Origin of the sequence: Clostridium phoceensis, assembly GCF_001244495.1 — a bacterium.
Lineage (GTDB): Bacteria > Bacillota > Clostridia > Oscillospirales > Oscillospiraceae > Lawsonibacter > Lawsonibacter asaccharolyticus.
In genome coordinates this window covers 2,365,921-2,422,986 of the sequence record NZ_LN866274.1, presented here as the reverse complement: position 1 = coordinate 2,422,986, position 57,066 = coordinate 2,365,921, and the positions used below count along the sequence as shown (strand labels likewise).

General features: G+C 63.1%; 52 protein-coding genes and 2 pseudogenes (1 of these 54 only partly in view). 32 read left to right on the top strand and 22 right to left on the bottom strand.

Features of this window, described 5'->3' with window-relative positions; translation table 11 throughout:
- The 4 genes from BN1969_RS12545 to BN1969_RS12530 form a co-directional block, all read left to right on the top strand.
- On the top strand, positions 1-1,091 hold the 3' portion of the coding sequence (locus tag BN1969_RS12545) for an aldehyde dehydrogenase (RefSeq protein WP_336454720.1). It extends 280 nt beyond the left edge of the window; only the last 1,091 of its 1,371 coding nucleotides appear in the window; its start codon lies off the left edge, out of view; its stop codon occupies positions 1,089-1,091.
- 206 nt (positions 1,092-1,297) lie between these two features.
- Positions 1,298-2,809, top strand: a complete 1,512-nt coding sequence (locus BN1969_RS18920) for a recombinase family protein (protein ID WP_050624604.1) — start codon at positions 1,298-1,300, stop codon at positions 2,807-2,809.
- On the top strand, positions 2,802-3,173 hold the full coding sequence (locus tag BN1969_RS12535; RefSeq protein WP_242850338.1) for a hypothetical protein: 372 nt from the start codon (positions 2,802-2,804) through the stop codon (positions 3,171-3,173). The genes BN1969_RS18920 and BN1969_RS12535 overlap by 8 nt, the downstream gene beginning before the upstream one ends.
- Positions 3,174-3,280: 107 nt before the next feature.
- Complete coding sequence (locus BN1969_RS12530) at positions 3,281-3,757, top strand: pyridoxamine 5'-phosphate oxidase family protein (RefSeq protein ID WP_050624603.1); 477 nt, start codon at positions 3,281-3,283, stop codon at positions 3,755-3,757.
- A gap of 59 nt (positions 3,758-3,816) precedes the next feature.
- On the opposite strand, the gene cls is transcribed toward BN1969_RS12530, so the two are convergent.
- The 10 genes and pseudogenes from cls to BN1969_RS18655 form a co-directional block, all read right to left on the bottom strand.
- Positions 3,817-5,349, bottom strand: coding sequence for a cardiolipin synthase (gene cls / locus BN1969_RS12525; protein WP_050624602.1), 1,533 nt, complete (start codon positions 5,347-5,349; stop codon positions 3,817-3,819).
- A 47-nt stretch (positions 5,350-5,396) separates the two neighbouring features.
- The gene (locus tag BN1969_RS12520; protein WP_050624601.1) at positions 5,397-8,876 is read right to left on the bottom strand and encodes a DNA polymerase III subunit alpha; all 3,480 of its coding nucleotides are present in this window, start codon (positions 8,874-8,876) and stop codon (positions 5,397-5,399) included.
- Between the two features lie 167 nt (positions 8,877-9,043).
- Entirely contained in the window at positions 9,044-9,394 is a 351-nt protein-coding gene (locus BN1969_RS12515) for a DUF2200 domain-containing protein (protein ID WP_050624600.1), read from the bottom strand.
- Positions 9,395-9,461: 67 nt separating this feature from the next.
- Positions 9,462-10,088, bottom strand: a complete 627-nt coding sequence (locus tag BN1969_RS12510; RefSeq protein WP_050624599.1) for a VanZ family protein — start codon at positions 10,086-10,088, stop codon at positions 9,462-9,464.
- A gap of 217 nt (positions 10,089-10,305) precedes the next feature.
- Positions 10,306-11,217: a DNA-binding protein WhiA gene (whiA, locus tag BN1969_RS12505; RefSeq protein WP_050624598.1), complete on the bottom strand. Its 912-nt coding sequence runs from the start codon at positions 11,215-11,217 to the stop codon at positions 10,306-10,308.
- Positions 11,218-11,221: 4 nt separating this feature from the next.
- Positions 11,222-12,262: a gluconeogenesis factor YvcK family protein gene (locus BN1969_RS12500; RefSeq protein ID WP_050624597.1), complete on the bottom strand. Its 1,041-nt coding sequence runs from the start codon at positions 12,260-12,262 to the stop codon at positions 11,222-11,224.
- 36 nt (positions 12,263-12,298) lie between these two features.
- On the bottom strand, positions 12,299-13,159 hold the full coding sequence (gene rapZ / locus BN1969_RS12495) for an RNase adapter RapZ (protein WP_050624596.1): 861 nt from the start codon (positions 13,157-13,159) through the stop codon (positions 12,299-12,301).
- Positions 13,160-13,172: 13 nt separating this feature from the next.
- Entirely contained in the window at positions 13,173-13,373 is a 201-nt protein-coding gene (locus tag BN1969_RS12490; RefSeq protein WP_050624595.1) for a hypothetical protein, read from the bottom strand.
- Between the two features lies 1 nt (position 13,374).
- Positions 13,375-13,965: pseudogene (gene murB, locus BN1969_RS12485) on the bottom strand (UDP-N-acetylmuramate dehydrogenase); the annotation flags it as partial.
- 199 nt (positions 13,966-14,164) lie between these two features.
- Positions 14,165-14,386: pseudogene (locus BN1969_RS18655) on the bottom strand (UDP-N-acetylmuramate dehydrogenase); the annotation flags it as partial.
- 752 nt (positions 14,387-15,138) lie between these two features.
- On the opposite strand from BN1969_RS18655, the gene mgtE reads away from it, so the two are divergent.
- Positions 15,139-16,488, top strand: a complete 1,350-nt coding sequence (gene mgtE, locus BN1969_RS12475; RefSeq protein ID WP_050624592.1) for a magnesium transporter — start codon at positions 15,139-15,141, stop codon at positions 16,486-16,488.
- Positions 16,489-16,558: 70 nt separating this feature from the next.
- Here the strand turns inward: mgtE and BN1969_RS12470 are convergent, their stop codons facing one another.
- Positions 16,559-17,062, bottom strand: coding sequence for a GreA/GreB family elongation factor (locus BN1969_RS12470; protein ID WP_050624591.1), 504 nt, complete (start codon positions 17,060-17,062; stop codon positions 16,559-16,561).
- A gap of 203 nt (positions 17,063-17,265) precedes the next feature.
- Between BN1969_RS12470 and BN1969_RS12465 the strand changes: the two genes are divergently transcribed.
- The 3 genes from BN1969_RS12465 (at position 17,266) to BN1969_RS12455 (ending at position 20,210) form a co-directional block, all read left to right on the top strand.
- Positions 17,266-17,673, top strand: a complete 408-nt coding sequence (locus BN1969_RS12465; protein WP_050624590.1) for a Mini-ribonuclease 3 — start codon at positions 17,266-17,268, stop codon at positions 17,671-17,673.
- Between the two features lie 34 nt (positions 17,674-17,707).
- On the top strand, positions 17,708-19,471 hold the full coding sequence (locus BN1969_RS12460; protein ID WP_050624589.1) for an Rqc2 family fibronectin-binding protein: 1,764 nt from the start codon (positions 17,708-17,710) through the stop codon (positions 19,469-19,471).
- 274 nt (positions 19,472-19,745) lie between these two features.
- Entirely contained in the window at positions 19,746-20,210 is a 465-nt protein-coding gene (locus BN1969_RS12455; RefSeq protein ID WP_050624588.1) for a GNAT family N-acetyltransferase, read from the top strand.
- 154 nt (positions 20,211-20,364) lie between these two features.
- Here the strand turns inward: BN1969_RS12455 and BN1969_RS12450 are convergent, their stop codons facing one another.
- The 4 genes from BN1969_RS12450 to BN1969_RS12435 all read right to left on the bottom strand — a co-directional run bounded on the left by BN1969_RS12450 (position 20,365) and on the right by BN1969_RS12435 (position 25,008).
- Positions 20,365-21,369, bottom strand: coding sequence for an NAD(P)H-dependent glycerol-3-phosphate dehydrogenase (locus tag BN1969_RS12450; RefSeq protein ID WP_050624587.1), 1,005 nt, complete (start codon positions 21,367-21,369; stop codon positions 20,365-20,367).
- Positions 21,370-21,466: 97 nt separating this feature from the next.
- Positions 21,467-22,147 carry a glycerol-3-phosphate acyltransferase gene (locus tag BN1969_RS12445; protein ID WP_187120372.1) on the bottom strand — a complete coding sequence of 227 codons (681 nt, stop codon included), beginning with the start codon at positions 22,145-22,147 and terminating at the stop codon, positions 21,467-21,469.
- 12 nt (positions 22,148-22,159) lie between these two features.
- The gene (der, locus tag BN1969_RS12440) at positions 22,160-23,485 is read right to left on the bottom strand and encodes a ribosome biogenesis GTPase Der (protein ID WP_050624585.1); all 1,326 of its coding nucleotides are present in this window, start codon (positions 23,483-23,485) and stop codon (positions 22,160-22,162) included.
- Positions 23,486-23,631: 146 nt separating this feature from the next.
- Positions 23,632-25,008 carry a DUF512 domain-containing protein gene (locus tag BN1969_RS12435; RefSeq protein WP_050624584.1) on the bottom strand — a complete coding sequence of 459 codons (1,377 nt, stop codon included), beginning with the start codon at positions 25,006-25,008 and terminating at the stop codon, positions 23,632-23,634.
- A 426-nt stretch (positions 25,009-25,434) separates the two neighbouring features.
- Between BN1969_RS12435 and BN1969_RS12430 the strand changes: the two genes are divergently transcribed.
- Genes BN1969_RS12430 through BN1969_RS12420 form a run of 3 tightly spaced genes read left to right on the top strand, consistent with a single transcriptional unit; the run spans position 25,435 to position 28,431 of the window.
- Entirely contained in the window at positions 25,435-27,039 is a 1,605-nt protein-coding gene (locus tag BN1969_RS12430) for a glucosyltransferase domain-containing protein (protein WP_050624583.1), read from the top strand.
- Positions 27,040-27,047: 8 nt separating this feature from the next.
- A complete protein-coding gene (locus BN1969_RS12425) occupies positions 27,048-28,016 on the top strand; it encodes a glycosyltransferase family 2 protein (RefSeq protein WP_050625479.1) in 969 nt (322 codons plus the stop codon).
- Positions 27,997-28,431 (top strand): GtrA family protein, encoded by a 435-nt coding sequence (locus BN1969_RS12420; RefSeq protein ID WP_050624582.1) that lies wholly within the window; start codon positions 27,997-27,999, stop codon positions 28,429-28,431. The genes BN1969_RS12425 and BN1969_RS12420 overlap by 20 nt, the downstream gene beginning before the upstream one ends.
- An 826-nt stretch (positions 28,432-29,257) precedes the next feature.
- Here BN1969_RS12420 and BN1969_RS12415 read toward each other — a convergent pair.
- Positions 29,258-29,704, bottom strand: coding sequence for a NanQ anomerase/TabA/YiaL family protein (locus BN1969_RS12415; RefSeq protein WP_050624581.1), 447 nt, complete (start codon positions 29,702-29,704; stop codon positions 29,258-29,260).
- Positions 29,705-29,999: 295 nt separating this feature from the next.
- On the opposite strand from BN1969_RS12415, the gene BN1969_RS12410 reads away from it, so the two are divergent.
- The 16 genes from BN1969_RS12410 to BN1969_RS12335 all read left to right on the top strand — a co-directional run bounded on the left by BN1969_RS12410 (position 30,000) and on the right by BN1969_RS12335 (position 44,475).
- Positions 30,000-30,770 (top strand): IclR family transcriptional regulator, encoded by a 771-nt coding sequence (locus BN1969_RS12410; RefSeq protein WP_050624580.1) that lies wholly within the window; start codon positions 30,000-30,002, stop codon positions 30,768-30,770.
- A 116-nt stretch (positions 30,771-30,886) separates the two neighbouring features.
- Positions 30,887-31,930 (top strand): tripartite tricarboxylate transporter substrate binding protein, encoded by a 1,044-nt coding sequence (locus BN1969_RS12405; protein ID WP_050624579.1) that lies wholly within the window; start codon positions 30,887-30,889, stop codon positions 31,928-31,930.
- 95 nt (positions 31,931-32,025) lie between these two features.
- Complete coding sequence (locus BN1969_RS12400; protein ID WP_147577103.1) at positions 32,026-32,505, top strand: tripartite tricarboxylate transporter TctB family protein; 480 nt, start codon at positions 32,026-32,028, stop codon at positions 32,503-32,505.
- Positions 32,506-32,524: 19 nt separating this feature from the next.
- Positions 32,525-34,036 (top strand): tripartite tricarboxylate transporter permease, encoded by a 1,512-nt coding sequence (locus BN1969_RS12395; protein ID WP_050624577.1) that lies wholly within the window; start codon positions 32,525-32,527, stop codon positions 34,034-34,036.
- Between the two features lie 46 nt (positions 34,037-34,082).
- A complete protein-coding gene (locus BN1969_RS12390; protein ID WP_077138759.1) occupies positions 34,083-35,009 on the top strand; it encodes a dihydrodipicolinate synthase family protein in 927 nt (308 codons plus the stop codon).
- Between the two features lie 91 nt (positions 35,010-35,100).
- Positions 35,101-36,099, top strand: coding sequence for a ribokinase (locus BN1969_RS12385; RefSeq protein ID WP_050624576.1), 999 nt, complete (start codon positions 35,101-35,103; stop codon positions 36,097-36,099).
- 63 nt (positions 36,100-36,162) lie between these two features.
- A complete protein-coding gene (locus BN1969_RS12380; RefSeq protein ID WP_050624575.1) occupies positions 36,163-36,777 on the top strand; it encodes an SIS domain-containing protein in 615 nt (204 codons plus the stop codon).
- Between the two features lie 51 nt (positions 36,778-36,828).
- A complete protein-coding gene (locus tag BN1969_RS12375; RefSeq protein ID WP_050624574.1) occupies positions 36,829-37,236 on the top strand; it encodes an RbsD/FucU domain-containing protein in 408 nt (135 codons plus the stop codon).
- Positions 37,237-37,276: 40 nt separating this feature from the next.
- Positions 37,277-37,612 (top strand): hypothetical protein, encoded by a 336-nt coding sequence (locus tag BN1969_RS12370; protein WP_050624573.1) that lies wholly within the window; start codon positions 37,277-37,279, stop codon positions 37,610-37,612.
- Positions 37,613-37,690: 78 nt separating this feature from the next.
- Positions 37,691-38,101 carry a peptide deformylase gene (locus BN1969_RS12365; RefSeq protein WP_050624572.1) on the top strand — a complete coding sequence of 137 codons (411 nt, stop codon included), beginning with the start codon at positions 37,691-37,693 and terminating at the stop codon, positions 38,099-38,101.
- A 15-nt stretch (positions 38,102-38,116) separates the two neighbouring features.
- Positions 38,117-38,566, top strand: a complete 450-nt coding sequence (locus BN1969_RS12360; protein ID WP_050624571.1) for a flavodoxin family protein — start codon at positions 38,117-38,119, stop codon at positions 38,564-38,566.
- Positions 38,567-38,582: 16 nt separating this feature from the next.
- Positions 38,583-39,083: a DUF6933 domain-containing protein gene (locus tag BN1969_RS12355; protein ID WP_050624570.1), complete on the top strand. Its 501-nt coding sequence runs from the start codon at positions 38,583-38,585 to the stop codon at positions 39,081-39,083.
- A gap of 159 nt (positions 39,084-39,242) precedes the next feature.
- Positions 39,243-40,079 (top strand): hypothetical protein, encoded by an 837-nt coding sequence (locus BN1969_RS12350; protein WP_050624569.1) that lies wholly within the window; start codon positions 39,243-39,245, stop codon positions 40,077-40,079.
- Positions 40,080-40,175: 96 nt separating this feature from the next.
- Positions 40,176-40,898 (top strand): alpha/beta fold hydrolase, encoded by a 723-nt coding sequence (locus tag BN1969_RS12345; RefSeq protein ID WP_050624568.1) that lies wholly within the window; start codon positions 40,176-40,178, stop codon positions 40,896-40,898.
- Between the two features lie 84 nt (positions 40,899-40,982).
- Positions 40,983-42,686 carry an ABC-ATPase domain-containing protein gene (locus BN1969_RS12340; RefSeq protein ID WP_050624567.1) on the top strand — a complete coding sequence of 568 codons (1,704 nt, stop codon included), beginning with the start codon at positions 40,983-40,985 and terminating at the stop codon, positions 42,684-42,686.
- Between the two features lie 178 nt (positions 42,687-42,864).
- Positions 42,865-44,475: a vWA domain-containing protein gene (locus BN1969_RS12335; RefSeq protein ID WP_050624566.1), complete on the top strand. Its 1,611-nt coding sequence runs from the start codon at positions 42,865-42,867 to the stop codon at positions 44,473-44,475.
- A 281-nt stretch (positions 44,476-44,756) separates the two neighbouring features.
- On the opposite strand, the gene aroE is transcribed toward BN1969_RS12335, so the two are convergent.
- From aroE to BN1969_RS12315, 4 genes are all read right to left on the bottom strand, one after another.
- The gene (aroE, locus tag BN1969_RS12330) at positions 44,757-45,620 is read right to left on the bottom strand and encodes a shikimate dehydrogenase (protein ID WP_050624565.1); all 864 of its coding nucleotides are present in this window, start codon (positions 45,618-45,620) and stop codon (positions 44,757-44,759) included.
- A 14-nt stretch (positions 45,621-45,634) separates the two neighbouring features.
- A complete protein-coding gene (aroD, locus tag BN1969_RS12325) occupies positions 45,635-46,408 on the bottom strand; it encodes a type I 3-dehydroquinate dehydratase (protein WP_336454709.1) in 774 nt (257 codons plus the stop codon).
- 76 nt (positions 46,409-46,484) lie between these two features.
- Positions 46,485-47,741: an FAD-dependent oxidoreductase gene (locus BN1969_RS12320; RefSeq protein ID WP_050624563.1), complete on the bottom strand. Its 1,257-nt coding sequence runs from the start codon at positions 47,739-47,741 to the stop codon at positions 46,485-46,487.
- 22 nt (positions 47,742-47,763) lie between these two features.
- Entirely contained in the window at positions 47,764-49,206 is a 1,443-nt protein-coding gene (locus tag BN1969_RS12315; RefSeq protein WP_050624562.1) for an SLC13 family permease, read from the bottom strand.
- Positions 49,207-49,444: 238 nt separating this feature from the next.
- Between BN1969_RS12315 and BN1969_RS12310 the strand changes: the two genes are divergently transcribed.
- On the top strand, positions 49,445-50,386 hold the full coding sequence (locus BN1969_RS12310; protein WP_082203584.1) for a LysR family transcriptional regulator: 942 nt from the start codon (positions 49,445-49,447) through the stop codon (positions 50,384-50,386).
- Between the two features lie 131 nt (positions 50,387-50,517).
- Here the strand turns inward: BN1969_RS12310 and BN1969_RS12305 are convergent, their stop codons facing one another.
- Together BN1969_RS12305 and BN1969_RS12300 are read right to left on the bottom strand one after the other, a co-directional pair.
- On the bottom strand, positions 50,518-51,960 hold the full coding sequence (locus BN1969_RS12305) for an SLC13 family permease (protein ID WP_050624560.1): 1,443 nt from the start codon (positions 51,958-51,960) through the stop codon (positions 50,518-50,520).
- A gap of 24 nt (positions 51,961-51,984) precedes the next feature.
- Positions 51,985-53,253: an FAD-dependent oxidoreductase gene (locus tag BN1969_RS12300; RefSeq protein WP_050624559.1), complete on the bottom strand. Its 1,269-nt coding sequence runs from the start codon at positions 53,251-53,253 to the stop codon at positions 51,985-51,987.
- Positions 53,254-53,529: 276 nt separating this feature from the next.
- Here BN1969_RS12300 and BN1969_RS12295 point away from each other — a divergent pair, with 276 nt between their 5' ends.
- The 4 genes from BN1969_RS12295 to BN1969_RS12280 all read left to right on the top strand — a co-directional run.
- Positions 53,530-54,471: a LysR family transcriptional regulator gene (locus tag BN1969_RS12295; RefSeq protein ID WP_050624558.1), complete on the top strand. Its 942-nt coding sequence runs from the start codon at positions 53,530-53,532 to the stop codon at positions 54,469-54,471.
- A 162-nt stretch (positions 54,472-54,633) separates the two neighbouring features.
- Positions 54,634-55,329 (top strand): VanR-ABDEGLN family response regulator transcription factor, encoded by a 696-nt coding sequence (gene vanR, locus BN1969_RS12290; protein WP_050624557.1) that lies wholly within the window; start codon positions 54,634-54,636, stop codon positions 55,327-55,329.
- On the top strand, positions 55,322-56,476 hold the full coding sequence (locus tag BN1969_RS18995) for a sensor histidine kinase (RefSeq protein WP_329736908.1): 1,155 nt from the start codon (positions 55,322-55,324) through the stop codon (positions 56,474-56,476). Before vanR ends, BN1969_RS18995 begins: the two co-directional genes overlap by 8 nt.
- Positions 56,466-57,066 (top strand): GNAT family N-acetyltransferase (locus BN1969_RS12280; RefSeq protein ID WP_050624556.1); only part of this gene is annotated, 601 nt, incomplete at its 3' end. The genes BN1969_RS18995 and BN1969_RS12280, both read left to right, overlap by 11 nt.

Below are 57,066 nucleotides of genomic sequence, written 5' to 3'. Positions count from 1 at the left end.
CCGCCCGGAGCTATGTCAAGCCCTCCCCCTACGGCACCGTCCTCATCATGAGCCCGTGGAACTACCCCCTGCTCCTCACCCTGGACCCCCTGATCGATGCCCTGGCCGCCGGAAACACTGCTGTGGTCAAGCCCAGCGCATACTCCCCCGCCACCAGCCGGGTCATCGCCCGGCTCCTGTCGGAGTGCTTTCCCCCGGAGCATGTCTCGGTGGTCACCGGAGGCAGGCAGGAGAACGCCTGCCTGCTGGAGCAGAAGTTCGACTATATCTTCTTCACAGGCAGCCAGGCAGTGGGCCGGGAGGTCCTGCTCCACGCCGCCCAGTATCTCACGCCGGTCACCCTGGAGCTGGGAGGAAAGAGCCCCTGCATCGTGGACGAGACTGCGGATCTGAAGCTGACCGCCCGGCGCATCGTCTTTGGAAAATACCTCAACTGCGGCCAGACCTGCGTGGCCCCCGACTATCTCCTCTGCCAGGAGAGTGTCAAGGACGCCCTGCTGGAGGAGATCGTCCGGCAGATCACTGTCCAGTTCGGCCCCGCCCCCCTGGACAGCCCCAGCTACGGAAAGATCGTCAACCAGAAGCACTTCCAGCGCCTGCTGGGGCTGATCCAGCCGGAGAAGGTGGTGTGCGGCGGCACCTGGCAGGAGGAGGCCCTGCGCATCGCTCCCACGGTGATGGACGCCGTCACCTGGCAGGACCCGGTCATGGGGGAGGAGATCTTCGGCCCCATCCTCCCCGTCCTCACCTTCTCCCACATCCCGGAGGTGCTGGAGCTGCTGAAGGACCGGCCCAAGCCCCTGGCCCTCTACCTGTTCTCCAGGAACAAAGGGCACATTCGCGCCGTGACAGAGCGCTGCTCCTTCGGCGGGGGCTGCGTCAACGACGTGGTCATCCACCTGGCCACCAGCGCCATGGGCTTCGGCGGGGTGGGCGAGAGCGGGATGGGGGCCTACCACGGCAGGGTGGGCTTCGAGACCTTCTCCCACCGCAAGAGCATCGTGGACAAAAAGACCTGGATGGACCTGCCCATGCGCTACCAGCCCTATCTGCCCCTCTACGAGAAGCTGATCCGCCGCTTCCTCCGCTGATCCCTCCGCCCCTCCGCCCTGACGGCCCGGAGGGGCTTTTTTTGCCCCGCCAGGGATATCTCCTCCGCCGCCCCCATACACATGACTGGGGTGATCGATATGCTGCACTATACCTTTTTTCCACAGGACCAAAAGACGCTGGAGCGGCTGCTGTCCCAGCTGATCGCCGCCAGACTCCTCGCCCCGCCCCGGAAGGAGGACAGGAGATGAGGATGGTGGGGTACGGCCGGGTCAGCACCGACCACGAGGAACAGCGGGACAGCCTGGAGCACCAGCAGGCCTTTTTCCAGGACTTCGCCCGGGCCAGGGGCCACACCCTGGTCCGGGTCTATGCCGACCAGGGGATCTCAGGCAAGTGGCTGAAAAAGCGGGACGGCTTCCTCCAAATGCTCCGGGACGCGGAGCGGGGGGAGTTCGAGCTGGTGGTGGTCAAGGACATCTCCCGCTTCGCCCGGAACACCGTGGACTCCCTGGAGAGCATCCGCAGGCTGAAGGCCCTGGGCATCGAGTGCATCTTTGTCAACAACTCCCTCAAGGTGCTGGGGGAATCGGAATTCATCGTCACCATCATGGCGGCCATCGCCCAGGAGGAGAGCGCCAACCTGTCCAAGCGGGTGAAGTTCGGGAAGGACATCACCTCCCGGAAGGGGAGGGTGCCCCCCCGCATCTACGGCTACGACCGGCTGGACAACTTCACCCTCCGGATCGTCCCGGCGGAGGCGGAGGTGGTGCGGGAGATCTTCCGCCTCTACCTCCAGGGCCTGGGCTGCCGGAAGATCGCCCAGGCTCTGGAGGAGCGGGGGGCGTCCACCAAACTGGGGGCCAGCTGGAACAGCCGCGGGGTGCGCCGCGTCCTGGAAAATCCCATCTACTGCGGTCATTATGTCAACCACAAATACACCGTGAGCGACTTCCTCTCCGGCCAGATCCAGCGTCTCCCTCCGGACATGCACTACCACCACGACAGGCCGGAGTGGGCCATCGTCTCCCCTGACACCTTTCAGGAGGCGGCCCGGCTGATGGAGCAGCGTCGGCGGAAGTCCGGCTCCGCCCCTCCCACCCGATACAGCGGCCGCTACCCCCTCTCCACCCTCATCCGCTGCCAGAGCTGCGGCCGCGCCTTCACCCGCCGCCGGGTGGCCTACCCCTCCGGGCGGCAGTATGTCTACTGGCACTGCCCCATCCACAGCGAGTATGCTGGCAGCCGCTGCGGCAACGGCACCATCCTCCCGGAGGAGGGGCTGCTGGACCAGCTCCGGGCCTGGCTGGCGGCCCAGATCTCCTCCCCCGCCGCGCTGGCGGAGGCGGTACGCCTCCGGCTGGACGCCCGCTCCTCCCGGCCTGCGGAGGACCCTGCCGCCGCTCTCCGGCGCCGTCTGGACCAGTTGGAGGGCCAGCGTGCCCGCTATCTGGAGCTCTACGCCGGCGATCTGCTCTCCATGGAGGAACTGCGCCGGCGGCTGCGGCTCCTGGCGGAGCGGAGCGCCCGCCTCCGGGAGGATCTGGACCGGCTGACGCGGGACCCGCCCCGGGATCTGGAGGCGGAGATCACGGAGCAGGTCCGCCGCGTCCTCTCCCTGGAGGACATCACCAACGGGGAGCTGCGGCAGCTGATCGACCGCATCACGGTGAGCGAAAAGGGGGATGTGTCCATCTATCCCGCCCGGCCGGCGGAGGAGCCTCCCGTCGCCCCAGGTGCTTTTGTAGGCAATGGCTGAGGCCGTGGACCCCATCATCCTGAACATGAAGCTGGTAGACGTATGCCAGTGCCGCCCCTGCGACTGTTCCCTCACCGAGATCCCCCAGGCCATCCTGGACTGCTTCGGGGACTCCCTCACCCAGGGCGGCGACGTACACCGCCTGTACGTCACCCTGGGCCAGTTCTCCATCATCCGCCTGGAGCGGGATACCCAGCTGCTCATGCCGGTCTACGACTACTGTATGCCGGAGAAGGAGTGCGACTGCGGCAGCGACTGCAGCCAGGAGGACCCCTGCGAGGTCTTCCGGCAGGTCAAGTTCCCCGTGGACGAATTCTTCCCGCCCAACAGCAGCTGCAGCCGCAACTGCTCCCGCAGCTGCTGACCCCCCAAAACCTCCCCTCCTGCCGGAGGGGAGGTTTTTCTTGCAGTCCCTCCCAAATTGTGCTATGGTAGCTCCAGTCTATTTGATGCAGGAAAGAGGAGATCCTGATGAGAAGATCAGACAGAGCCCGGGACCGGAGCTTTGCCTTTGACGTGATCGACCGCTGCGGGCACGGCGTCGCCGCCCTCTCCACCGGCGGAGAGGGCCCCTACTGCATCCCCCTCTCTCTGGTGCGGGTGGGGGACGACCTGTTTTTCCACTGCGCCCTGGAGGGCCGCAAGCTGGACCTGCTTCGCCGGGACCCCAGGGTGTGCGTCACCTTTGTGGCCGCCGACCAGCCCGCCTACCTCCCGGAGAGCAACATGTACACCACCTTCTTCCAGAGCGCCGTGGTCACCGGCACCGCCTTTGAGGTCACAGACCCCGGCCAGAAGACCGCTGCCCTGCGGGCCCTGTGTGAAAAGATGACCCCCGGACATATGGAGGGCTTTGAGGAGGCCGTCCGCCGCAGCCTGACGTCCACTGCCGTCTGGGGCATCCATATGGAGGAGGTCACAGGCAAGGAGAAGGCGCGGAAGCGGTAAAGATCCCGGAAGCCTCAAAAGCCTCGGCGCCCCGATGATTCGGAGCGCCGAGGCTTTTCTCACATCAGTGGGGCGAAGATGCGCAGGACGCTGCGATAGAGCTGGACCAGGATGTTCAGGTGCCTGGCCCGACGCAGGCTGATGGCCTCGCACTGCTCCAGGGTCTTCTCAAAGTCCGCCTTGATGTCCGCGATGCAGGGGGCATCACACAGCCAGACACCGTCCTCAAAGTGGAGGAAGAGGCTGCGGTAGTCCAGGTTCACGGTGCCCACCGTGGCATACCGCCCGTCCACCACAAAGTTTTTGGCGTGGATGAAGCCCGGCGTGTACTCGTAGATCTTCACCCCCGCCTCCAGCAGAGGCGGATAGTGGGCCTTGGTCACCTCGAACACGGAGCGCTTGTCCGGGATGTGGGGGGTGATGATGCGCACATCCACCCCCGCTTTGGCGGCGTTGCACAGGGCCGTGTTGGTGGCCACGTCCACGATCAGATAGGGCGTGGTGATATAGATATAGTCCCGGGCCCGGGAGATCATGTTCAGGTACACCGCCTGCCCCACTTTCTCGTGGTCCAGGGGCGTATCCGTGTAGGGCTGGACCCAGCCGGAGCCGGGGAGCCGGGGCATGGACTCGGGCCGGAACAGGTCGAAGTCCTCCTCCCAGCCGGAGCAGTAGTCCCACATGGACAGGAACATGACGGTCATGGACCACACCGCCTCCCCCCGCAGGAGGATGGCGCTGTCCTTCCAGTGGCCGAACCGCACCCGGCGGTTGATATACTCGTCCGCCAGGTTCATCCCCCCGGTGAAGCCCACCTTCCCATCGATGATGCACAGCTTCCGGTGGTCCCGGTTGTTCATCCGCAGGGTCAGCACCGGGACCAGCCGGTTGAACACCCGGCACTGGATGCCCCGGGCCGCCATCTGGTCATTATAAGTGCGGGGCAGGGTGAACATGCAGCCGAAATCGTCATAGATCAGCCGCACCTCCACCCCGGCGGCGGCCTTCCGCTCCAGGATGTCCAGGATGGCGTTCCAGCACTCCCCCTCCTGGAGGATGAAATACTCCAGGAAGATGTAACGCTCCGCCTTCTCCAGCTCCTCCAGCATCCGCACGAAAGCCAGGTCGCCCACCGGGAAATACTCGGTCCGGGTGTTGGTGTAGGCGGGGCAGGAGGCGTACCGCTCCAGATAGCGGATCTGGCCCACCGCGTCCTCATCCAAATGGGTCAGCCTGTCCGCCTTGAAATCCCCCCGCAGCACCTCGTTGCTGCGCTCCGCAATGCCCTTCATCTTCCGACGGGTCCGCTCAGAGATCCGGTTGCCGCCCAGCAATAGGTAGAGGATGCCCCCGAACACCGGGAACGGCAGGATCACCACCAGCCAGGCGATCTTATAGCCCGGCTCGCTGCGGTCACTGACGATCCACACCGTAGCCAGGAAGCTGACGAAGATGCAGAACCAATAGAAGTAGTCAAAATGGGCGGTAAATTCGTTGACCATCACGAACAGCACCGCGACCTGGGCCACCAGGGCCAGCCCCGCCAGCACGGAGCGGTGGAAGAGGATATATTTGATTTTTCTCCATTTCATGTTGGAAGCGCCTCCTGCCCCGTCTCTCTTTCTCTCCGGGAGGTGGGTCACTGGACCACCACATTCTCCTCCCCCAGCCGCTCTCTCAGGTCGGCCAGCAGGGAGGGGTGTATCATACAGTATCCCTTGGACTGCTTCCGGATATCCTGGTAATACAGCACCACCGGCTGCTCCCCCGGGAAAAAGGAGAGGGCCAGCTTCACCTTTCGGGTCCTGGGGTCGTCCGGGCCGGGCAGGCGGATGAAGAGCTTCCGCTCCCCCGCCTCCCGCCGCTCCTCCGCCTCGGGTGTGTCCAGGGGGCGGATCTCGTCCGCCATCAGCTGGGGCTCCTTCTCGTCCCGGACGGAGATCCTGCCGCTGGCCAGGATGGCCTGGTTCTCCCGGATGTATCCGCCGCTCTGGTCCAGGGCGCGGGCAAAGACCAGCAGCTCCATCCCCCCGGTGTCGTCCTCCAGGCTGACATAGGCCATCAGGGTATTGTTCCGGGTGGTCCTGGTTTTATATGTGGAGATCACGCCAGCCACCTTCACCATCTGGCCGTCCCGGTAGACGGCGGGACCGTCCTCCCGGGCGAAGTCGCTCAGAATGGAGCCGATGGTCACCGCCCCCCTGCGGCGGGCCGCCTCCCGATAGGCGTCCATGGGGTGGCCGGTGAGGTAGAGACCGGTGACCTCCTTCTCCATGGTCATCAGCTGCTGGGGGGTGTACTCAGGGATATTGGCCAGGTGGAGAGCCGGCAGGGCCGCCTGCTCCGCCTCCCCGCCCCCCATTCCGAACAGGTCCAGCTGGCCCTCCACGTTCCGCTTGCGGCTGGCGGCGATGCCGTCCAGCACCTGGCCGAAGACCTCCATCAGTTGGGAGCGCTTACAGCCCATGCGGTCAAAGGCGCCGGACTTGATAAGGCTCTCCAGCACCCGCCGGTTCAGGTCATGGTCGAACATGCGGTCGCAGAAGTCCATAAAGTCTGTAAAGGGTCCACCCTTGCTCCGCTCTTCCAGCAGGCTGTTGATGACGCTCCGGCCCACACCCTTCAGGGCCACCAGGCCGAAGCGGATGCCCCCCTCGGAGACGGTGAAGTCCGCCTCCGACTCGTTGATGTCCGGGGGCAGCAGGCTGATGTGCCACTCCTTGCACTCGGCGATATACTCCGCCACCTTGTCGCTGGAGTCCAGCACCGAGGTGAGCAGGGCGGCCATGTACTCCTTGGGGTGGTGGCACTTGAACCAGGCCGTCTGATAGGCCACCACGGCGTAGCACACCGCGTGGGCCTTGTTGAAGGCGTAGTTGGCAAAGTCGTAGATCTCGTCGTAGATGCTCTGGGCCACCGCCTCGGGGATGCCGTTGGCGGCGCAGCCGGCGATGCTCCGCGCCGGGTCCCCGTGGAGGAAGGTCTCCCGCTCCCGCTCAATGTCCTTCACCTTTTTCTTGGACATGGCCCGGCGCACCATGTCCGCCTGGCCCAGGGAGTAGCCGCCCAGCTGCTGGAAGATCTGGATCACCTGCTCCTGATACACGATGCAGCCGTAGGTGTTGGACAGGATGGGCACCAGAGCGGGGTGCTTGTAGGTGACCTTCTCCGGGTTGTGCTTGCAGGCGATGAACCGGGGGATGGACTCCATGGGGCCCGGACGGTAAAGCGCGATGATGGCGGTGATATCCTCGATGCTCTGGGGCTTCAGGCCGATGCACACCCCGGTCATGCCGGCGGACTCCATCTGGAACACGCCGGAAGTACGCCCCTCAGAGAGCATCTGGAAGGTGGCCGGGTCATCCTCCGGGATCTGGCTGGTGTGGAAGTCCGGGTGGCTGCGCCGGACCAGCCGGGCCGCGTCGTCCAGCACCGTCAGGTTCCGCAGGCCCAGGAAGTCCATCTTCAGCAGGCCCAGCTCCTCCAGGGTGGTCATGATGTACTGCGTGACTACCAGGTCGTCGTTTTTGGCCAGGGGGACATAATCGCTCACCGGCCGGCTGGTGATGACCACCCCGGCGGCGTGTGTGGAGGTGTTCCGGGGCATGCCCTCGATGGCCCTGGCGGTGTCGATGAGCTTTTTCACCTGAGGGCTGCCGTCGTAAGACTCCTTGAGCTGCTTGGACAGCTTCAGGGCGTCCTCCAGGGTGATATGCAGGGCCCCCGGCCCGCTGGGGATCTGCTTGGCGATCACATCCACGTCGGCGTAGGGCATGTTCAGCACCCGGCCCACGTCCCGCACCGCCGCCCGGGCGGCCATGGTGCCGAAAGTGACGATCTGGGCCACGTGGTCCGCCCCGTACTTTTGGGCCACGTAGTCGATGACCTCCTGCCGGCGGCGGATGCAGAAGTCGATGTCGATATCGGGCATGGTGACCCGCTCCGGGTTCAGGAAGCGCTCGAAGTACAGGCTGTACTTCACGGGGTCCAGGTCGGTGATGTTCAGGCAGTACGACACCATGGACCCCGCCGCCGAGCCCCGCCCCGGCCCCACGGGGATGCCGTGGCCCTTGGCGTAGGCGATGAAGTCGGAGACGATGAGGAAGTAGTCCACAAAGCCCATCTTGCGGATCATGTCCATCTCATAGCGCAGCTTGTCCAGATACTCCTGGGGCTGGGAGGGGTAGCGCCAGCGGAAGCCGTCCATGCACAGCTTCTCGAAGTAGGCGTCCCCATCGGTCCACCCCTCGGGCAGCTGGAAGTGGGGCAGGTGGTACTTGCCGAACTCGAACTCCACGTTGCACAGCTGGGCGATCTTCACGGTGTTCTCCAGGGCCTCCGGGTAATTGGGAAAGAGGGCGGCCATCTCCGCCTCGGTCTTCACGTAGAACTCCTCGGTCTCGAACTTCATCCGGTTTGGGTCATCCACCGTCTTGCCCATCTGGATGCACATGAGGATGTCCTGCATCTCCGCGTCCTCTTTCCGCAGATAGTGGGCGTCGTTGGTGGCCACCAGGGGGATGCCCGTCTCCTCGTGCAGCCGGATCAGCCCCCCGTTCACCTGGCGCTGGACCGGGATGCCGTGGTCCTGGAGCTCCAGATAGTAGCCATCCGCGCCGAACAGTTCCCGCATCTCCAGGGCAACCTCTTTGGCCTTGTCATAGTCCCCTGCAGCCAGCAGCTTGGGCACCTCGCCCCCCAGGCAGGCGGAGCAGGCGATCAGGCCGCCGCAGTGCTCCCGCAGCAGGTCCAGGTCGATGCGGGGCTTGATGTAAAAGCCCTCCAGGAACGCCTGAGAGACCATGTAGGAGAGATTGCGGTAGCCCTCCTCATTCCGGCACAGCAGGACCAGGTGGTGGAAGGAGGAGTCGAACTCGTGGACCCTCTGGAACCGGGTCCGGCCCCTTGGGGCCACATAGACCTCACAGCCGATGATGGGCTTGATGCCCGCCTCCTTGCAGGCCTTGTAGAAATCCACCACCCCGTACATGACCCCGTGGTCTGTGATAGCCACCGCGTCCTGTCCGATCTCCCGGACCCGCTCCACCAGCTTCTTGATGCGGCAGGCGCCATCCAGAAGGGAGAATTCCGTATGCAGATGTAAGTGGACAAAGGCCATAAGCCCCTCCTTCTTCTCCGGAAAAGACGCAAACAAATTTGGAGCAGGACCTCTTGCTGCCTCTTTTCTCTGTCGGTCAGGTCTGTTCTTCTCAAATCCTATACAGCAGGGCGGCCCCACGGAGACGCCGGTCGGGGCCGCCCCGCGGCACACATCACAAAGAGTCTCTATTTCCGAAGGACCTTCTCCAGCGGCTTTCCCTTTGCCAGCTCGTCGATCAGCTTGTCCAAATACCGGATCTTCCGCATCAGTGGGTCCTCGATCTCCTCCACCCGGACGCCGCAGACGGTCCCTGTGATCTTCCCGCAGCTGGGGTTCATCCGGGGCGCCTCCCGGAAAAAGGTCCCATAGTCTATGTCCAGGCTGAGCTGCCGCTCCAGGCCCGCCCGGTCGTATCCGGTCAGCCAGCAGATGACCTCATCCACCTCCTGCCGGGTGCGGCCCTTCCGCTCCGCTTTGGCCGTCAGCAGTGGATATATCTTCGACAGCTTCATGGAGAATACTTTTTCCTGTTCCATATCATCCCTCCGCCGCCTTTTTCAAGGGTCTCCCCTGCCAGATGGCATATCGTCCAAAGGCCTCCATTTATTCCCCGCGGCTCCTCCGCTTTGCTATCATGCCCGCTGTGATCTGACACAGCCGGGTAAACAGGTATCCCAGGGCCGCGCCGATAAAGTTCAGGATGGAGTCGTCCACATCTGCCGCGCCGGTGGCGGTCACCCACTGGATGTACTCCACGCCGCAGGACACCAGCGCCGCCAGAGGCAGAAAGGTCCAGAAGCGGCGCATAGGCCGGAACATCACCGGCATCAGCACCCCCAGCGGCGCCAAAATCACCACATTGCCCAGCAGATTGGTCACGCTGACAAAGCTGCCCGTCCGCCGGTAGTAGATGATATAGTTTCGGATGGTGTGGAAGGGCTCCAGATTCACAGCCCCGCCATAGCCCCGGTCCAGGTGGAACAGCCCGCCGAAAAACAGCAGCACCGACAGGATGCACAGGTAGTAGAGCAGCAGGACCCACAGGGCCCCCGTGCGGTAACGCCGCCGCTGCTCTCCCCGCAGCTTCCTCAGACGCAGCAGCACCCCGGTCCCTGCCAGCAGCACGGTCAGGATGGGGATCGCCATCTGCACCGGGAGCGAGAGCCTGTCCCCCAGGATCAGCCAGAACAGGTTGACGGCTCCGGCGGTCAGATAACAAATCAAGGTCATAGATCTCTCCCGTGGTATCAGATAGTTTTGCCGGGCCCCGCCCCCTCGCCCCGGGCCTGCCCCAGCTCCACCAGCTTACGCAGCCGATGGTTCAGGGCCGACTTGGTCGCCGGCGGGTCCTTCCCACAGGGTCACAGACCCTGTGGGAGCCCTTGGGGCTTAAAATCCTCGGGCGAACTGAATTCGCCCTGCGGGAATTCTCCGCTTCGCTCCGAATTCATGTGTGCCCCGCCCCCTCGCCCCGGGCCTGTCCCAGCTCCACCAGCTTACGCAGCCGGTGGTTCAGGGCCGACTTGGTCGCCGGCGGGTCACACAGGGCCGCCAGCTCCGCCAGAGTGTCCTCCGGGTGCTCCAGCCGCAGTCGGGCCGTCTCCCGCAGCTTGTCCGGCAGGCCCTCCAGCTGCCCGGACTGCTCCAGGCTCCGGATCGCCTCCAGCTGGACCTGGGCCGCCTCCACCGCCTTGTCCAGGTTGGCCGCGTCACAGTTCACCCGCCGGTTCACGCTGCCCCGCAGGTTCTTCTCCAGCTTGGCGTTCATGATCTCCATGGCGGCCAGGGGCGCGCCGATGGCGGTAAGGAAGTCCTCGATGCGCTCACTCTGCTTGAAATAGGCGATATAGTTGGCCTTCCGGGTGGCCTCCTTGGGCTGGAAGCCCGCCTCCCGCATCAGGGCGGGCACCTCCCGGCTCACGTTGTAGTGGGAGGTGGACAGCTCCAGGTGATAGGCCTTCCGGGGGTCGGTGACCGACCCCCCCGCCAGGAACGCCCCCCGGAGGAAGGCAGCCCGGCAGCAGGGCTCCTCCAGCACGGCGAAGTTCACGTGGTTTGCCAGACTGCCCGCATCCATCCCGAAGGTCCCGCTCACTGCTGCCAGCTTGGCAGGGTCCGTGATGCCGAAGCTGTACTTCCCCTCCCCATCAGGCAGACGGTCAAAGGAGAGGCGGAACGCCTTGCGGAACAGGATAGGGAGCCGCTGGGCAAATGCCTCGTTCTCCGTGATGATGCGGATCTCCCGCCCGGAAAAGGTGTTGCAGTAAAGCAGAACGCCGTATGCCTCCGCCTGGGTGCAGCATTTCCGGTTCAGCGCCGTCCGGCACAGCTCCCCCTTGGTCTCTCCTGCAAAGGACATGGTCTCACTCCTCAATGATGTACCGCTGTTCGCCCCGGAAGATGCGCACCGCCCGCCGGCGGTACACGTCCAGCACCGCCGCCGCCAGCCGGTCCGGGTCGTGGCGGGCATAGTCGCCCCCCTCCGAGGCCACCGGATACTCCTCCAGCTCCAGCCCCATGGCCCGGATGCGCTCCCGGTCCACCAGGATGGGGGCGGCGTCTTCTTCCCGGTACTTCTCCACCAGGCCGGGACGCACCGGCGCCGAGTTGGCCAGGCACAGGTCCACCAGCCCCGGCGCCCCGTGGGACAGCAGGGCGTCCACATGGTCGGCGGCGGTGTACCCCTCTGTCTCCCCCTCCTGGGTCATGATGTTGCACACATAGATCTTCAGCGCCTCGGAGCGGCAGATGGCCTCCACCACCCCCTCCACCAGCAGGTTGGGGATGACGCTGGTGTACAGGCTGCCCGGTCCCATCAGGATCAGGTCCGCCTCCCGAATGGCCTGGAGGGCGGCCGGGAGGGCGGCGGGCCGCTCCGGGAGCAGTGCCACATGGGCGATGCGGCAGTCCTGCTCTTTCTTAAAGGAACTGATCTTGGACTCCCCCACCACCCGGGCCCCGTTCTCAAAGACGGCCTCCAGCTGCACATCGGCGCTGGTCACGGGAAGGATGCGCCCGGTGATGGCCAGCACCTGGCTCATCTGAGCCACCGCCTCCTCAAAGGAGCCGGTCACCCCGTTGAGGGCGGCCAGGATCAGGTTCCCGAAGGACTGTCCAGCCAGGGAGCCCTCCTGAAAGCGGTAGGTGAGCAGCCGCTCCATGATCGGCTCCACGTTGGCCAGGGACTCCATGCAGTGGCGGATATCCCCGGGGGGCGGCATGCCGATGTCCCGGCGCAGCACGCCGGAGCCGCCCCCGTCGTCGGCCACAGTGACCACCGCCGTCAGGTTTTTGGTGTATTTTTTCAGTCCCCGCAGCATGGTGGACAGCCCTGTCCCCCCGCCGATGGCGGTGATCTTGGGGCCGCGCTCCCACTGGTGCAGATTTGGAATGGTGTCCGGCATAGCGGGACCTCCCTTCAAGTTTGCTCTGTCCGCTCCTTACGTCCTGCCCAGGTCCCGGTGGCTCTCCGTCACCGGGTAACCCCTGCCCCGGATATAGGCCGCCAGCGCATGGGCAATGGCCACCGAGCGGTGGTGTCCGCCGGTGCAGCCCACCGCCACCACCAGCGCCGTCTTCCCCTCCTCCACATATTTGGGGAGGAGAAAGCCCACCAGGTCCTGAAGCTTTTCCAGGAACTCCCCGGCCGCTCCGCCGGAAAACACGTAGTCCCTTACCCCGTCGTCCAGGCCGGTGCGGGGACGCAGCTCCTGAACATAGTAGGGGTTGGGCAGGAAGCGCACGTCAAAGACCAGATCCGCCTCTCGGGGCAGTCCGTGCTTGAAGCCGAAGGAGGTGACGCTCACCGTCATAGCCCCCTCCTGGCTCCCCCGTCCGAAGAGTCGGAGCAGCTCGCCCCGCAGCTTGGCGGTGGACAGGTCGGAGGTGTCCACCACGAACTCCGCCCGCTCCCGCAGGGGGGCCAGCATCCGCCGCTCCAGGGCGATGGCCCCCTCCAGGGAGTCGCATTCCTCCGCCAGGGGGTGGCTGCGGCGGGTCTCCTTATACCGCTTGATGATCACGTCGTCCGAGGCGTCCATATACAGGATGCGGTAGGGGCACTTCATCCCCTTCAGCGCCTCCAGGGACTGGAACAGGGCGCTGAAATTGGTGCCGGAGCGCACGTCTGTGACCAGTACCACCCGGTCGTACTCCCCCGTCCCGGCCATACCCAGCTCAGCAAATTTGGGGATGAGGGGGGCGGGCAGATTGTCCACACAGAAAAAGCCCATGTCCTCCATGAAGGAGGCCGCCTTGCTCTTCCCCGCCCCGGACAGGCCGGAAATGATGATAAATTCCATGGCTGTACACCTCTTATCTCTCTCTGCCGTCCGCCCCGGACAGCTCCCGACAGATCAGCGCCCGGGACAGGTACATGGCCCTCAGCCACCGCTCCAGCAGGGTGTGGCGGGCGGTGCCCCGCGGAAATTTCTTCTGGGCCGCCTCACACTTATGGATGATGGACTGGACGGCCGTCAGCGCCTCGTCCAGCTCCTCTCTCGTATATCCGTCCATCTTACCCCAGCACCCGGATCTCCAGCTCCAGCTCCACGCCGGTCTGGCGCAGCACCTCCTGCCGCACCTGGTCCGCCAGCTCCAGGACATCGGCGCAGGTGGCGCCCCCCCGGTTGATGAGGAAGCCCGCGTGCTTCTCCGACACCTGGGCGCCCCCCACCGCCCTGCCCTTCAGGCCGCACTGGTCGATGAGGGCGGCGGCGAAGTGCCCCTGGGGGCGCTTGAAGGTGGAGCCGGCGCTGGGATATTCCAGAGGCTGCTTCTCTCTCCGCCGCTGGGCAAAGTCTGCCATCCGCCCGGCGATCTCCTCCCGGTTTCCCTCCGGCAGGGCGAATACCGCCCGGCAGATCAGCAGGTCCCCCTCTGAAAACCGGCTGTGCCGGTAGCTCAGGCCGCAGTCGGCCCCGGAGAGCAGCCGCTGGGTCCCGTCCCGTTCCAGCGCGGTAACCTGGAGGAGCACCTGGGCGGTCTCCCCGCCGTAGGCCCCTGCGTTCATCGTCACCCCGCCGCCCACGCTCCCCGGGATGCCCTGGGCGAACTCCAGGCCGGTGAGGCCCTGATCCAGCGCGGCCTTGGAGAGCNTTAAAAGGAGCCGGGCGGCCCCGGGGGGGCGGCCGTGGGCCCCCGCCCCGTCCCGGCGCGGTACCCGGGGGGGCCCCCGGGGCGCTCCCCCCGCCGTAGGCCCCTGCGTTCATCGTCACCCCGCCGCCCACGCTCCCCGGGATGCCCTGGGCGAACTCCAGGCCGGTGAGGCCCTGATCCAGCGCGGCCTTGGAGAGCCGGGACAGCAGCGCGGCCCCTCCCGCCTCCAGCCGCCCCTTCTCCCCCGGCCGTTCCGGGGGGAGGGCCCGTATTTCCTCCAGCGCCCCGGCCGGCTTGACCACAAAGCCCTCATATCCCCGGTCCGCCACCAGCAGATTGGAGCCGTTCCCCAGGAAAAATGGCGGGATCTCCAGCGCCCAGGCCGCCTGAAGGGTCTCCCGGGCCTCCTCCTCCGTCCTGGGCAGGGCCATCAGTCGGGCCGGGCCGCCGATGCGGAAGGAGGTGTGTCGGGCCATAGGCTCCTCTTCCCGCAGCTCCAGCCCGGGACAGCGTCGGGTCAGCTCTGTGCGCAGCAGTTCAAAACGATCCATAGGGTCCTCCCGTCCAATCAGAATGAGGTCGCGCGGAGACTTATTTTATTATTATAGCAAATCTCTCCGGAAAATAGAATACCCCAAAACATCTGTTCTTTTGGTCAGAAGCGCCAGCGGGAGATCCGCAGGGCTGAACGGGGACCCTGACCCGCCTCTGCACGGGGTGTGCCGCAGCTTCCACGCCCCCATGCAGGGCCCGATGTCCCCATCAGGCCGCACACATCGGCCATCAGCACAGGTGTATGGGACCGCCCTTCCGTTTTTTTCCCGTTTTCTCTTGCAATCCTCTGTCTGCTGTGTTATCCTACGGGTGGAGTATGATTTTCATCTCCCATCTGATCTAAAAAGGAGGAAAGGTAAGTGGACGCTTACGGCCGAAGTCTCAAATCGGACAGCGACAGTTCTCTCCCGGGCCCCCTTGCCTTTTCTCCGGCATAGGGAGCTCTGCACAGCGCCCCCTGCCGCCTGGCTTCCGCACAGGCGGAGGTCTGTTATGCGCCCCGCCGGGGCCCTTCCGCTGTGCTATGCGCCCGCTGAGAATGTCGCCGCACAGGTCTTTCCCGTCTCCGGGGGGCCGGTGCGGCTTTGTCTGTCCCATTGGAGGCTTCCTGACAAAAAGGAGGTTGCCAATGCAGAACAAGAAATGTTTGGAGCGCTGCCTGGAGCTGATCCGGGACAAGCGCTACCGTGAGCTCTCTGCCATTCTGGCGGAGCAGAACCCGGTGGATCTGGCCGATCTTCTGGAGGGCCTGCCCCAGGAACAGGGCGCGCTGGCCTTCCGCACGCTGCCCAAGGAGCAGGCGGCGGAGGTCTTTTCCAATCTCCCCCCTGACACCCAGCAGATGATCGTCGTCTCCCTCCCCGACCGGGAGCTGGCCGGCATCCTGGAGGAGCTGGCTATGGACGACACGGTGGATCTGCTGGAGGAGCTGCCCGCCGGCGTGGTCAAGCGGGTGCTGAAAAACGCCCGGCCCGAGACCCGCAGGCTCATCAACCAGTTCCTCAAATATCCGGAGCAGTCGGTGGGCAGCATCATGACCGCGGAATTCATCGACCTGAAAGGGACCATGACCGCGGCCGAGGCCATCCGCCGGATCCGCCGCCTGGGGGGAGACTGCGAATCCATCTACACCTGCTATGTCACCGACGGCCGCCGGGTGCTGGACGGTGTAGTCACCCTGCGGGAGCTGCTGCTGGCCCCCGACAACGCCCCCGTCCGGACGCTGATGGAGCCCAACGTGATCACCGTCCGCACCACCGACGACCAGGAACTGGCCGTCCGGGCCCTGATGCGGTACGACTTTCTCTCCCTGCCGGTGGTGGACCAGGAGGACCGGCTGGTCGGGGTGGTCACGGTGGACGACGTGATGGATGTGATGGAGGAGGAGGCCACCGAGGACTTTCAGCGCATGGCTGCTATGGCCCCCTCGGAAAAGTCCTATCTCAAGACCGGCGTGTTCGCCCTGGCCAAAAACCGCATCCTGTGGCTGCTGGTGCTGATGATCTCCGGCATGATCACCGGCGGCATCCTGGGTCGCTATGAAGCCGCCTTCTCGGTGATGCCCCTGCTGGTCACCTTTATCCCCATGCTCACCGACACCGGCGGGAACGCCGGCAGCCAGAGCAGCACCCTGGTCATCCGCGGCATGGCGGTGGGGGACATCGCCCTGTCCGACTTCCCCAAGGTGCTCTGGAAGGAGCTGAGGGTCAGCCTGCTGGTGGGCGCGGTCCTCTCCCTGGTCAACCTGGTCCGCCTGCTCCTCTCCTACCCGGGAAACGAGCTGGTGTGCGTCACAGTCACCCTGTCCCTGTTCGCTACGGTGGTCCTGGCCAAGACCATCGGCGGAGCTCTGCCCATGCTGGCCAAGCTGGTGCGGGCCGACCCCGCCATCATGGCCGCCCCTCTGATCACCACCATCGTGGACGCCCTTTCCCTGGTCCTCTACTTCACCATTGCCAGCCGGCTTCTCCACCTGTGAGGATACACCGCCGGAAAAGCTGGGGGGCACGGCTTGCGCCGTGCCCCCCCTTTCCCTGCTCTCCCGCCGCTCAGAATCGGTTGAGGGGGACGGAGCCGTCGTCCGTCCCCTTTTCGATGAATCTGACCTCCACATAGTAGCCGTACTGCTCATTGACCTGGACATAGGGCCGGTCCCCCACCCTGCGGCCCAGCAGGGCCTTTCCCATGGGGGACTCCTTGCTCACCAGGCCGTGGAGGGCATCCTGGCGCATGGTGGTGACGATCTGGTACACCTCTGTCTCGTCGTCCTCCTCCAGGTAGACCGTCACCCGGTCGTACAATCCCACCGTGTCCGCCCCGGAATGGTCCGCGATGACCACGGCGGTCTTGATCATGTTTTCCAGAAATCGGATGCGGCTCTCGTTCCGGTTCTTCTCCTGCTTGGCCGCCTTGTACTCAAAATTCTCGCTCAGATCGCCGAAAGCCCTGGCCTCCTTCACCGCCTCCAGCAGTTTGGGCCGCAGCTGGACCCTGCGGTAGTCCAGCTCCTCCCGCATCAGCTGGAGGTCCTTCTGCGTCAGTTCGTTGTGCATGGCGCTTCTCCTCTCCGCCCCGTCCCGGGGCCCTTTTCTTTTGGCCCTATTGTACCAGACCCCGGCCCGGTTGGCAACGGCCTGCACCAGCTCTCTTTGCTCTCGTGTGTGTGCGCATGTGATCTTTACAGCATATAGGCATTGTCTTATAGGGGGGAGTGTGGTATGATGATAGATTGAAAGCCTGAGACGGAGGGGACCCTATGATCGACTACTTCCACCTGAATATGGACGCTGAACAGCTGCTGAATCTGTCCAGCCTGGGGCTGGCCCACCTGGGGGACGGGGTGTATGAGCTGATGGTACGCTCCTGGCTCTGTCTCCACGGCAAGGCCACCGCCCGCAACCTGCACCGGGCCACAGTGGGCTATGTGGCCGCGCCGGCCCAGGCCCGGCGGGCAGAGCGCATCCTCCCCCTGCTCACCCAGGAGGAGGCGGATGTCTTCCGCCGGGGCCGAAACACCGCCCCCCACTCTGTCCCCAAGGGGGCCAGCCGTGGGGAGTATCAGACCGCCACCGCCCTGGAGGCCCTGTTCGGCTGGCTCTATCTCCAGGGCCGGACCGACCGGCTCAACCAGCTCTTCTCCACCATGATGGAGGGGGAGCTGTGACCCGCCCAACCTGTGACATAAATGAGGTGATCCCATGCCTTTGGACGCGCTGTGCCTGAGCGGAGTGGTCCATGAACTGCAGAACGCCCTCTCCGGGGCAAAAATCGACAAGATCTATCAGCCAGGCCGGGACGAGGTGGTCCTGGCCCTGCGGGCCCCCGCAGGCAATGTGAAGCTGCTCCTCTCCGCCAACCCCAGCCACCCCCGGGCCCATCTCACCCAGATCTCCCGGGAGAACCCGGACAAGCCCCCCATGTTCTGCATGCTGCTGCGCAAGCACCTGTCCGGCGCCCGGCTGCTGGAGCTGGTCCAGCCACCCATGGAGCGGGTGGTGGACCTGCGGCTGGAGGCCCTGGACGAGCTGGGGGACCGGGTGGAGCGCCGCCTGGTGCTGGAGGCCATGGGCCGCCACTCCAACCTGATCCTGCTGGACGGGGAGGGCCGGATCATGGACTGCCTGCGGCGGGTGGACAGCGACATGTCCGCCCGGCGGCAGGTGCTGCCCGGCCTGTTCTACCGTCTCCCCCCCGCCCAGGAGAAGCTGGACCCCTCCTCCCTGGACCGCGCCGCCCTGGAGTCCGCCCTGGCCGCCGCACCGGAGGAGAGCCAGGCGGACAAGTGGCTGCTGGACACCTTCGGCGGCCTCTCCCCCCTCATCTGCCGTGAGCTGGCTTTCCGGGCGGGGGGAGCCACCGACGCGCGGCTGCATCAGATGGGGGAAGGGGGCCGGTCTCGGCTGCTGGATGAGCTGGAAGGGCTCCTGCGTTCTGTGCAGGAAAACAGCTTTACACCTGTCATGCTGGAAAAGGAGGGGCATCCCTCCGACTTCACCTTTCAGCCCATCAGCCAGTACGGCCCCGCCGTCTCCTGCGTCCCCTTCCCCTCCTTCTCCGCCCTTCTGGACCGCTTTTACGAGCAGCGGGAGAACCAGGAGCGGGTGCGCCAGCGGGGCCAGGACCTGATCCGCTCCGTGACCAACGCCCGGGACCGCGCCGCCCGCAAGATCGGCCTTCAGGAGCAGGAGCTGGCCGCCACCCGGGACCGGGAGCGGCTGCGCCAGTTCGGGGACATCATCACCTCCAATCTCCATGCCATGGAGAAGGGGATGTCCCGGCTGACGGCAGCCGACTTCTATGACCCGGAGTGCCCTCAGATCCACATCCCCCTGGACCCCCTCCTCACCCCTCAGCAGAACGCCGCCAAGTACTATAAGGAGTACAACAAGGCAAAAACAGCGGAAAGCATTTTAACTTTACAGCTAGAGAAAGGCCGGCGGGACCTGGACTACCTGAACAGCGTGCTGGAGGCCATCGCTCTGGCGGAGGGAGAGCGGGACCTCCAGGAGATCCGCCAGGAGCTCACCGACACCGGATATCTCCGCCGCCCCTCCAAAGCCAGAGACCGGGGCAAGCGGGTGGCCTCGAAGCCCATGGAGTTCCGCTCCTCCTCCGGCCTGCGTATCTCCGTGGGCAAAAACAACACCCAGAACGACCTGCTCACTACCAAGCAGGCTTTCAAGAGCGACCTGTGGTTCCACACCCAGAAGATCCACGGCTCCCACGTCATCCTGTGGACCGAGGGGGGGCAGCCCGACCTGACCAGCATTCAGGAGGCTGCCCAGCTGGCCGCCTGGTTCTCCCAGGGCCGGGCGAGCGGCAAAGTGGCGGTAGACTATACCCCGGTAAAATATGTGAAAAAGCCGGGGGGCGCCCGGCCCGGCATGGTGGTCTACACCACCTATGAGACCGCCTATGTCGCCCCGGATGGGGAGCTGGCCCGGCGGCTGCGGGTAAAATAGAGATCCCTTTAATCAGAGGGAGCGTCCCGCCGGGCGTTCCCCCTCCCCCATCTGTGGGCCGGGGCATCCAGAGAGGGCTTCCACCCTGGAACACAAATTGTGATCGGGTGTGAAAAGGAGGATGCGCCCAGGGACAGTTCTGAGACAAAATAATTTCAAATCAGCTATGCGCGGGACGACCGGCTGCGGTCCATACCAGACCGTTTATGCTTTTCCCCTTGAAAAATAGAGACAAGCAGATCGTCCCCTTTCTGAGAAAGCAGGAGAAAACAAAATGAATTCCCACAGCGATCACACATTGCATTTTGAAGCGGTAAACAGCAGGAACCGAGCTGAGGTCGAACATCTGGAGGTCTTTGCGGAACAGTCCGGCTTCATCGAAAGCGTGACACAGTGCCTTCAGGAGGCCGACAAATTGGAGTTGTGGAGGCCCGTCGGCATTTATGACCGCGGTATGCTGATCGGTTTTGCCATGTACGGTTATTTTCCGGAACCTGCCCCGGGGCAGGTGTGGCTGGACCGGCTGCTGATCGATAAAAAGTATCAGGGCAAAGGGTACGGAAAGCGGGTCGTGCTTGCCCTGCTTGACAGGCTCCGAACAGAATATTCCTGTGATACCATATATCTCAGTGTGTATGAGACCAACTCCCACGCGATCCATCTCTATCAGCAGATCGGTTTTCACTTCAATGGAGAGTACGATACCAACGGGGAGCATGTCATGGTATATGCTTTTTAACCTATTGTGCCGTCCGCGTTATAATACAGGGCCGTATCCCCTCAGTGTACAGAGCATCAAACAGCGATCGGCACCAGTTATCAGTCTATTGGCCGGAGAAATAGCGGGCCGGGCAGCCATTTGTTGGCTGCCCGGCCCGCTTATCCTTCTTCTCTCAGGTCCAGGAGGACTCTTCGGTCTCGGACCGCTTGGCCCGGGACATCAGGTCTGTGACCACGGCGTGGACATCCCGCCCCTCGTAGAGCACCTCGTAGGCGGCCTGGGCGATGGGCATCTCGATGCCCGCCTTCTGGGCCAGGGTGCGGGCGGTGACAGCGGCGTAGTAGCCCTCCACCACGGCGCCGATCTCCTTCACCGCCTCTTTGGGCTCCACCCCTTTGCCGATGAGGATGCCGCACCGGCGGTTCCGGGAGTGCATGGAACAGCAGGTGACGATCAGGTCCCCCACGCCGGCCAGCCCGGCAAAGGTCTCCTGTTTTCCCCCCAGGGCCACCCCCAGCCGGGCCATCTCCGCCAGCCCCCGGGTCATGAGCAGTGCCTTGGTGTTGTCCCCGCAGCCCATGCCGTCGCAGCAGCCGGCGCAGAGGGCGATGATGTTCTTCAGGGCGGCGCACAGCTCGGTGCCCACCTTGTCGGTGCTGGTGTAGACCCGGAAGCGGGGGTTCATAAACAGGTCCTGCACCTGCCGGGCCAGCTCCAGGTCCTCGCTGGCCGCCACCACGCCGGTTGGGACATGGCGGCCCACCTCCTCGGCGTGGGAGGGGCCGGAGAGCACCACCACGGGGCAGTGGCCCTGGAGCTCCTCCTCAATGACCTGGCTGAGGCGGAGGGAGGTGTCCTTCTCGATGCCCTTGGACACGGAGATCACGATGGTCCCCGGGTCGGCCAGCTGCTTCAGCTTGGCGGCAGTGGCGCGGACCGCAAAGGACGGGGTGGCCATCACCACGGCGCCGCAGCCCTTCACCGCCCCCATATCGGTGGTCAGGCCCATTGTCTCGGGCAGCGGCACCCCCTTCAGCATGGGGTTCTCCCGGGTCTCCCGCAGCACCCGGGACTCCTCCTCGGTGTAGGACCACAGGGTCACCTCATGTCCGTTTTCCAGCAGCAGCAGCGCCAGGGCCGTCCCCCAGCCTCCGCTGCCAAGGACTGTGATTTTCATGGTAATACCTCCCAAGATATGTTGTAGGGGCGGCCTGTGGCCGCCCGTTGTTCAATTTTCTTGGCTGTTCGGGCGGCCGCAGGCCGCCCCTACGGGGTCATTGCTTCTTGTGCAGAGAAAACTTGTTCTCTGTCCCGGTCAGCAGACGGTGGATGTTGCCCCGGTGCATGTAGACCACCAGGCCGCCCAAGAGCAGGCCCAGCAGGGTGATGATCCAGTCCTGATAGACGAACCAGGTGGCCACCGGAAAGCTGGCTCCGGCCCACACCGATCCCAGGGAGACGTATCGGGTGAGAATGGCAAGGATCAGGAATCCCCCCCACACCACCAGGGCAATGCGCCAGTCGATCATGATGGCGATGGTGCCGCCGGACAGGATGCCCTTGCCCCCCTTGAAGTGGAACATGCAGGGGAACATGTGGCCCAGCAGGCAGAACAGGCCCGCCCAGTACTTGGCAAAGACCAGAACAATGGCCTCTTGGCTCCAGAAGCCGCCGTCCCAATATCGGGCCATCAGGATGCCCGCCCACACTGCGGCCACCGCCTTGAGGACATCGCACAAAATAACCACCAGGGTCAGCGGCCCGCCGAAGGTGCGGTAGAAGTTGGTCAGTCCCGCATTTCCACTGCCGTGGGTGCGCACATCGTCCCGCAGGATGTACTTGGAGACGATGACCGCCCCGTTGGAGCAGCCCAGCAGGTAGGCCGCTGCCGCCACCAGAAGCAAGGGCAGACCCATGTCATAAAAGATCCAGGGGGAGATGTCCCCCCAAGTCATGCCCAGCATTGCTCACTCCTCCTTCTCGCCCTTCTGCCGGATGGTCAGCCGCACCGGCGTGCCCTCCAGGCCGAAGGTGGCTCGGATCTGGTTCTCCAGATACCGCTGATAGGAGAAGTGGAACAGCCGGGCATCGTTGCAGAAGCACACAAAATGAGGGGGGCGGATGCCCACCTGGGTCATGTAGTAGATCTTCAGGCGGCGGCCCTTGTCCGTGGGGGGCTGCACCCGGGCGGTGGCATCGGCCAGCACCGAGTTGAGCATCCCGGTGGAGATGCGGGTGGCTGCCTGGTCATTCACATAGTTGATCAGCTCGAAGAGCCGGTCCACTCGCTGGCCGGTGAGAGCGGAGATGAACACGATGGGGGCGTAGGTCATATAGCTCAGGTCCCGCATCACGTCCTGGCGCATCTTGTCCATGGTCTTGCCGTCCTTCTCGATGGCATCCCACTTGTTGACCACGATGATGCAGGCCTTGCCCGCCTCGTGGGCCAGACCGGCCACCTTGGTGTCCTGCTCGGTGACCCCCTCCCGGGCGTCGATCATGATGAGGCACACGTCGCTGCGCTCGATGGCCATGGTGGCCCGCAGGACGGAGAACTTCTCGATGCGGTCATCCACCCTGGACTTCTTCCGCATCCCTGCCGTGTCGATGAACAGGTATTTGCCCCGCCCGTTCTCGAAGGGACTGTCCACCGCGTCCCGGGTGGTGCCCGCCACATCGCTGACGATGACCCGCTCCTGTCCCAGGATGCGGTTGACCAGGGAGGACTTGCCCACATTGGGCTTGCCGATGATGGCCACCTTGATGACATCGTCCTCCTCGTCCTCCTCCTCCTCGCGGGGGAAGTACTGGAAGCAGGCGTCCAGCAGGTCGCCGGTGCCGTGGCCGTGGACGGCGGAGACGGCGATGGGGTCACCCAGGCCCAGGTTATAGAACTCGTAGATGTCCGGGTTCTCCCGGCCCACCTGGTCCGCCTTGTTCACCGCCAGCACCACCGGCTTCCGGGCCCGGAGGAGCATGTTGGCCACCTCCTGGTCGGCTGCGGTCATGCCGGTCTTGACGTCACAGACAAAGACCACCACCGTAGCGGTCTGAATCGCGATCTCGGCCTGCTCCCGCATGAAGGAGAGGATCTGGTCGTCCGTCCCCGGCTCGATCCCGCCGGTGTCCACGATGTCGAACACCCGGTTCCTCCACTCGCACTGGGCGTACAGCCGGTCCCGGGTGACGCCGGGGGTGTCCTCCACGATGGAGAGGCGCTGGCCGCACAGCTTATTGAACAGCATGGACTTGCCCACATTGGGCCGCCCCACGATGGCGACTAAGGGCTTCATACATATCACCTCTTGATGAGTTAGGAATTAGGAATGAGGAATTAGGAGTTAGAGGATAGGAGATAGGGGCAGCCTGCGCCGGGGAGTCCGCGCGCCCCAGGCGCGCCATAATTCCTACCTCCTAATTCCTCATTCCTAATTCCCTCTCAGGGGTTGTATTGATAATATTCCGTCTCCTCCCGGGGGAGCTCCTGTCGGGGGAGGCCGGACGAGATGCCGCACATGGCGTCCAGCAGCTCATAGCCGTCCTGCTCCACGGGGATCACGGGGACACCCAGTGCCCACTCCACATCGTCCAGGGATACGTCATCCAAAAAGACCCGCTCCCCGTGGCGGAGCATATTGGCGGGGATGAGCAGACGCTCCCCCAGCTTCTTCCCCCGCAGCTGGGCGATCAGGTCGCCCCCCGTGACCAGTCCGGCCACCACGATGGTCTCCCCGAAGAAGTCGTTGCGGATGGGGTACACCGTCCCCTCTATTTTACCACATTTTTTCCGCGCCAGCTCTACCAATTCCGTTAAAAACGGGGCGGCGGACACGCCTGTGGCGATGGAGAAGGGGACGGTCCTCTCCATCTCCTCCGCCTCCATCAGGTCCAGGCCCCGGCGGAATTCCTGGCGCAGCAGGCGGAGCATCCCCACCCCGTTGTCCAGCTGGGTGAACTCCTCGTAGTAGTCCTCCTCCGGCAGGGGCCGCCCGGCCAGCAGGTAGAACTCGTCAGAGCACCAGACCAGGGCTGTGCCGTGGGCGTCGCGGTGGGCTGCCGCAAAGGCCTCCACCTGGTCCACCACCGCCCCCGCTTCCTCCCGGGTATAGGGCCGCAGGGGATAGAGGCCCTCCCGGTACTTGGTCACCCCCACCGGCACCACCGACACGCTGTGGACGGCAGGGAACATCTCCGCCAGGTCCCTCAGGGTCCGGTCCAGGGCGGGTCCGTCATTGATCCCGGGGCAGGAGACGATCTGACAGTTCATGGTGATCTGGTGCCGGGCGAAGCGGCGCATGATCTCGATGCTCTCCCCGGCCCGGCGGTTTTTCAGCATCTCCACCCGCAGCGACCGGTCGGTGGTGTGGACGGACACGTTGATGGGGGAGATGCGCAGGTCGATGATGCGCTGCACCTCCCGCTGGGAGAGGTTGGTCAGGGTCAGGTAGTTGCCCATCAGAAAGGACAGCCGGGCGTCGTCATCCTTGAAATAGAGGCTCTCCCGCATCCCCGGCGGCATCTGGTCCACAAAGCAGAAGATGCAGTTGTTGGCACAGGAGCGGGCCCGGTCCATGAGATAGGTCTCGAACTCCAGTCCCAGGTCCTCCCCCTCCTCCTTGCGGACCCGCAGGGTGCGGCTGGCTCCATCCGGGGCCTGGAGGGTAAGCGTCAGACGGGCGTCATAGGAATAGAACTTGTAGTCCAGCACATCCAGGATCTGCTTCCCGTTGATCTCCGCCAGGGTCTCTCCCGCCTGGACGCCGGCTTTGGCCGCCGGGCTCCGGGGCTCCACCCGCCGGATCATGGTCTTGCTCACAGCGCTCCCTCCTCCTCTCAAAAAGGCGTTCTTTATATTATATCGTATCCCTGCCCCTCTTTTCAAGGAAAAATCCGTTTTTTCTCGGATCTCGCCGGACATTTTTTGAGGGCGCCGCCGGGTATCCGGCGCCATCAGCCACCGGACACCTTATCTTTTTCTTGATTGTACCATACCCGTCCCCGCCGGGCAACACGTTTCCACTCTATTCTGCTCTCTCGCCGGGTATCCGGGGCACAAAAAGGATGCCTCTCCCCCGCCCTTAGTTCCGCCGCTCCGGCAGAACGCCCTCTCCCCGGCCTCCGGGGAAAAGCACCCTTTCCGCCCCGGAGTTTACAGGATGTGAAAATTATGATATGATGTTCTATGATTTTCCCTTTTCTTTCTCAAATCCGCGGCTCCGGCCGCCCTGGAGGCACCTGCGACATGCTGGACGACAAGCTCAAAGCCCTGTGGGCCCGGATCTCCCCCCCGCAGAAGGCGGCCTTTTTCGGCTGTTTTCTGTCGGGCTATCTGGTCCACCTCTACGTCTTTACCAACATCATCCCCAACTCCGACGGTCTCAGCCGCATCTTCGACCCCCAGCAGATGACCGTCTCCGGCCGGTGGTTTCTCCACTTCGCCTCCTATTTCAACGGCTTCACCCAGATGCCGGCGGTCATCGGCCTCTTCTCCGTGCTCTTCCTCGCCCTGGCCGCCGCCCTGGCCGTCTCTCTGCTGGGCATCCGCAGCCGTGCCCTCTCCGCCCTGTCCGGGGCGCTGATGGCCGCCTTTCCCGCCGTGGGCTACACCTTTCTCTATCTGTTCACCGCCTCCGCCTACTGCTTCGCCATTTTTTTGGCGGTCCTCTCCGTCTCCCTGGCCAGAAGGGGCCGGTGGCACTGGCTGGCAGGCTGTCTGCTCCTGGCCTGCTCCATGGGCACCTATCAGGCCTATGTGACGGTGGCCATCGGCCTGTCCCTGCTGGTCATTTTCCGGGAGATCCTGGACCCGTCCGCCTCCTTCTCCGCCACCCTGCGCCTGGGGGTGCGGCTGATGCTGTTCCTGGCTGCGGGGGCCGTCCTCTACTACGGCATCCTGCTGGTCTTTCTTCAGGTGAAGGACCTGGAACTGCTGTCCTATCTGGGGATGGATGCCGCCAGCTCCGGCTATCCCTTCTCCCGCCTCCCCGGGCTGCTGCTGGACACCTACAAGCAGGTGGCGGCTTTCTTCTTCCTGCCCGGTTCCGCCAACACCTTCACCTCCGGCTGGATGGCCGTGCTGGATCTGGCCGCGCTGGCGCTGGGCGGGGGCTGCTTCCTGCTGTGCATGGGGCAGGAGGGGCTCTGGCGGGCGCGCTGGCGCCCCCTGGGCGGGCTGGCCATGCTGGCTCTGCTCCCTCTGGGCATCAACTTCGGCCAGATCCTCAGCCCCTGGTCCGCCCCCACCCCCCTGATGAAATACGCCTTTGTGCTGGTCTATCTGGCGGTGGTGCTGCTGGCTGACCGGGCCCTCCCCGCCGCCGGTGCCGGCGCCTCCGTGCTCCGCCGCCGTGCGGCCCCCTGCGCCGCCCTGTGGCTGGTCCTGCTGCTGCTGTTCTCCCTGAACACCAACAACCGGCTCTACACCGCCTCCGCCCAAGCCCACCGCGCCACCCTCAGCTACGCCACCCGGCTGGCCTCCCGCATCGAGAGCTGCCCCGGCTACACCCACGGGATGCCGGTCTATCTCATCGGCTCTTTCCCCACCGACCGGGTCCACAACAGCGTGGAGGGCTTTGCCCAGGTGGACCATTACAGCGTCCCCCTGGACCCCGTGGCTCCCCTGAACAAGCACATCTACTACTACCTCCGGGACTGGCTGAACCTCCCCATCGAGGAGCCCGCCGAGGCCGACCTTATGGCCATGGCGGAGCGGCCGGAATTCGCCGCCATGCCCCGCTACCCCGACGACGGCAGCGTCCAGATCATCGACGGCTGCCTGGTCGTGAAGGTGCAGGAGGAATACACCCCAAAATCCGACTTTGAGATCGCCTATGAGAACAGGAGATGAACTGTCCCATGCCCAATTCTGCTCCCACTGACTCCGGACTGCTCTCCGTGGTCCTCCCCGCCTTCAACGAGGAGGAGATGGCTCCCCGGGCAGCTGATGTCATCTCCGCCCTGCTGGAGCAGGCCCAGATCCCCCATGAGCTGATCTTTGTAGACGACGGCTCCCGGGACAGGACCTGGGTGCGCATCCAGGAGAAGAGCCGCGCCCTGCCCCAGGTCCGGGGGGTGCGCTTCTCCCGCAACTTCGGCAAGGAGGCTGCCATTTTTGCCGGCCTGGCCCAGGCCCGTGGGGCTTGCTGTGTGGTGCTGGACTGCGACCTCCAGCACCCGCCGGAAAAGATCGTGGACATGTACCGCCTGTGGCAGCAGGGCTACCAGGTCGTGGAAGGCGTCAAGGTGAGCCGTGGAAAGGAGAGCCCCCTGCACACCCTGGCGGTCCGGTGTTTCTACCGGGCCATGAGCGGGAGCACCGGGCTGGACATGTCCCGGGCCTCCGACTTCAAGCTGCTGGACCGGCGGGCGGTGGATGTGCTGCTGGCCATGCGGGAGAAAAACGCCTTCTTCCGGGCCCTGTCCTCCTGGATCGGCTTTTCCACCGCTCAGGTGGAGTTCCAGGTGCGGGAGCGGGAGGCGGGCCGCTCCAAGTGGTCCCTGCGCAGCCTGTTCCGGTATGCCCTCACCAATCTGGCCGCCTTCTCCACCGCCCCCCTCCAGCTGGTCACCTTTCTGGGGGTGCTGGTGCTGATCGCCTCGGTGGTGCTCAGCGTCCACTCCCTGTGGCAGAAGTTCACCGGGCAGGCCCTGGAGGGCTTCACCACCGTCATCATCCTGATCCTGTTCATCGGCAGCATCCTCATGATCTGTCTGGGCATCATCGGCTACTATATCGCCAAGATCTATGAGGAGGTGAAAGACAGGCCCCGGTATATCCTGTCCGACACCTGCGGGGAGGCGCGCCATGCTGAAAAAGATCTTTGATCCCACCCTTTTCCGCTTCCTCCTGGTCGGGGTGGTGAACACCCTGGTGGGATATGGTGTCATGTTCGGCCTTTACAACCTGGCCGGCCTCCACCTCTGGGGAGACCCGGGCTACTGGATCTCCTCCGCCGCCAACTATCTGGTGGGCAGCGTGGTCAGCTTCTTTCTCAACAAGCACTTCACCTTCCGCAGCCGGGAGAAGGGCCCCGGCGTGGTGCTCCGCTTCGCGGCCAATATCACAGTATGCTGGCTGCTGGCCTACGGCCTGGCCAAGCCCGCCATGGGAGCCCTGCTGAGCGGCACTGCCCTCAGCCCCCAGCTTCAGGGCAACCTGACCATGCTGGCGGGCTCCGGGCTGTTCGTCCTGCTCAACTACTTCGGACAGCGCTTTTTCGCCTTCCGCTCCAGGACATGACCCCCGGCATCTGGAACAGGCCGATCACATGTGGCGCGAGGTAGAAAACAGAGGGCACCGCCCGGCCTCCATCCATACTCAGGCGCAGGGACATTGGATGTCCCTGCGCTTTTTGTATTGTTAGGCGCGCCTTTGTCCGGCCGGTCAGGCAAACGGAGGGGAATGAGCATCCTGCCCGCAGATAGCTCCTCCCCAGAGCTCCATCAAAAGCACCAGCTCAGCCGGTGCTTTTCTTTCATTATATATAATAAGGGGAGGATGTGAGCGTGTTCACATCCTCCCCTTATCTCACTTTTCAATTTTGCGCGTTTGTACAATCACTTATTGTTGTCCTTATTCTTTTTGTTCGTAACGCTGCTCAGGATAGCGCCCACGACGCACAGCCCGATCACTACGATCAGGAAAATCTTTTCAGGTCCCATTGGTCATCCTCCTCCCCTGTAAAGATTCTTAACACTTTTTTGTCGGCCATTTTTATTTCTTAACGGTTTCTTGATAAGAATCATAGCAGATTTTTATAAAAAAAGCAACCCTTTTTTACGGACATTTATATATTTTTTTGTGTCCCTCCGCTTCACTTTTCCAAATTATAAAACATTTTCTTTGATTTCACCTAACTTTTATTGATTTTCCCCGAATTTTTATCCCTTTTTGACTGTTTTATTTTTTGTTATTTTCATTAGTTTTTCTCAAGATATCTTGTCATTTTCTTAACACCTGCGCCGCATTCTTTATCCCAATACGCAGAACGGCCGCCCGGTCCTCTCAGGACCGGGCGGCCGTTCTCTCCCTCCGGCAGAGGCTGTCACTGCCAGTCTGTCTGTTGTCACAGCTTGACCTTCACCACGCACTTGCGTACAGGCTCAGGTCCGTCCACCGCGATGTTGGGGGCATGGGCATCCCCCGGGAAGAGGACCACAAACTTGTCCCCGCCCAGGGTGATCTCGTCCAGCGGGCCGTGGTAGAACCAGATATCCCGCTCCGGGTGGGCCTCCACCTCTTCCTTCATGTCCTCCAGGGCACCGACCCCCATCTTCTCCCGCCCGGAGATCAGAAACTGGATGTCCACATACTTCTTGTGGGCCTCGGGAGTGTCGTTGGCCGGCTTGGACTCGTAGCTCTGCAACAAATAGAACAGATCTTCTCCGTCCACCTCCACCCGGGCGTCCTCCAGCTTGGAGAAATCGGTATCCCTTAGGAGCTCCAGTCCCTTATAGATACCGGGATGGACACCCTGATACGCCTCCATATGCTTCAAACTGTCGTAGATCATAACTTGTCTTCTCCTTTCGTTGTGGTCCCAGCCCAGCGGGCCCTCAGAGGACTTTGTACCCTTATTATAATCTCCCTCCCTCCCCCTCCGCAAGCGGCAAAAAATCTTCCCTGTCAAAAAAACTTCCAGGTGGTTCTCGATCAGAAAACGCCAGTCGCAAAACCCTCCTTTTTCCCCCTTTTTCGCTGGCGTTCCGCCGAAAAAAAATTGCCCTCTTGCCTTTTTTTGAGCAGATTTATATAATAGTATTGCAATAAGGAAGTGTGTTCTCTATTAGAGAACGGAGGTGGGCGTCATGGATGAATGTTCAGAACCAAAAGTGAAGTCGCTGGCAAAGTCCCTGAAGATCCTCTCCTGCTTCACCATCCAGGAGCCGGTCCTGGGGGTAACGGAGCTGGCGGAGCGGATCGGGGTGACCAAGTCCAACATCCACAACATTCTGTCCACCTTCACCTCCATGGGGTATCTGGACCGGCTGCCCGACGGGCGCTACACCCTGGGTCTGAAGATCCTGGAGTACGCCTTCATCATCAACCAGAACCTGGGCTACCCCAACGCGGTGTATGATATCCTGGTGGACACGGCCGGCAAGACCAATGAGATCGTCTACTTCGGCCTGCCTTACGGGACCAACGTCCTCTACCTCTATGTGGCCCACCCGGCCAACCGGATGGGCGTCCTCCCCTACCGGGACATCCTGGGGGAGACCTCCCCCTTCTACTGCACTGGGATTGGCAAAGCCATTCTGGCCCACATGCCCGAGGAGGAGTGGCTCGCCCATATCCCCGCGGAGCGCACCCGCTTTCAGCCCAACACCATCACCGACCTGGACGCCATCGTGGAGGAGCTCCGCCGCACCCGCCGGAGGGGCTACGCCATCGACAACAGCGAGCGGGACCCCAACGTGCGGTGTGTGGGTGTTCCTGTGTACAACTCTGCCGGCAAGCTGGTGGCCGGGGTGAGCACCTCCGGCCCGGCCATTACCATGACGGACGAGAAGCTGATGGAGTGCGCCGGCATCCTGCAAAATGCGGCCCTGCGCATGCGGGAGCGCATCTACCGCTGAGCCCTCCCCATCGTTCTGTTTTTTATGTGTGCCTCCCCTCTTCGCCGGAGGATGCCGGCACATATAGAAATAAAAAGGAAACCAAACGCGACAAATAAAATAAGGAGGATTCCACAATGAAAAATTGGAAAAAACTTCTTGCAACTGGCTTGAGCACCGCCCTCATCCTGGGGACTCTGGCCTCCTGCGGCGGAGGCAACACTTCCAGCCCGGCTGCCAGCAGCGGCGCCGCCGCTTCCGGCAGCGGTTCTGACGCCAGCAGCACTACCACCACCAACTTCCCTGACGGCAAAAGCCTGAGCATGATCATCCACGCCTCTCCTGGAGGTCTGTCTGACACCAACGCCCGCTTTATCGCTCAGATGGTGTCTGATGAGCTGGGCGTTCCCTTCCCCGCCACCAACATGACCGGCGGCTCCGGTGTGGTGGCCATGACCTACGTAAAGGAATCCACCCCCGACGGCTACACCGTGGGCTACCTGCCCTGTGAGTTGGCCATGGTCAAGGCTCAGGGTCTGACCGAGATCATCGAGCCCTCCGCTTTCGACATGATCTATGCCTGCAACATTCAGCCCGCTGCCATCACTGTCAGCGCCGACTCCGAGTGGGACAGCATCGAGGACCTGGTCGCCTGGTGCAAAGAGCACCCCGGCGAGCTCCAGGTCGGCACCTCCGGCACCGGTTCTGTGTGGCATATCGCTGCTGATGCCTTCGCCAAGGCCGCCGGCATCGAGATCAACCTGGTGCCCTTTGACGGCGCCGCTACCGCCGTCACCAACCTGATGGGCGGCCATGTGCAGATGGTTCCCGTCTCTGAGTCCGAGGTGGCCTCCGGTGTCGCCTCCGGCAAGCTGAAGATCCTGGCTGTCTGTTCCAGCGACCGCAGCGAGTTCAACCCCGACGTCCCCACTCTCCAGGAGCTGGGGTATGATGTGGATGTCACCGCCTGGGGCGGCTTTGGCGTAGCCAAGGGCACTCCCGACGATGTGAAGGAAGTCCTGTATGCCGCCTTCGAGAAGGCCGTCAACTCCGAGGAGTTCAAGGAGCTGGCCTCTCAGGGGCAGTACTCCCCCCTGATCATGGACCATGAAGAGTTCGCTGAGTTTGCGCAGTCCCAGTACGAGTTCTACACCGAGTACTTCACCGACACTGCGCAGTAAACGCTGCTCCAATCTCAGTCGCACGAATCTTGTGATAGGGGCATCGGGCCGGCCTGCTGCGGCCGGCCCGATCGCTTTTTGATTCAAAGGAAAGGGTGAAAACAAACGTGGAGCCGAAAAAAGTAAATTCTATTTTCAACTCCGACACGGTCCTGGGCCTGATAGGGTTCCTGATCGGCCTGTGGTGGCTGGTCATGGCCATGCAGCTGCCCAGCTCTACAGCGGTGGACGGGACGCCCGGTCCCTCAGCTTTCCCCGTTGGGATCTCTGTCCTGGTCATGGCAGTCTCCGTGATCATCATCGCCATCGGCGCAAAAAACAAAATCACATATTTTGATCTCAAATCCATCACCAAGGAGAACGGTATCGCTATTCTGATCTCTCTGGTCTTGTTCGTGGCCTTCCTGGTGGTATGGAACCTCTTCCACTACATTGCGGCCAGCCTGATCCTCTCTCTTGGCCTGGGGCTGCTGTATAAGATGAAGCCGGTCCCCGCTGTGATCCTGGCGGTGGCATATTCTGTGTCCACCTATCTGGTATTCAGCAAGGTCCTCAACGTCATGCTGGATTTCTGAGACGGGAGGAGGAAACAATATGGATTTTTCACTGATCAGCAATACTTTTATCACCATCTTTACCACGGATGTCTTTTTCTATTGCATCCTGGGCGTAGTGGCCGGTATGGTCATCGGTACTCTGCCCGGCCTGTCCGCCACCATGGGCATTGCCATTCTGACTCCCCTCACCTTCTGGCTGGAACCCGCGCAGGGCATGGCTGTACTGCTGGGCATCTATAACTCCGCCATTTGGGCCGGCGGCATCTCCGCCATCCTTATCAACACGCCCGGCACCCCCGCCTCCATCGCTCAGACCTTCGACGGCTACTACATGGTCACTCAGGGCAAGGTGAAGAAAGCCCTGAATATGAACACCATTTACTCGGTCATCGGCGGCCTGATCGGCACTGTGGTCCTGATCGTCTTTTCCTTCCCCGTGGCGGAGTTTGCCCTGAAGTTCGGCCCCCCCGAGATGTTCGCCATGGCTCTGTTCGGACTGTCCATGATGATCGGTGTCTCCGGCGGCAGTGTGTTCAAGGGCCTGCTGGCCGGCGCTCTGGGCCTGTTGGTCTCCACCATTGGCATGGACCCCATGACCGGTGCCCTGCGCTTCACCTTTGGCAACATCAACATGCTCAGCGGCATTGAGTTCGTCGTAGTCATGGTGGGCATGTTCGGCGTGGGCGAGGTGCTCTACCAGATCAGTAAGAGCTCCCCCGCCGACAAGGAGGCCCGGAAGAACGCCCAGATCGTGAGCAACACCGCAGAGGCCTTCCCCACTGCCAAGGAGACCAAGGCCAGCGTGATCCCCACTCTGGTATGCGGTGCCATCTCCGCCGTCATCGGTGCGGTGCCCGGCACTGGCGGTGATATCGCCGCCATCATCTGCTGGCAGCAGACCAAGAACTTCTCCAAGCATCCGGAGGAGTTCGGCAAGGGTGCAGTCAACGGCTTGGCCGTCACCTCCTGCGCCAACAACGCCGTCATCGGCGGAGCCATGACCACTATGATGACCTTGGGCATCCCCGGCGATGGCGTCACCGCTGTGCTCATCGGCTCCCTGATGATGTATGGAATGCAGCCAGGCCCCATGATGTTCGTGGAGAAACCTGAATTTGTTTACAACGTGATGGGCCTGATGGTGGTGGGCTACATCATGATCCTGATCCTGGGCCTTCTGTCCACCAAGTTCGCCTCCCTGATCCTGAAAGTCCCCCAGGAGGTCATCTGGGTCATCGTCGTGGGCTTCTGCATCCTGGGCTCTTACGCGGTGAACAACTCCATGTTCGACGTGTATGTCATGTTCGCAGCCGGCTTTGTGGGCTTCCTGTGCAAGCGCTGTGAGGTGCCGCTGGGTCCCTTCGTGCTGGCCCTGCTGCTGGGCAACCTGTGCGAGAGCAACTTCCGCCGCGCCCTGTCCATGTCTCTGGGTGATTACAGCATATTCCTGACCCGCCCCATCACGGTGGTCCTGCTGATCCTGACCGTTCTCTCCCTGGTGCTGCCCGCCATCGGCCAGCTCCGCAAGAAGAGCAAAGCGGCCAAGTGATCTCCGCCCCCCTGAACAACATTTGGAAAAGAAAGGTCGTTGTATTATGGCATTTTCCATTCAGCCCGGCGTATGGCCGGTCATGATCACCCCTTTTACCGAGGACAACAAACCGGACTTCAAGGCCATCGAGGGCCTGTGCAACTGGTACATTAAGAAGGGCTGCACCGGCATTTTTGCGGTCTGCCAGTCCAGCGAGATGGCCTTCCTCACCGAGCAGGAGAAGCTGGATATCGCCAAGGCGGTGGTGGACGCGGTGGACGGCCGCATCCAGGTGGTGGCCTCCGGACATACCGCTGACTCCAAATCGGACCAGTATAAGCAGATCGAGGACATGATGAAGATCCCCGGCATCGGCGCCTATGTGCTGGTCTCCAACCGCTTGGATCAGAACAACGAGGGCGAGGAGGTCTTCTTCCAGAACGCTCAGGAGATCTTTGACCGGTTCCCAGAGGTAGACTTCGGTATCTACGAGTGCCCCATGCCCTGGAAGCGCCTGGTCTCTCTAGACTTTCTCCGTAAAGTGGCCCCGGAGGGCCGCATGGTATTTCTGAAGGACACCTGCTGTGATTATGAGTTGATCCGGGAGCGGCTGAAGGCCGTGGAGGGCACTCCCCTGAAGATCTTCAATGCCAACGCCCAGTCCTGGTATGATAGCTACTGCCATGGCTCCGCCGGCTACAACGGCGTTATGGCCAACTTCCACCCGGATCTCTATAAGTGGGCCTATGACCACAAGGACTCTGATCCTGAGAAAGCCCAGCTGGTAGCCCACTTCCTGACCACCGCCGCCATGATCGAGATGCGGGCCTACCCTGTTTCCGCCAAATACCATCAAAACCTGGTGGACGTCCCCATGTCGCTGGTGACCCGCAGCGCCGACGCAGCCAAACTGGACAAGAATGCCCGAGGCGAGGTGGAGAGCCTCATCGCCATGGAGAATTACGTCCGAAAGCAGCTGGGCATCCTGTAAAAATGTGTATCCGCTCTTGATTTCTCTGCAAAAATGATTAGAATAAAAGAGTGGAACTGTACAAAAAAAGTGTCCAAGAAGGAGCTCTGACATGCTGAAAAAGCCAAACATTCTGGTGGTGGGCAGCTTTATGATGGATCTGATCGCCTCCACCAAGCGCGCCCCCAATTCCGGCGAGACCGTCATCGGCCTGAAGTTCCAGACCGCGCCGGGGGGGAAGGGCGCCAATCAGGCGGTCCAGTGTGCCCGCCTGGGCGCCCACGTGACCATGGTGGGCCAGGTGGGGGACGATGCGTTCGGTAAGATCATGACGGATACCGCTGCCGCTGCCGGTGTGGACGTGTCCCATGTGTCAGTGGACCCCCAGGAGTCCTCCGGCGTAGGCCACATCACCCTGGAGGTGACGGAACACGGCGCCCAGAACCGCATCACTGTCTGTCCCGGCGCCAACTTCACCATCACGGTGGACGACGTGGCCTGGCTCCGGGAGGAGATCGGCCGCTTTGACCTGGTGATGATGCAGTTCGAGCTGCCTATGGAGGTCATCGAGGCGGTGGCCCAGTGGGCCCACGACGCCGGGGTCCCCGTGATGATCAACCCCGCCCCAGCCGCCCCCATGTCCGACCGGCTGCTCGCCTGCGCCACCTACCTCTCCCCCAACGAGCACGAGGCCGCCATCCTGGCCGGCCACTCCATCGACGTCTCCAACGGCATCAACATGGAGGACGTGGCCGTGGTCTCCCAGGCCTTCCAGGCCCGGGGGGTGGAGAACCTCATCATCACCATGGGGGAAAACGGCTCCATCGCGGCGGGGAAAAACGGCATCCATCACACCCACTGCGTGAAGATGGAGCATGTGGCCGACCCCACGGCCGCCGGCGACTCCTTTGTGGCCGCCTTCTGCACCGGCCTCACCGCCGGTCTGCCCCAGGGCGAGGCCCTGGCTTTTGCCAGCCACACCGCCGCCATCACTGTGTCCCGTATGGGCGCCATGCCCAGCCTGCCCACGGTGGAGGAGGTCCAGCAGCTCCTTGTGGAGCGGGACTACCAGGGCTTTGACCCGGCGGAGCTGGACGCTTTGAAGCAGTGATCTGTCCTTGACTGTCCCCGTCCCCGCGGGGGCAGTCAAATCCTATCCATAAGGAGAGTCGTTATGCTGAAACCTGAGAGCAAACAGGCGGTATCCAATTTCTTTGCCGCCGCAGAGACCGAATTCAATGCCTTTTTGAAGGCACGCAGTCCCGAGGAGTACGAGGCCGCCGCCCAGCTGATCCTGGATTCCCAGGCCAAGGGCGGCCGTCTCCACGTCACCGGCATCGGCAAGTGCAGCCATGTGTCCACCTACGCCGCCTCCCTGTTCTCCTCCACCGGCAACCCCGCCTACTACCTCCACGGCACCGAGGCCGTCCACGGCTCCTGCGGGCAGCTGGCGGCCGGGGACGTGGTCATCGCCATCTCCAATTCCGGTGAGACCGCCGAGCTGAAGGCCACCGTGCTGGCTGTCCAGAACAACGGCTGCAAGGTCATCGGCGTCTCCGGCAACCCGAACAGCTGGCTTGCCAAGCACACCGACGCCTTCCTCTTCGCCGGCGTCAAGGCGGAGGGCGGCCCCCTGAACCGGGCCCCCCGCAACTCCGTGCTGGCGGAGCTGCTCACCCTTCAGGCCCTCTCTGTGGCGCTCCAGGTGGAGAAGGACTGGGACCCCGTCAAATACGTCCGCTGCCACCCCGGCGGAAAGCTGGGCGAGCTGCGGGAGAACGAAAAGTAAACATTCCGGGGCGGGCCCCGTCCCCTCCGGAGAAAAAGTGAGGTCATTCAAATGCTGAAAGGAAAGCTCATCCACCCCGACATCATGGCCGCCCTGGCCCTGTGCGGCCACGGGGACAAGGTCCTCATCGCAGACGGCAACTACCCCCTGGACTCCAAGACCGGCCAGGCAGAGACCGTGTACCTGGGGCTGACCCCCGGCCTGCCCACTGTTACCGACGTTCTGGCCGCCATCCAGAGCACGGTGAATATCGAGAAGGCGGAGGTCATGGACCCCGCCGACGGCACCACTCCGGAGATCTTCGGGGAGTTCCAGACCATGCTGGACGGCATGGAGCTGAACAAGCTGGGACGCTATGAGTTCTATGACGCCTGCTGTCAGCCCGGCGTCCGGCTGGCCATCTCCACCGGGGAACAGCGTATCTTTTCCAACCTGCTGATCACCATCGGCGTGGCCTGATCCGGCCTGTCTCACTCGTTTTTAGGGAGCCTTTCTCCGCATGGATGCGGAGAAAGGCTCCTTTGTTCCCGCGGTCTTCTCCCGAAACAGGCTCTCCATCGTGGCATTTTTCTCATTTCTGTGCTATAATGCCTGTGACAGCCTGAAAGAGGAGGCGCGTATCACAGCCATTGAGAACGGCGAGAGGATCACGCGGGGACTGGAGGATGGCCACCGCCGCGTTCTCAGCTGGCTGGAGCTGGACCCATGGCCCGACGAGATCAGATCTCTGCCCCTCTTCCAAAACGAGGCCGCCGGCTTCTCCGGGGAGGATCAGCACTCCTTCGAGCTCAAGCGCCCAGCCGGGTCCGGCCCGGAGAGGGGAAACGGACTTTGAGGGGACAGTCACCGACCTCCAGACAGGCGCTGCGCGCTGTGCCGGGGTGAGCCTGCCGCAAAAGGAGAGATCGAAATTATGATCCGTGACATCTGCAAAGACGAGACCTTTCTGGCCCAGAAGGCCGAGCCGGCTACGCCGGAGGACCTGCCCGCGGCAGCGGACCTGCTGGAGACGCTGACCCACCACAGCGCGGGCTGCGTGGGCATGGCGGCCAATATGATCGGCGTGAACAAGCGCATCATCGCCTTTGACAACGAGGGCAGCTATCTGGTCATGCTCAACCCGGAGATCGTCAAAAGGTCCGGCCCCTATGAGGCGGAGGAGGGCTGCCTGTCCCTCTCCGGCACCCGGAGGGCCCGGCGGTGGCGGTCCATCAAGGTCCGCTGGCAGAACGAGCGTTTCCAGGAGCGGTGTAAGACCTTCACCGGCTGGACCGCCCAGATCATCCAGCACGAGCTGGACCACTGCGAGGGCATCCTCATTTAAAAGGAGCGTCATGTCATGAGAACCGCCGTCTGTTACTATTCCCGCCACCACGGCAACACCCGGAAGGTGCTGGAGGCCATGGCCCGGGAGGGGGAGATCGACCTGATCGACGCCACCGTCCGCCAGACCGTCCGGCTGGAGGACTACGACTGCGTCGGCTTCGCCTCCGGCGTCTACTTTGGGAAGTTCCACACCAGCGTCTTACACGCCGCCCGGCAGTATCTGCCCCATGGCAAGCCTGTGTTCTTCGTCTGCACCTACGGGGGCGGCATGGGACAGAGCACCCGGGAGCTGAAGGAGCTGGCCGGGGAGCGGGGCTGCGCCGTGCTGGGGACCTTCGGCTGCAAGGGCTACGACACCTTCGGCCCCTTCAAGCTGGTGGGCGGCCTGGCCAAGGGCCGGCCGGATGAGGGGGACCTGGACCGCGCCCGCGGCTTTTTCCGGGACATCCTGACCCGCCTGTGAGAGAGGAGGCGGCGTGATGGAACTGGGACTGACCTTTCCCCTCCAGCGGTTCCTGGGGATAAAAACGCCGGCCTGGGGCACAGAGCCGGACCGGCGCTTCTGCTGGGACCTGCATGTCATCCGCCTGCGGGGCCGCGGGTGCCTACTGGCCGTCCACTGCCACAGCCGCTACGCCTTTGTCCGCTGGGATGTGCCCCCTCTCCAGCGGGAGGACATCCCCGGCCTCTTCCGCGCAGGCCTGGCCGACAGCCTCACCGCCGCCGGCCTCTCCCCGTCCCGGGTGGAGGGCTATCTGGAAAAGGCCGGGCCCGCCTGCCTCACCCGCACTCATGGCCGCCGGGAGGTGGCCTTCCTCAACCGGGCGTGGGAGGACGTGCTGGCGCTGGACCTGTGCCTGGACACGGAACGCCAGGCCCAGCCCCTGCTGGACCGCGCCGTCAACACCTGCTCCAGCCGGTGCGCAGGCTTTGAGGGACTGGGGACAGGGCTGGAGCGGATATCCGCATCGCTGTTATGAGCGGGACGCAGGGCATCCCCCCTAGTTTTCTCCTCTGCTTCGCGAGCTCTGCAAAGGCTGTTGTAAAGGCCGCAGGCCACAGAGGTAACTGTTGAGCGCGCCGCCTTGCACTGCCCGCCATTTTTTCATGCAAAAAAGAAATGGAAAGAGAGAAAAGCTATGAAGGAAGTTCTGCAAAAAAAGACGCTGTTTGTCGTCATTCCGCTGCTCATCGCACTGCTGTCCGTGTTCGTCCTTTCCGGTCCCGCCTCGTCCCCGGATCTTCACGGCTCTACTCTGGCAGCCTTGGAGGAGAAGCAGACCACCGTGCTGGAATTGTCCGCCGCCTCCGCCGCCGCTTCTGCGGCGATCACGCTGATCCCCGGTGACGTCGCCACCCCGATTGCCGACAAGCTGGCCGATCTGAGCTCCCATTTTCTGCTGGTGCTGTGTGCCGTGTTCCTGGAAAAATATCTGCTGACCATCACCGGAACGGTGACCTTTTCCTTCCTGATCCCCGTGTCCTGCCTGCTGTATGTGCTGTATGTCCTCTTTGACTGGAAAAGCCTTCGTCTGCTGGCGGCAAGGCTGACCGCGTTTGGACTGCTGATCTTTTTGGTCATCCCAGCCAGCGTCTATGTCTCTGATCTGATCGAGGACTCCTACCAGGCATCCATCGAGGCCACCATTGAAACAGCCAGAGATGCCGCCGCGGAGCTGGAGAGCGAATCAGAGACGGCGGGCGAGGGAGAAAAAGGCTTCTTTTCCGGGCTGATCTCCACCGTGACAGACGGGGTCTCCGGGATCACGGACAAAGTGGGCGAGATGGTCAACCGCTTTATGGAGGCGCTGGCCGTGATGCTGGTGACCTGCTGCGCCATCCCGGTCCTGGTCCTGCTGTCCTTCCTCTGGTTTGCCAAGATCCTGCTGTCCGTGGAGCTGCCGGTCAGTTACAGCGGCATCCACCACGGGCTGAAGGATCGGCTTTTCCGAAAAAAACGGGGAGAGCCCCAGTAAAGGCCTCCCGCAGGTCGGGTGTGCGGAGATACTTCGCACGAGCCCCCGCCAGCAAGGGAACTGATCCGATCATAACAGATGGGAAGTGGCTCTCTTATGCAGATCACAGCTGTTTTTCACCGGAAGGGGCTGCGACTGGCCACGGGTGTCCTGCTGGCGATGCTTCTTCTGGCGGCCGGATTTTTCTGGTATGTATCCGACTACTACCGGGCAGAGGATGCGGCCCTGGATGTATTGGCCAGCGGCGAGAACATTGAGGTCCGGGGCAGCCTGACCATCCTCTCCCCGTCCTATCCCACGGACACTGCCATCATCTTTTACCCCGGGGCCAAGGTGGAGGGGGCTGCCTACCTGCCTCTGCTGGACCAGCTGCGGAGGACCGGCCTCACCTGTATTCTGGTGGAGATGCCCTTCCGCATGGCCATCTTTGATGTCAACGCCGCCGAAGACGTGATGGTCCAATTTCCGGAGATCCGGCACTGGTATCTGGCCGGACACTCCATGGGCGGAGCCATGGCCTCCCAATTCGCCGCCGGGCACCGGGACCAGGTGGACGGCCTCATCCTGCTGGGGGCCTATCTCTACGGCGAATACCCGTCCGCAGACACCCTCACCGTCTACGGCTCCCTGAATCAGAGCGTGGAGGACAAGATCGACTATACGGAACATGTGGTGGAGATCGACGGCGGCAACCATGCCCAGTTCGGCAGCTACGGCCTCCAGCGGGGTGACCCGCCGGCGGAGATCACGCCTCAGGAACAGCAGGCCCGGACTGTGGAGGCCATCTCCGACTTCCTCGCCCAGCGGCAGGAGAGATAGGCGCTCCCTCCATCCTTTCCCACAGGTACTTCAGGCCCTGTGCCGCTCTCCGGGGCACAAAAGCAAATTGACAGGAGTATCGCTATGCAGACTTCAACAGATCTGAGAAACCTATTGGCCCGCATCGACCGGAAGGGCTATCCGGCCTATAAGGACACCCGGGGCGCCTATCAGTTCCCCGCCTACGTGCTGTCCATCGACCACGTACAGGGGGACCCCTTTGCCGCTCCCTCCAAATTGAGCATCCATGTGAACGGAAAGCAGGCCGGATTCCCCAGGCAGCTCTATCAGACCCCCTGCCGGCGCATCGCCCTTCAGGATGCGCTCACCCGCCAGCTTGGCCGGCGGGCGGCCCAGGCCTCCTTTCAGGCTAAGGGCTCGGGACACAGCGGCCTCATCTCTATCAGCCGGTGCGGCCAGGAGGTGCTGGAGCGGACCGCCTGCACCCTGGACCCGGAGCACGGTGATCTGCTGCTGCGGCTGGAGGTGGGCTTCCCCGCCAACGGCCGCACCATCAATGCCCGGGAGCTGGAAAAGATCCTCTTCGACCTGCTGCCCCGGTGCGTGGAGGAGTCCCTGCTCTACCGCAATCTGGACGGAAAGCGCCTCCAGGAAGCGGCTGACCTGGCGGAAGACCAGCAGGATATCCGCCGGCAGCTGCCCGCCCTGGGCCTGTGCGCCTTTGTGGCCGACGGCAGCATCCTGCCCCGGACCTCCGGCGTCTCCTCCCTGCCCATGAAGCAGGCCGTCCCCTTCCGCTCCCCCAGAGAGCTCTCGGTCACCCTGGAGCTGCCCCACCGGGGGACCATCACCGGCATGGGCATCCCCAAGGGGATCACTCTGATCGTGGGCGGCGGCTACCACGGGAAGTCCACCCTGCTCAAGGCCCTGGAGCTGGGGGTGTACGACCACATCGCCGGGGATGGGCGGGAGTATGTCATCACCGACCGCACAGCGGTCAAGATCCGTGCCGAGGACGGGAGGAGCATCCGGAACACCGACATCTCCATGTTTATCAACAACCTGCCCAACGGAAAGGACACTGTCCATTTCACCACCGAGGACGCCAGCGGCAGCACCTCCCAGGCCGCCGGCGTGGTGGAGGCCATGGAGGCGGGGACCTCCCTGCTCCTCATGGATGAGGACACCAGCGCCACCAACTTCATGATCCGGGATGAGCTGATGCAGCGGGTCATCCACCGGGACATGGAGCCTATCACCCCCTTCCTCGACCGCATCCGGGAGCTCTATGGTATCCACGGCATCTCCACTGTCATCGTGGCAGGCAGCTCCGGCGCCTTCTTCCACGCCGCCGACCGCATCATCCAGATGGACCGGTATGTCCCCCGGGACATCACCGCCTCCGCCAAGGAGGAGGCCCGGGCCTTCCCCGCCGGGAGCGCCGTCATGGAGCCTGCTCCCGCCCCCGGTCTCTGCCGCTGTCCCAGACCCTCCCCCCAGTTCCGGGGAGACCGGATCAAGCTCAAAGCCCTGGGCCGGGACGGCATATCCATCGATCGGGAGACCATCGATCTGCGGTATGTGGAGCAGCTGGCTGACGGCGAGCAGTCTGCTGCCCTGGGCTGGTGCATGGTCTACGCCCAGCGGCGCCTGATGGACGGCAGGCGCACCCTGCGCCAGATTGTGGACGAGCTGGACCGGCTGATGGAAGAACAGGGCCTGCCCGCCCTGTGCGGCTCCCCCTCCGGCGTCCCCTTCCTGGCCCGCCCCCGCCGTCAGGAGATCTTCGCCTGTTTTGACCGCTGCCGCTTCCTGGACCTGCTGTGACCGGCTGGTCCCCGCAGGCCCCACGCCCCCATCCAGATGGGGGCATTGGCCCCACCACACAGAGGCGTCCCTCTCCGGCCGGTCCGGAGGGGGACGCCTTTTCTATGGGCGGCGGTGTCAACGTGGGGCAGCGGCGCATAGATTGTTTTGGGGCCTCGCCCCGAAGGAGGTAATACGAATGGGTATTACAAATTCTAATAAAGTGATCAATACAGATAGGATCGACTGTGACGGCTCCCTGAAAGTCACGCTGGCCCTCACTGCCGCTCCTGATATTATTTCCAATCCCACTGACATCGCGCTGGTACTGGACCGCTCCGGCAGTATGACCGGGACCCCGCTGACCAACATGAAGACCGGCGCGAAGACCTTCATCGACATCATCTCCCAGTCCACCGGCGGCCAGTCCTCCGGTGAGATCGGCTCCGGCAGCCACATCGGCATCGTCAGCTTTGCCGATACGGCTCAGCAGAACACCCAGCTGATCACCTCGGTATCCACCTTGAAGAACGCTGTAGACTCCCTTTCAGCTGGCGGGAGCACCAACCATGCCGATGCCTTCTCCAAGGCCATCGCCCTCTTTGACCCCAGCTCCAGCAATGACAAGGTCATCGTCATGTTCACCGACGGAAAGACCACCGCCGGTGCGCCCCCGGCCCCCGTCGCAGCCGCCGCCCGGGCCCAGGGCATCGTCATCTACTGCATCGGCCTNCCCCCCTCGTTCTCCACCTTGAAGACCGCTGTAGACTCCCTTTCCGCTGGCGGGAGCACCAACCATGCCGATGCCTCCTCCAAGGCCATCGCCCTCTTTGCCCCCAGCTCCAGCAATGACAAGGTCATCGTCATGTTCACCGACGGAAAGACCACCGCCGGTGCGCCCCCGGCCCCCGTCGCAGCCGCCGCCCGGGCCCAGGGCATCGTCATCTACTGCATCGGCCTGCTGGGCTCTGACGGGGTGGATGTCAACGCACTCAACGACTGGGCCACCGACCCCGACGCCAGCCACGTAGCGGTCACCCCCGACGCCGCCGAACTGGAGGAGCTCTTTGCGGAGCTGGCGGCCAATATCTCCAAGACTGGTGCCACCAACATCGTCATCAACGAGACCGTGACCGCTGATTTCGTCATCACCAGCATCCTGACGCCCTCTGCCGGCAGCGCCACCATGCTCAATGCCACCTCCCTGCGCTGGACCATCCCCCAGCTGGGCGTCTCCTCCCCGGAGAGTGCTGCGCTGGAGTTCTTCATCCGCCACGTGGGCCAGAATCCCGGCACCAAGCTGGTCAATGAGTCTATCACCTACTCCGACACCGAGGGGAATGTGGTGGACTTTCCTGAGCCCACCGTGTCTGTGGAGTGCGACGTGGTGGTCAATCCTGAGGAGTGCCCCGTGCCGGCGGACCTGACCATCGAAGGCTGCTCGGACTCCGTGGTGGTGGACATGGGCAATGTCTATCTGGAGTCCCTGGGCCGCATCATCCAGATGGATGTGACCATCAAGAATGTGTGCCCTGGCAAGCGGGTGGCCCTGGCCGCCATTCTCACTGAGGTGGACGAAAATGGAATGGAGTATCAGCGCGGGACCAAGGCCATGACCATCCCGGCCCATAACTTCCCCACCTGCCGCGATGTGCTGGTCAAATGCATCAAGTTCGTGCTTCCGGAGGATCTTGATATCTCTGGCGGCTCCACCCAGGTCATGTGCAACCCCCGCAGCTTCAAGGCCCGGTTCATCGCCCACAACATCGACAGCGACTTCCGCTGCTGTGAGTCTGTCCTGACCCTGTAAACTGCCTCTTTCCCCGCAAACCACCGCCTTCCGGCGGTGGTACATACCTCCCCGGGCCGTTTCTTCTCCTTCTGGCGGGGCGTCTTGCCGCTTTCCTGGTCTTCGGACAAACTTCCCAAGAAATATGCTCCCGACGGTCGGGTCCCTTTGGCCTGTTCCGACTTTGGGGAGCATGATACTTGTATGGTCCCGGCGGCCCCGCCCGCTCCGTCCTGTAAGCGCAGCAGTGCGGTCAGCGCCTTCCCGGCGCTGGCCGCACTGATTTGGTCCCTGCCAGTCCCCTATTGAAAATACTTCTCCCGGATCTGCTGGATGGGCATCTCCCGCCCGGTCCACAGGCGGAAGGATGCCGCCCCCTGGTGGAGCAGCATATACATCCCGTTGAAGGTCTTCAGTCCCGCCTCTCGGGCCATCCTCAGCAGCTGTGTCTCCCGGGGCTGGTAGATCACGTCCGACACGGTCAGCCCGGCGTGGAGCCAGGAGGCGTCGGGGATCAGGCAGCCCGGTATCCGCTCCATACCCACCGGCGTGGTGTTCACCAGAAGGTCCGCCTGCCCCAGGCAGGTCCGCAGCGCCTCCCGGTCGTCCAGATCGTGGAGGACCACCCGGCACTGGGAGGCCCGCTCCAGCTCGGCCACCACCCGCTCCGCCCGGGGCCAGAAGGCGTCCCTGGGGTTGAACACATCAATGGCCGCCATTCCGTCCAGAGCGGCCTGGACCAGGACGGCGGTGCCGGCACCGTCGGCACCCAGCTGGACCATCCGCTTCCCCTCCGGCTGAAAGCCCGCCTCCCGGGCGCTCCTCATATAGCCCTCCCCATCGGTGGTGTGGCCCACCAGGCTTCCGCCCTCGTTGACCACGGTGTTGACCGCCCCGCAGATGCGGGCGGCCGGAGAGAGGCGCTCGCACAGGGCCGCCGCCGCAGTCTTGTGGGGCATGGTCACGTTGAAGCCACGCACCCCCAGAGCCTTCAGCCCCTCCACCGCCTCGGCCAGGCGGTCCGGCGCCACGTCAAAGGCCAGGTAGGTATAGTCCAGGTCCAGCAGAGCGCAGGCCTCGTTGTGCATCGCGGGGGAGATGCTGTGGGCCACCGGGCTGCCCAGCAGGCACAGCAGTCCCGTGCGGCCGGTGACTTGACGGCTCATTTATCCCCCTCCCCTCAGCTCCGGGGGGCCAGGGCCCGGTGGAGGATATCCATGGCGGCGTTCAGCTCCTCCACGGGGATCTGCCCGGGGGCGGAGACCTGGCCCACCGCGCCGAAGGTCATGGCCGAGCCGAAGTACTCCCCGCACAGGCGGCTGACCACCCCGGCCCCCATGGACATGGTGATGATGGGCCGGTCGGCGTACTTCCCGCTCATCTCCTGGGTGGCGTCCAGCAGGGCAATGACATCTCCCGGGCACCGGGGCATCACCGCGATCTTCGGAATGTCCGCCCCCAGCTCCTGCATCTTCCGCAGGCGGAAGAGCAGGTCAGCCTTGTCCGGCGTGCCGCCGAAGTCGTGGTTGGAGCCCACCACCGCTTTCCCCGCGGCGTGGATGGCCTGAATGTTCCGGCGGACCACCTCGTCCCCGGAGAAGACCTCCACATCCACGGCGTCCGCGTCTCCCGACTGGGCCACCGCGGTGTTCAGCGCCGTATAGGCCTCCATGTCGATCTCCTTCTCGCCCCCCTCCTTCCTGGTGCGGAAGGTGAACAGGATGGGGGTCTCCCCCAGGATCTCCCGCAGCCCCTTCAGTGTGCTCAGCACCTTAGGCAGCTGGAAGACATCCTCATAGAAGTCCACCCGCCACTCCACCACGTCCAGGGCGTGGGCACGGAACTCCCGGGCCTTCTCCAGGATGCCCTGGGCCGTAGCGGCCACGATGGGGACGATCACCTTGGGCTTTCCGCAGCCCACCTCGACATTGCGCAGCATCACTGTTTTCATCAAAACTTTCTCCTTTGCCAAATATCAAAATACGGGGGGCCGCCGCAGGTATCCCTGCGGCAGCCCCAGATCCAATTTTTCAAAAGCCCAGCTGCTTTGAGATGCTCCTGCCGTCCAGGGCATTGGGCGCTGTCCCCAGGTGCACGCTCTCAGCCGCAGCCAGACCTGCCGCCTCTCCCAGGCGCATACAGGTTATCATGACACGGATGCAGGCGTGGGCCGCATAATCAGTGGAAATACACCGCCCCGCCAGCAGGAGGTTGGAGATCTCGTTGGTGACCAGACAGTGGTAAGGGATATAGAACACGCCCGTCTTGGGCTTGACGATGGTGCTGGAGACACCGTCGGTGTCATGGATATCCACAGGGTAGGAGCTTCTGACTACAGGGTCTGCAAAGAGCTTCCCCTCTACCACGTCCTCACCCGTGAGGACATATTTCCCCTGGATCCTTCGGGAGTCCCGCAGGCCGGTGAAATCTCCTGTAGAGATGAGGTAGGCCTTCTCAAATCCCGGCACGTTTTCAATAAAGAAGCGGCTGATCCTCCTTACCTGACGCCGGGCCTCCATCTCCGCCCGGCTCCACTGAGCCGCATCCAGAGGATCGATCCGAATTCGGCTCATATTGGAGTAGATCGTTCCGGATGGGAGGGGGCGTGCCAACAGGTTATTGACATAAAGGCACCCTTCTTCGATCCCCTTCTGTGCCAGACGCTCCCGCTCCGGCTGGCTGACCTGCTCATACCGCGCTATGTCCACACCGGCCATTTTGTACATCAAGGTCCCGGGCTGAAGGACTCCTTTTTCGTCCCCTATCTCCCAGCGGCAGCCGGCACTGACCGCCACGCTCCCATGGAAGGAGGCGTCAATGACCACTTTGCCGCTCACAGTTTGGACCCCCTGCTCGTTGTGGATGGTCAGTGCGGTGATGACGCCGTCCTCTACCTGCGCGCCGATGACCCGGGTATGAAGGAGCAGCTCCACGCCCGCCTGGTCCACCAGATCGAAGATCAGATCTTTGAGTATCTCGGACTCATAGGGGATGACTGGGATATCCAGGTCTCTGCGTCCGCATAGATAGATCGTCTCGATGCCGGGGGTCCCGCCCGCAGCGGCGAGGCCGTCCATCACGTCCTTGATGATGCCCTGCTGAGGCCTGTCCGGCTCACCATCGGCAAAACCCATGAACATGCTCACCTGCGCTCCGGTGGCGGTCCCGCCCAAATACGCCTTTTCCTCGATGAGCAGCGTCTTTGCGCCCCCTCTGGCGGCCGTCACAGCGGCTGCAAAACCGGCGGTACCGCCGCCGACCACAATAACATCAAACTGTCGTTCCATAAGCAGCTCTCCTTTCCCTCTGTCACATGATGGCCGCGGCGATCGGGTAGCCCACCACCGCAAAGATCACGGCCGCTGTGACGGACCACAAGAGCCCATATTTGAGCATCGTATCCGTATTCAGCCATCCGGACCCGGCCGCAATGGCGGCGTGGGCCGTGGAGGGCGGAGTCGCGCAGGCCACGCAGGCACAGGCGCCGATCACGCAGGTCAACGCGGCAGGATCGACCCCGGAAATAGCTCCGCCGTACACCAGCGGCAGCGAGATGCTGTACATCAGAGTGACGGTGACCGTGTTGGAGGCAAAGTTGGTGATCATGACCGTGGCCAGGGCGATAAACAGCACGAAGATAATGGGGGACATACTGCCGATGATGGGGGAGAGCGCTCCGCTGACCACAGCGGTGATGCCCGCTTCTTCATGGGTCAGGGCGCTGCCCAGCACGCTGGTGGCCGCCACCATGAACACAGCACCCCAGGGCACCCCCTTGGCCACGGCCTCATTGAAGTTCATCAGAGGCTTCCCCTCCACATGGAGGACGCACAGCAGGCACGCTCCGATCATGGCCGGGGTGGGCGTCCCCAGCGAGGAGATGGCGGAGGCCACCTCGGGCAGGACAGGCGCAATGATCCCGGGCAGCAGCCACATGGCCACCACCAGCACGAAGACGAGCAGCGTATATTTCTCCTGGCGGCTCATCGGAGTGGTCTCAGACTTCAGCACAGAGCTGTCCAGACTGCTCAGGCGCTCCGTCCCTGGACGACAGACGAATTTGGTCAGCACCATGGACGCCGCGAAAGTGACCAGGCATGCCGCTACGCCGAAGATGGTATAGGAGACGAAATTCACCGGGACCCCGGCGTCGTTCTCATACAGGGAGAGTGCCATCGTGGTGACCGTGTGGGCGATCGGGGTGGCAGCAGTGGACAGGGAGGCAAAAAACAGGATGCCCAGCACGACGATCTGAGGGAAACGGTCGCCCTTCTCGTACTTCAATTCCTTGAAGATCTGCTCTGCAATGGGCAGGCAGACGATAAAGGCCGGGATGGGAGACATAAAGGAACCGATGACCAGGGGAGCCAGAAACAGCAGCCCCAAAAACAGCCAGGGGTTCTTCTGCGCCCAGGGCCGGGTGACGAACCAGACCGCGCAGCGCTTGAGGAAGCCGGTCTGGCCCAGGGTATAGGTCACCATGGAGCTGAAAAGCACAAAGGAAGTGATCCAGCCCCCCATAGAGCCCGACAGGCCGCTGGAATACGTGTACAGCGGGGACAGGATCAGCGCGATGATGCACAGGATACTGGGCCAGGTGACCGAAACGAACATCCACAGCAGGATCGTGCCGATGAAAATACCGGCCACCTGCATCCCCAGAGGGGTCAGCCCAAAGACGGGGGGCAGAAACTGACATCCAAACATAAGCAGGACGCCGATGATAGTCGCGATCGTTTTTTTCGTACTCATGATCTTCTCACATTCCTCCTGATCTGATTTTCAAGCCGGCTCGTTCTCTGTGTCAAATTATAGAGCAAACCATCTCAGGAGCAATTCTTCTTCCCTCTCTATTTATTCTCAAGAGGAATAAATAGAATCTTTTATTCCTTTTTTGTGCATTTTCCCCTCTCTTTCTCCTGGTATTTTCCACTCTGCCCCCAAAACATTCGGTCCATTCTCATTGTAACGGGGCAGGCGTCATGCTATAATGAAAAGGATCATTCTGAGAGGGGGTGCTCTGTTGGAGCTGGACCAGGTCCGCCACGTGCTGGCGGTGGTAAAATACCGCACATTTCTGGAGGCATCCTTTCAGCTCAACCGCTCTCAGTCCTCCCTGTCCAAAAGCATCCGCCGGCTGGAGGAGGAGCTGGGGATCTCCATCTTTGAGCGCACCACCCGCCGCGTGGAGCTGACCCCGGCAGGCCGTGACTTCGTCGCTTACGCCGAACAGATGATGGTCTGTTATGAAGGGATGCTCCACGCCATGGAACAGCACCGCAGCAACGGCAAGCGCTCCCTCCGGGTGGGCAGCATCTATTTCGGCCTGCACAACCGCCTGGCCCCTCTGGTGGCCAATTTTTCCAAGCTCCACCCCAGCATGGAGATCGAGATCCGGGAATCCACCACCACGCCGCTCCTTCAGGATCTCCATAAAGGGGAGCTGGATGTGGTCTTTGTCTCCAGCATGTACCCGGAAGGAGCTGAGCGGGCCAATTTCTCTCAGTATCCAGAATACCGCTCCCATTCCTGCTTCCGGGAGTCCTATCAGATCGTGGTCAGCCGGGACCACCCCTTTGCAGGCCGGAGCCAGCTCACATATGAGGACCTGGCTGACCAGCCCTTTATCATGACGGACCGGACCATGGACGTCTATCACAGGGCCGTTCAGAAAGCCTTTGACGCCCACAGGGTCCCCCTGCATATCGCCATGTACTGCACCACTGTCCGCTCTGTTCTGCATATGGTCTCCCAGAACATGGGGATCGCCATGCTCTCTCCCCTGGTCATCGAGGAGTCGGACGACCTGTGCATCATCCCCCTGAAGGATGCCCTGCTGCGGGACACTCAGATGGTGATCCTCAACCAGAAAGAGATCCCGCCCCACGTGAGATCCTTTTATCATTATGTCAAGACTCAAAATCTGGCGTAGCCTTTTTTCGATATCCTGAAAGGCCCCGCGGGGTCTGCCGTTGAGCGGACCTCACGGGGCTTTTCATTCCGGCATCCACCGTGGGGCGGACGCCTCACGCCGCTCTGAGATCTTGCGTGCCAGGCGGCCGCTTACAGCACCGCGGCGGCGATGGGGTAGCCCACAAAGGCCAGGATCACGATGCTCAGCAGGGCCATCAGGCCGCCGTACTTGAACATGTCCTTCACGTCCACCCAGCCGGTGCCGGCCACCACGGCCATGGGCATGGTGCTGGGGGGAGTGGCGAAGGCGTAGGAGGCCGCGGCTCCGATGACGGAGGCCAGGGCTACCATATTGATGTTGCCCATAGCCAGGGCGATGGGGGCGGAGATGGTATAGAACACGGTGGCGCACACGGTGTTGGAGGAGAAGTTGGTTGCGATGATGCACAGGGTGGCGATGACCAGGATGAAGATGGTCTGGTTCATCCCGGAGACCAGGGGGGTGACGTTGCTGATAAGGAAGTCGGAGATGCCCACCTTCTCCAGCGTCAGGGCGCCGCTGATGACCAGAACGGCGGCATTGAAGATCAGGGCGCTCCAGGGCACGCCGCGGGCGGCCGCGTCCTTATAATCCATAATGGGCTTGCCGTCCACCTTGGTCAGGCAGAGGATCACGATGGCCACCATCACAGGCACCGCATTGCCCAGCGCAGAGATATACCCGCCGACGGTGGGGGCGATGTCCTTCAGGAAGCCCTGGAGGAGCCAGATCACGATGACCACCACGAACAGGACCGCGGAGATCTTCTCCTGCACGCTCATGGGCTGGAGGTCAGAGCGCAGCCTGGTGGCATCATAGTGGCGCAGCTTGTTTAGGTCCGGGCGGTAGAGCAGGCGGTACACCAGGATCAGGGCCGCAAAGATCAGCAGGCCGGTGACAATGCCGAAAGCGCTGTATGCCATGATGTTCACGGACAGGCCGGTCTGGGACTCCAGCAGCTGGATGGGGATCAGGATGATGGCGTGGCCCAGGGGGGTGTTGGCGGAGCCGATCCCCACCGCGATGCCCAGGCCCAGCACCAGCATCTGGGGGAAGCGGTCCCCCTTCTCATACTTCAGCTCCTTGAAGACCTGCTCCGCGATGGGCAGGAAGACCAGCAGGGCCGCGGTCTGAGACATGAAGGAGGCCATGAACATGGCCCCGAAGAGGAACATGGTCACGAACATCCATGGGCTGCGCTGGGCCAGCTTGTTGGTAAAAAACCAGATGGCCAGCCGGCGGGTGAGGCCCACCTGGGACAGCACGTGGCTGAGCATGAAGAACACCAGCAGGAAGGCGATGGTGGAGTTGCCGAAGCCGCTTTTAAAGATATCCCCCGGCGACATGATCTGGAAGATGGCCAGGATCGCCATGCACAGCAGGCTGGGCCAGTCGGTGCCGATGAAGTTCCACATGAGCATGATGCCGATGAAGATACCGATGACCTGCATGCTGGTCTGGTTCAGGCCCGCGGGAGCGGGGATGAACTGGAACAGCAGGATGAACGCAAAGGAGATCAGCAGCATCACGAGTTTTGAGGTCTTGCCTTTCACTTTTGGATCTCTCCCTTCTCTTTCTTACACACCATATTTCTGATCCAGACAGCTCCGCAGGCTGGCGGAGGAGATCTGGTCCAGAGTCTTGTTTTCCCGCAGGGCCAATGCCGCCGCATAGCCCGCCGACTCTCCCACGTTCATCATGATGGGCATGACCCGGACCGCCCCAAAGGCCTTCGGGTCCGCGGACAGGCACTTTCCGGCCGCCAGGGTCCGCTTCATCCCCAGGGGGAGCAGGCTGCGGTAAGGGATATGATAGACCCCGGGGAGCATCTTCCACACCACGGTGTTGGTCACGGGGTCGTGGAGGTCCATGGGATAGCATCCGCAGGCCACCCGGTCCTCAAAGCAGGTCATCCGCTCCAGATCCTCGATGGTCAGCCGGTAGGCCCCCCGGATGCGCCGGGCGTCCCGCACACCGGCCAGAGGGGCGATGCCGGAGAGGTAGGCCCCCTCCAGGCCGGGCACCTCCCGCTGGACGAAGCGGAAGATGGGCTCGATCTGGGACCTCAGCTCCACCATCCCCCGGGTGGCGTCGGCCAGATCCTCGTGGTCAAACTTGGCCCGGGTGACATTCAGGCTCACGTCCCGGGTGCCGGGGATGGGGGTAAAGGCCAGGATGCCTCCCTTCAGCACACCGCTCTCCCGGCCCTGCCGGATGGTCTCCCCCAGGCGTGGGCTGTGGATAAAGGCGTCCAGCTGGTCCAGGTCCACGTTGGAGATGCGGAACATCAGGGTGGCGATCATCCGCTCCCTCTCGTCCGCCGCCTCCGTCTCCCCGCCCAGCGCCTGGACCAGGGAGGCGTTTCCGGTGGCGTCGATCAGGTATTTTCCGGAGAGGGCGATCTCCTGATACGGCCCCCGGGCCGTGATCTGACACTCCTCCTCTCCCTCTCTGGCCGCGGTCAGCTCCGTCTCATAGAGCAGGGTGATCCCCGCCTCCACGGCCAGCTGCTCCAGCAGAAGCTTGAGCCGCTCCGGGTCATAGCGGAGGCGGTCGATCTTCACCTCTTTGTTGGAGGACATTGGGACTGCGAAGTGGTAGGCCGCATGTCCGCCCCAGATCAGGCGGTCAAAGACCTCCCGCTCGATCCCCCGGTAGAGGGGCGCCCCCTGAAAGCCCGCCGCGTTCATCTCGGTCAGACCGGAGCTGGCGGCCAGGCCGCCCAGGCAGGTCCCCCGCTCCACCACGGCCACCTTCAGCCCCTCCCGGGCCGCGGCGATGGCGCTGAAGGCCCCGGCTGTGCCGCCTCCCACCACGATCAGATCAAACTGTGTCTCTTGCTGCATGTACTCCCTTCTTTCTTCTGTTGTTTGGCGTCATTTTAACCAAAATCCGGGACAAAAAGCAATCTCACTTTGGAAAGTCATATTTCCGAAACGGAATCGGATTCTATTTTCAAGGCATATTCCATTCCAAAACAGCATATCATTCTGTTTTGGAATTTTTATTTTCCAATTTGGTATCATACTGCCTGGGATTTTGGGAAACTCTCGTTGTCTTTCTCCGCCCCCCATGGTATCATAGGGCATATCACGGCAATCTGCACAAGGGATGGATGTCAGATGGACCTGTTTCAGTTGAAATGCTTTGTCAATGTGGTGGATCAGCGGAGCTTTACAAAGGCCGCCTTTGAGGTCTCCAGCTCCCAGTCCGCCCTGTCCAAGCAGATCAGCAAGCTGGAGGATGAGCTGAACGTCCGTCTGTTTGACCGCAGCCGCCGGGTGGTGACGCTGACGCCCGCAGGCCGGGAGTTCGAGCCCCACGCCCGAAAGCTGCTGGCCGACTATGACGAGATGATGGCCTCCATCAAGCGGTTCTCCAACAGCGGGCATCTGCACATCGGCAGTGTGGACCACATGGGCCGGGTGGGGCTGACTACCCCCATCTCCACCTTTTTGAAGCAGTATCCCGACGGCGGCGTCACCATCGACATCGAGCGGGGGACCTCCCTGGGGGTGATGGACCAGCTGGTGGCGGGAAAGCTGGATATGGCCTTCATCGCCCACATCATCTCCCCCTTTTCCAAGGCGTCCAACATCGACGCCTATCAGCTGGACCACTACCGCCTCTATACCCTAGTGGTGGACAACTACCACGCCATCGTCAGCCGCCGCCATCGGTTCGCCGGGCTGGATGTGGTCACCTGGCAGGATCTGGCGGAGGAAAAGCTGGTCATTCTGGACAAGAGCTACGGTCTCAATGCCATCATCCGGGAATCCTTCCGCCAGTGCGGCCTGCGGCCCAACATCGCCTTCGAGTGCGACCAGGTGGACGCCATCCTGGGGATGGTGGAGGGAAATTTCGGGATCTCCATCCTCTCCAAGCGCATTGCCGCCACCCAGTATGACGTGGAGGCCATCCCCATCGACCCGCCCATCTCCCGCAACACCGTGCTGGTGGTCCCCAAGGAGGTGGAGGCCCGCCAGCGGCTGGCCGGCGGCTTTGTCCGCCACATCGTGGATTATTACAGGGACAACACCCCCGGCCCCTGCGGGGAGCCGTAGCCTCCGCCCTCCGCGCCCGGGCGGTTCCCGGCATTCTCCCCCCTCGCGCACTGTCCGTCGGACGGAGCGCGAGGGGGGAGCTTTCTGTCCGGCCCTGCCTCTCGACAGGGCCTCCTCCCCGTGGTACAATGGACAAAACCACAAAGGAGACTGTCCCGGGACATGGAGACAAACATTTTGATCGTAGACGACGAGGCCGCCATCGCCGACTTGGTGGAGGTCTATCTGAAAAATGAGGGCTACACCGTCCACAAGTTCGGCCGCGCGGGGGACGCCCTGGCCTGTGTGGCCTCCACGCCGCTTGACCTGGCCATCCTGGATGTGATGCTCCCGGATATGGACGGCTTCACCCTGTGCCAGAAGATCCGGGAGGCGCACCTGTTCCCCATCCTGATGCTCACTGCCAGGGTGGAGGACATGGACAAGATCATGGGGCTGACCCTGGGGGCGGATGACTACCTCACCAAGCCCTTCAATCCTCTGGAGCTGGTGGCCCGGGTCAAGACCCAGCTCCGGCGGTACACCCGGTACAACCAGGGCGGCCAGCCGGGGGGAGAGGTGCAGGAGCACGACTTCCGGGGGCTCCAGATCTCCCGGGCCACCCACAAGTGCGTGCTGTTCGGCGAGGAGCTCCCCCTGACCCCCCTGGAATTTTCCATCCTATGGTACCTGTGCCAGCACCGGGGGCAGGTGGTGTCCAGCGAGGAGCTGTTCGAGTCGGTGTGGGGAGAGAAGTATATGGACAGCAACAACACCGTCATGTCCCACATCGCCCGCCTGCGGGAGAAGATGCACGAACCCAGCCGAAAGCCGAAATTCATCAAGACTGTGTGGGGGGTGGGCTACACCATTGAGTAAGGAACGCAAGCCCCGTCTGGCGCAGCGGCTCCAGACAGACCGTGGGCTCTACCGCGCCCTCCAGCGCTGGGGGTATTATCTGCTGGCCCTGATGGCCTGGGTGACCGTGGTGCTGGCGGTCTCCGCCCTGGGGGTCCTGGTGTGCAGCCGCCTTACCTGGTATGAGACCGACCCTCTCTACCACCTGCTCCTGTGGGTCCGGGACTACTACTTCTTTTTCTGCATAGCGGTGGTCCTGCTGGGCTGGGTGGTCATCAGCTGGCACTTCATCTCCCGCCCAGTCCGCCAGCTGGATGCGCTGATCGGCGCCTCCGCCCAGCTCACCCGTCCCACGGAGGAGCCCATCCGCCTGCCCGCCTCCATGAAGAGCGTGGAGGACCAGCTGAACCTGGCCCGGGAGGAGGCCCTGCGTGCCCAGCGGGCCGCCCGGGAGGCGGAGCAGCGGAAAAACGACCTGGTGGTCTATCTGGCCCACGACCTGAAGACCCCCCTCACCAGCGTCATCGGCTATCTGACACTGCTCCGTGACGAGCCCCAGCTCTCCCCGGAGCTGCGCGCCCGCTACACCGGCATCGCCCTGGACAAGGCGGAGCGTCTGGAGGAGCTCATCAACGAATTCTTTGAGATCACCCGCTTCAACCTCAGCCATCTGGAGCTGGAGAAGCAGCCCGTGGACCTGTGCCGGATGCTCCAGCAGGTGGTCAGCGAGTTCGCCCCCATGCTGGGGGAGCGGGACCTGACCTGCGCCCTGGAGCTTCCCCCCAGCCTGGAATATGACTGCGACCCGGACAAGCTGGCCCGGGTGTTTGACAACCTGCTCCGCAACGCCTGCCATTACAGCACTCCCGGCAGCGTGGTCCGCATCTCCGGCGGGGAGGAGGGGGATTCCATTGTCCTCAGGTTCCTCAACTCCGGGCGGACCATCCCCCCGGAGAAGCTGGCGCGCATCTTTGACCAGTTCTTCCGCCTGGACAGCTCCCGCGCCACCCGGACGGGGGGCGCGGGCCTTGGCTTGGCCATAGCCAAGGAGATCCTGACTCTCCACGGCGGGACCATCACCGCCTGGAGCCGGGAGGATCAGGTCTGCTTCCAGGTGACGCTGCCCCGGGGCGGACGGCGGGAGGAGGGTCCAGCACGTGAGCCATGACGCCGCCCCCCTGTTCGCAGGCTGGGAGAAGGGGATGATCCTCTCCTGTCTCCAGGGGCACATGGGCCAGGTGCGCACCGGGGGCGGGCATCCGCCGGAGAGCGCCCTGTGCGCCATCGGAGATTTCTGCTTTTTCGCCGGCCGGCCGGACCCGGCCCTGGTGCGGCAGGCCGACCGGCCCCTGCTGGTCCCCCGGACCGGGGACTGGGCCCCCGTGATCCGGGCGGTGTGGGGCCGCCGTGCCGTCCCCTTCCTCCGCTATGCCCTCTGTGGGGCCCCGGAGGACTTTGACCGGGACCGGCTGGCCGCCTTCGCCGCCGCCCTGCCCCCAGGCTTCTCCCTCTCCCCCATTCTGGCCGGGCACTATCCCCTGCTGACGGCCCAGGACTGGTCCCGGGACCTGTGCGGCAATTTCCGGGACGGTCCCGACTTCGCCCGGCGTGGGCTGGGGGTCATCGCTCTTCGGGACGGGGTCCCCGCGGCCGGCGCCTCCTCCTACGCCGTCTGGGACGGCGGCATCGAGATCCAGATCGACACCCGGCCGGACCTGCGCCGCCGGGGGCTGGCCCTGTCCTGCGGCGCCCGGCTGA

Bases quoted from the DNA above. Each gene is read 5' to 3' on its own strand.
- BN1969_RS12520 (WP_050624601.1), bottom strand. From the start codon at position 8,876: ATGGCCTTTGTCCACTTACATCTGCATACGGAATTCTCCCTTCTGGAT.
- BN1969_RS12385 (WP_050624576.1), top strand. From the start codon at position 35,101: ATGCTGAAAAAGCCAAACATTCTGGTGGTGGGCAGCTTTATGATGGAT.
- BN1969_RS12515 (WP_050624600.1), bottom strand. From the start codon at position 9,394: ATGGAACAGGAAAAAGTATTCTCCATGAAGCTGTCGAAGATATATCCA.
- BN1969_RS12530 (WP_050624603.1), top strand. From the start codon at position 3,281: ATGAGAAGATCAGACAGAGCCCGGGACCGGAGCTTTGCCTTTGACGTG.
- aroE (WP_050624565.1), bottom strand. From the start codon at position 45,620: ATGAGCCGTCAAGTCACCGGCCGCACGGGACTGCTGTGCCTGCTGGGC.
- BN1969_RS12490 (WP_050624595.1), bottom strand. From the start codon at position 13,373: ATGGACGGATATACGAGAGAGGAGCTGGACGAGGCGCTGACGGCCGTC.
- BN1969_RS12470 (WP_050624591.1), bottom strand. From the start codon at position 17,062: ATGCACAACGAACTGACGCAGAAGGACCTCCAGCTGATGCGGGAGGAG.
- BN1969_RS12380 (WP_050624575.1), top strand. From the start codon at position 36,163: ATGCTGAAACCTGAGAGCAAACAGGCGGTATCCAATTTCTTTGCCGCC.
- BN1969_RS12445 (WP_187120372.1), bottom strand. From the start codon at position 22,147: ATGACTTGGGGGGACATCTCCCCCTGGATCTTTTATGACATGGGTCTG.
- BN1969_RS12460 (WP_050624589.1), top strand. From the start codon at position 17,708: ATGCCTTTGGACGCGCTGTGCCTGAGCGGAGTGGTCCATGAACTGCAG.
- der (WP_050624585.1), bottom strand. From the start codon at position 23,485: ATGAAGCCCTTAGTCGCCATCGTGGGGCGGCCCAATGTGGGCAAGTCC.
- BN1969_RS12455 (WP_050624588.1), top strand. From the start codon at position 19,746: ATGAATTCCCACAGCGATCACACATTGCATTTTGAAGCGGTAAACAGC.
- BN1969_RS12535 (WP_242850338.1), top strand. From the start codon at position 2,802: ATGGCTGAGGCCGTGGACCCCATCATCCTGAACATGAAGCTGGTAGAC.
- BN1969_RS12405 (WP_050624579.1), top strand. From the start codon at position 30,887: ATGAAAAATTGGAAAAAACTTCTTGCAACTGGCTTGAGCACCGCCCTC.
- BN1969_RS12355 (WP_050624570.1), top strand. From the start codon at position 38,583: ATGGAACTGGGACTGACCTTTCCCCTCCAGCGGTTCCTGGGGATAAAA.
- BN1969_RS12310 (WP_082203584.1), top strand. From the start codon at position 49,445: ATGAAAAGGATCATTCTGAGAGGGGGTGCTCTGTTGGAGCTGGACCAG.
- BN1969_RS12365 (WP_050624572.1), top strand. From the start codon at position 37,691: ATGATCCGTGACATCTGCAAAGACGAGACCTTTCTGGCCCAGAAGGCC.
- vanR (WP_050624557.1), top strand. From the start codon at position 54,634: ATGGAGACAAACATTTTGATCGTAGACGACGAGGCCGCCATCGCCGAC.
- BN1969_RS12425 (WP_050625479.1), top strand. From the start codon at position 27,048: ATGCCCAATTCTGCTCCCACTGACTCCGGACTGCTCTCCGTGGTCCTC.
- BN1969_RS18920 (WP_050624604.1), top strand. From the start codon at position 1,298: ATGAGGATGGTGGGGTACGGCCGGGTCAGCACCGACCACGAGGAACAG.
- BN1969_RS12320 (WP_050624563.1), bottom strand. From the start codon at position 47,741: ATGGAACGACAGTTTGATGTTATTGTGGTCGGCGGCGGTACCGCCGGT.
- BN1969_RS12500 (WP_050624597.1), bottom strand. From the start codon at position 12,262: ATGCCGGACACCATTCCAAATCTGCACCAGTGGGAGCGCGGCCCCAAG.
- BN1969_RS12360 (WP_050624571.1), top strand. From the start codon at position 38,117: ATGAGAACCGCCGTCTGTTACTATTCCCGCCACCACGGCAACACCCGG.
- BN1969_RS12510 (WP_050624599.1), bottom strand. From the start codon at position 10,088: ATGACCTTGATTTGTTATCTGACCGCCGGAGCCGTCAACCTGTTCTGG.
- BN1969_RS12300 (WP_050624559.1), bottom strand. From the start codon at position 53,253: ATGCAGCAAGAGACACAGTTTGATCTGATCGTGGTGGGAGGCGGCACA.
- whiA (WP_050624598.1), bottom strand. From the start codon at position 11,217: ATGTCCTTTGCAGGAGAGACCAAGGGGGAGCTGTGCCGGACGGCGCTG.
- BN1969_RS12395 (WP_050624577.1), top strand. From the start codon at position 32,525: ATGGATTTTTCACTGATCAGCAATACTTTTATCACCATCTTTACCACG.
- mgtE (WP_050624592.1), top strand. From the start codon at position 15,139: ATGCAGAACAAGAAATGTTTGGAGCGCTGCCTGGAGCTGATCCGGGAC.
- BN1969_RS12415 (WP_050624581.1), bottom strand. From the start codon at position 29,704: ATGATCTACGACAGTTTGAAGCATATGGAGGCGTATCAGGGTGTCCAT.
- BN1969_RS12390 (WP_077138759.1), top strand. From the start codon at position 34,083: ATGGCATTTTCCATTCAGCCCGGCGTATGGCCGGTCATGATCACCCCT.
- BN1969_RS12420 (WP_050624582.1), top strand. From the start codon at position 27,997: ATGCTGAAAAAGATCTTTGATCCCACCCTTTTCCGCTTCCTCCTGGTC.
- BN1969_RS12410 (WP_050624580.1), top strand. From the start codon at position 30,000: ATGGATGAATGTTCAGAACCAAAAGTGAAGTCGCTGGCAAAGTCCCTG.
- BN1969_RS12370 (WP_050624573.1), top strand. From the start codon at position 37,277: ATGGATGCGGAGAAAGGCTCCTTTGTTCCCGCGGTCTTCTCCCGAAAC.
- BN1969_RS12295 (WP_050624558.1), top strand. From the start codon at position 53,530: ATGGACCTGTTTCAGTTGAAATGCTTTGTCAATGTGGTGGATCAGCGG.
- BN1969_RS12375 (WP_050624574.1), top strand. From the start codon at position 36,829: ATGCTGAAAGGAAAGCTCATCCACCCCGACATCATGGCCGCCCTGGCC.
- rapZ (WP_050624596.1), bottom strand. From the start codon at position 13,159: ATGGAATTTATCATCATTTCCGGCCTGTCCGGGGCGGGGAAGAGCAAG.
- BN1969_RS12345 (WP_050624568.1), top strand. From the start codon at position 40,176: ATGCAGATCACAGCTGTTTTTCACCGGAAGGGGCTGCGACTGGCCACG.
- BN1969_RS12465 (WP_050624590.1), top strand. From the start codon at position 17,266: ATGATCGACTACTTCCACCTGAATATGGACGCTGAACAGCTGCTGAAT.
- BN1969_RS12340 (WP_050624567.1), top strand. From the start codon at position 40,983: ATGCAGACTTCAACAGATCTGAGAAACCTATTGGCCCGCATCGACCGG.
- BN1969_RS12350 (WP_050624569.1), top strand. From the start codon at position 39,243: ATGAAGGAAGTTCTGCAAAAAAAGACGCTGTTTGTCGTCATTCCGCTG.
- BN1969_RS12315 (WP_050624562.1), bottom strand. From the start codon at position 49,206: ATGAGTACGAAAAAAACGATCGCGACTATCATCGGCGTCCTGCTTATG.
- cls (WP_050624602.1), bottom strand. From the start codon at position 5,349: ATGAAATGGAGAAAAATCAAATATATCCTCTTCCACCGCTCCGTGCTG.
- BN1969_RS12430 (WP_050624583.1), top strand. From the start codon at position 25,435: ATGCTGGACGACAAGCTCAAAGCCCTGTGGGCCCGGATCTCCCCCCCG.
- BN1969_RS12450 (WP_050624587.1), bottom strand. From the start codon at position 21,369: ATGAAAATCACAGTCCTTGGCAGCGGAGGCTGGGGGACGGCCCTGGCG.